The organism is Paenibacillus vulneris (genome assembly GCF_039543185.1).
GTDB lineage: Bacteria > Bacillota > Bacilli > Paenibacillales > NBRC-103111 > Paenibacillus_S > Paenibacillus_S vulneris.
This window is the reverse complement of sequence record NZ_BAABJG010000005.1, coordinates 1-57671: the sequence shown is the minus strand read 5'-3', so window position 1 is coordinate 57671 and position 57671 is coordinate 1. Positions and strand designations below refer to the sequence as shown.

Annotated in this window: 44 protein-coding genes (1 of these 44 running past the window's edge); 34 read left to right on the top strand and 10 right to left on the bottom strand. The window is 47.6% G+C overall.

Features of this window, described 5'->3' with window-relative positions; translation table 11 throughout:
- On the bottom strand, positions 1-1355 hold the 5' portion of the coding sequence (locus ABEA66_RS05270; protein ID WP_345586720.1) for a hypothetical protein. Its footprint begins 457 nt before the window's first position; the window shows 1355 of its 1812 coding nt (coding positions 1-1355); its start codon is at positions 1353-1355; its stop codon lies off the left edge, out of view.
- Between the two features lie 149 nt (positions 1356-1504).
- Here ABEA66_RS05270 and ABEA66_RS05265 point away from each other — a divergent pair, with 149 nt between their 5' ends.
- Entirely contained in the window at positions 1505-4468 is a 2964-nt protein-coding gene (locus tag ABEA66_RS05265; RefSeq protein ID WP_345586718.1) for a TIM-barrel domain-containing protein, read from the top strand.
- Positions 4469-4475: 7 nt separating this feature from the next.
- On the opposite strand, the gene ABEA66_RS05260 is transcribed toward ABEA66_RS05265, so the two are convergent.
- Positions 4476-5036, bottom strand: coding sequence for an AraC family transcriptional regulator (locus tag ABEA66_RS05260; protein WP_192700812.1), 561 nt, complete (start codon positions 5034-5036; stop codon positions 4476-4478).
- A gap of 419 nt (positions 5037-5455) precedes the next feature.
- On the opposite strand from ABEA66_RS05260, the gene ABEA66_RS05255 reads away from it, so the two are divergent.
- Positions 5456-7711 carry a glycoside hydrolase family 31 protein gene (locus tag ABEA66_RS05255; protein WP_345586712.1) on the top strand — a complete coding sequence of 752 codons (2256 nt, stop codon included), beginning with the start codon at positions 5456-5458 and terminating at the stop codon, positions 7709-7711.
- 42 nt (positions 7712-7753) lie between these two features.
- On the top strand, positions 7754-9055 hold the full coding sequence (locus ABEA66_RS05250; RefSeq protein ID WP_345586710.1) for an ABC transporter substrate-binding protein: 1302 nt from the start codon (positions 7754-7756) through the stop codon (positions 9053-9055).
- Between the two features lie 82 nt (positions 9056-9137).
- Here the strand turns inward: ABEA66_RS05250 and ABEA66_RS05245 are convergent, their stop codons facing one another.
- Entirely contained in the window at positions 9138-9746 is a 609-nt protein-coding gene (locus tag ABEA66_RS05245) for a TetR/AcrR family transcriptional regulator (protein WP_079908820.1), read from the bottom strand.
- A 177-nt stretch (positions 9747-9923) separates the two neighbouring features.
- Here ABEA66_RS05245 and ABEA66_RS05240 point away from each other — a divergent pair, with 177 nt between their 5' ends.
- Positions 9924-10934: an alpha/beta fold hydrolase gene (locus tag ABEA66_RS05240; protein ID WP_345586708.1), complete on the top strand. Its 1011-nt coding sequence runs from the start codon at positions 9924-9926 to the stop codon at positions 10932-10934.
- Between the two features lie 214 nt (positions 10935-11148).
- Here ABEA66_RS05240 and ABEA66_RS05235 read toward each other — a convergent pair whose 3' ends face one another.
- Complete coding sequence (locus ABEA66_RS05235; RefSeq protein WP_079908822.1) at positions 11149-11733, bottom strand: TetR/AcrR family transcriptional regulator; 585 nt, start codon at positions 11731-11733, stop codon at positions 11149-11151.
- Positions 11734-11962: 229 nt separating this feature from the next.
- Between ABEA66_RS05235 and ABEA66_RS05230 the strand changes: the two genes are divergently transcribed.
- From ABEA66_RS05230 to ABEA66_RS05210, 5 genes are all read left to right on the top strand, one after another.
- Positions 11963-12994 (top strand): zinc-binding alcohol dehydrogenase family protein, encoded by a 1032-nt coding sequence (locus tag ABEA66_RS05230; RefSeq protein WP_079908823.1) that lies wholly within the window; start codon positions 11963-11965, stop codon positions 12992-12994.
- A gap of 238 nt (positions 12995-13232) precedes the next feature.
- Complete coding sequence (locus ABEA66_RS05225) at positions 13233-13595, top strand: winged helix-turn-helix transcriptional regulator (protein ID WP_079908824.1); 363 nt, start codon at positions 13233-13235, stop codon at positions 13593-13595.
- A gap of 247 nt (positions 13596-13842) precedes the next feature.
- Positions 13843-14283, top strand: a complete 441-nt coding sequence (locus ABEA66_RS05220) for a hypothetical protein (RefSeq protein WP_079908825.1) — start codon at positions 13843-13845, stop codon at positions 14281-14283.
- 256 nt (positions 14284-14539) lie between these two features.
- Positions 14540-15100: an NAD(P)H-dependent oxidoreductase gene (locus tag ABEA66_RS05215; RefSeq protein WP_079908826.1), complete on the top strand. Its 561-nt coding sequence runs from the start codon at positions 14540-14542 to the stop codon at positions 15098-15100.
- Positions 15101-15124: 24 nt separating this feature from the next.
- Positions 15125-15835, top strand: coding sequence for an SDR family oxidoreductase (locus ABEA66_RS05210; protein ID WP_079908827.1), 711 nt, complete (start codon positions 15125-15127; stop codon positions 15833-15835).
- Positions 15836-15992: 157 nt separating this feature from the next.
- On the opposite strand, the gene ABEA66_RS05205 is transcribed toward ABEA66_RS05210, so the two are convergent.
- The 3 genes from ABEA66_RS05205 to ABEA66_RS05195 form a co-directional block, all read right to left on the bottom strand.
- Positions 15993-16286, bottom strand: a complete 294-nt coding sequence (locus ABEA66_RS05205) for a spore coat protein (protein WP_079908828.1) — start codon at positions 16284-16286, stop codon at positions 15993-15995.
- 23 nt (positions 16287-16309) lie between these two features.
- Positions 16310-16516: a spore coat protein gene (locus ABEA66_RS05200; RefSeq protein ID WP_256865214.1), complete on the bottom strand. Its 207-nt coding sequence runs from the start codon at positions 16514-16516 to the stop codon at positions 16310-16312.
- 332 nt (positions 16517-16848) lie between these two features.
- Positions 16849-17727 carry a sigma-70 family RNA polymerase sigma factor gene (locus ABEA66_RS05195; protein ID WP_345586696.1) on the bottom strand — a complete coding sequence of 293 codons (879 nt, stop codon included), beginning with the start codon at positions 17725-17727 and terminating at the stop codon, positions 16849-16851.
- A gap of 443 nt (positions 17728-18170) precedes the next feature.
- Between ABEA66_RS05195 and ABEA66_RS05190 the strand changes: the two genes are divergently transcribed.
- The 4 genes from ABEA66_RS05190 (at position 18171) to mle (ending at position 21095) form a co-directional block, all read left to right on the top strand.
- Positions 18171-18725, top strand: a complete 555-nt coding sequence (locus ABEA66_RS05190) for an NADPH-dependent FMN reductase (protein WP_345586694.1) — start codon at positions 18171-18173, stop codon at positions 18723-18725.
- Between the two features lie 66 nt (positions 18726-18791).
- Positions 18792-19160: an ester cyclase gene (locus tag ABEA66_RS05185; protein ID WP_345586692.1), complete on the top strand. Its 369-nt coding sequence runs from the start codon at positions 18792-18794 to the stop codon at positions 19158-19160.
- 200 nt (positions 19161-19360) lie between these two features.
- On the top strand, positions 19361-19801 hold the full coding sequence (locus ABEA66_RS05180) for a hypothetical protein (RefSeq protein ID WP_345586690.1): 441 nt from the start codon (positions 19361-19363) through the stop codon (positions 19799-19801).
- 442 nt (positions 19802-20243) lie between these two features.
- Positions 20244-21095 carry an alpha/beta fold macrolide esterase gene (gene mle, locus ABEA66_RS05175; RefSeq protein WP_345586688.1) on the top strand — a complete coding sequence of 284 codons (852 nt, stop codon included), beginning with the start codon at positions 20244-20246 and terminating at the stop codon, positions 21093-21095.
- A 184-nt stretch (positions 21096-21279) separates the two neighbouring features.
- Here mle and ABEA66_RS05170 read toward each other — a convergent pair whose 3' ends face one another.
- The gene (locus ABEA66_RS05170) at positions 21280-22959 is read right to left on the bottom strand and encodes a hypothetical protein (RefSeq protein ID WP_345586686.1); all 1680 of its coding nucleotides are present in this window, start codon (positions 22957-22959) and stop codon (positions 21280-21282) included.
- 503 nt (positions 22960-23462) lie between these two features.
- On the opposite strand from ABEA66_RS05170, the gene ABEA66_RS05165 reads away from it, so the two are divergent.
- The 8 genes from ABEA66_RS05165 (at position 23463) to ABEA66_RS05130 (ending at position 36065) form a co-directional block, all read left to right on the top strand.
- Positions 23463-25280, top strand: a complete 1818-nt coding sequence (locus ABEA66_RS05165; protein ID WP_345586684.1) for a sensor histidine kinase — start codon at positions 23463-23465, stop codon at positions 25278-25280.
- Between the two features lie 43 nt (positions 25281-25323).
- Positions 25324-26904 carry a response regulator gene (locus tag ABEA66_RS05160; protein WP_345586682.1) on the top strand — a complete coding sequence of 527 codons (1581 nt, stop codon included), beginning with the start codon at positions 25324-25326 and terminating at the stop codon, positions 26902-26904.
- 204 nt (positions 26905-27108) lie between these two features.
- Positions 27109-28014 carry an ABC transporter permease gene (locus ABEA66_RS05155; RefSeq protein WP_345586680.1) on the top strand — a complete coding sequence of 302 codons (906 nt, stop codon included), beginning with the start codon at positions 27109-27111 and terminating at the stop codon, positions 28012-28014.
- A 2-nt stretch (positions 28015-28016) separates the two neighbouring features.
- Entirely contained in the window at positions 28017-28886 is an 870-nt protein-coding gene (locus tag ABEA66_RS05150) for a carbohydrate ABC transporter permease (RefSeq protein WP_345586678.1), read from the top strand.
- 66 nt (positions 28887-28952) lie between these two features.
- Entirely contained in the window at positions 28953-30530 is a 1578-nt protein-coding gene (locus ABEA66_RS05145; RefSeq protein WP_345586676.1) for a type 2 periplasmic-binding domain-containing protein, read from the top strand.
- 75 nt (positions 30531-30605) lie between these two features.
- Positions 30606-33257 (top strand): glycosylhydrolase-like jelly roll fold domain-containing protein, encoded by a 2652-nt coding sequence (locus tag ABEA66_RS05140; RefSeq protein WP_345586674.1) that lies wholly within the window; start codon positions 30606-30608, stop codon positions 33255-33257.
- Between the two features lie 47 nt (positions 33258-33304).
- Positions 33305-34207: a nucleoside hydrolase gene (locus tag ABEA66_RS05135; protein WP_345586672.1), complete on the top strand. Its 903-nt coding sequence runs from the start codon at positions 33305-33307 to the stop codon at positions 34205-34207.
- Between the two features lie 286 nt (positions 34208-34493).
- Positions 34494-36065, top strand: coding sequence for a type 2 periplasmic-binding domain-containing protein (locus tag ABEA66_RS05130; protein ID WP_345586670.1), 1572 nt, complete (start codon positions 34494-34496; stop codon positions 36063-36065).
- Between the two features lie 131 nt (positions 36066-36196).
- On the opposite strand, the gene ABEA66_RS05125 is transcribed toward ABEA66_RS05130, so the two are convergent.
- A complete protein-coding gene (locus tag ABEA66_RS05125) occupies positions 36197-37021 on the bottom strand; it encodes an AraC family transcriptional regulator (RefSeq protein ID WP_345586668.1) in 825 nt (274 codons plus the stop codon).
- A gap of 124 nt (positions 37022-37145) precedes the next feature.
- Between ABEA66_RS05125 and ABEA66_RS05120 the strand changes: the two genes are divergently transcribed.
- From ABEA66_RS05120 to ABEA66_RS05080, 9 genes are all read left to right on the top strand, one after another.
- The gene (locus ABEA66_RS05120; protein ID WP_345586666.1) at positions 37146-39449 is read left to right on the top strand and encodes a glycoside hydrolase family 2 TIM barrel-domain containing protein; all 2304 of its coding nucleotides are present in this window, start codon (positions 37146-37148) and stop codon (positions 39447-39449) included.
- A gap of 33 nt (positions 39450-39482) precedes the next feature.
- Positions 39483-39662 carry a hypothetical protein gene (locus tag ABEA66_RS05115; RefSeq protein WP_345586664.1) on the top strand — a complete coding sequence of 60 codons (180 nt, stop codon included), beginning with the start codon at positions 39483-39485 and terminating at the stop codon, positions 39660-39662.
- A 153-nt stretch (positions 39663-39815) separates the two neighbouring features.
- A complete protein-coding gene (locus ABEA66_RS05110) occupies positions 39816-40415 on the top strand; it encodes a glycerol-3-phosphate responsive antiterminator (protein WP_225947853.1) in 600 nt (199 codons plus the stop codon).
- 282 nt (positions 40416-40697) lie between these two features.
- Positions 40698-46304, top strand: a complete 5607-nt coding sequence (locus ABEA66_RS05105; RefSeq protein ID WP_345586660.1) for a glycerophosphodiester phosphodiesterase family protein — start codon at positions 40698-40700, stop codon at positions 46302-46304.
- 263 nt (positions 46305-46567) lie between these two features.
- Positions 46568-47350 (top strand): HAD-IIA family hydrolase, encoded by a 783-nt coding sequence (locus ABEA66_RS05100; protein WP_306293507.1) that lies wholly within the window; start codon positions 46568-46570, stop codon positions 47348-47350.
- Between the two features lie 138 nt (positions 47351-47488).
- Positions 47489-48829, top strand: coding sequence for an ABC transporter substrate-binding protein (locus ABEA66_RS05095; protein ID WP_345586658.1), 1341 nt, complete (start codon positions 47489-47491; stop codon positions 48827-48829).
- A gap of 135 nt (positions 48830-48964) precedes the next feature.
- Positions 48965-49858: a carbohydrate ABC transporter permease gene (locus ABEA66_RS05090; RefSeq protein ID WP_345586656.1), complete on the top strand. Its 894-nt coding sequence runs from the start codon at positions 48965-48967 to the stop codon at positions 49856-49858.
- Between the two features lie 21 nt (positions 49859-49879).
- Positions 49880-50692 carry a carbohydrate ABC transporter permease gene (locus tag ABEA66_RS05085; RefSeq protein ID WP_345586654.1) on the top strand — a complete coding sequence of 271 codons (813 nt, stop codon included), beginning with the start codon at positions 49880-49882 and terminating at the stop codon, positions 50690-50692.
- A gap of 62 nt (positions 50693-50754) precedes the next feature.
- Entirely contained in the window at positions 50755-51591 is an 837-nt protein-coding gene (locus ABEA66_RS05080) for a sugar phosphate isomerase/epimerase family protein (RefSeq protein WP_345586652.1), read from the top strand.
- 919 nt (positions 51592-52510) lie between these two features.
- Here ABEA66_RS05080 and ABEA66_RS05075 read toward each other — a convergent pair.
- Positions 52511-53392, bottom strand: a complete 882-nt coding sequence (locus ABEA66_RS05075) for a LysR family transcriptional regulator (protein WP_345586650.1) — start codon at positions 53390-53392, stop codon at positions 52511-52513.
- 138 nt (positions 53393-53530) lie between these two features.
- Between ABEA66_RS05075 and ABEA66_RS05070 the strand changes: the two genes are divergently transcribed.
- The 4 genes from ABEA66_RS05070 to ABEA66_RS05055 all read left to right on the top strand — a co-directional run.
- Positions 53531-54730, top strand: coding sequence for a 2-methylaconitate cis-trans isomerase PrpF family protein (locus tag ABEA66_RS05070; RefSeq protein WP_345586648.1), 1200 nt, complete (start codon positions 53531-53533; stop codon positions 54728-54730).
- Positions 54731-54780: 50 nt separating this feature from the next.
- Positions 54781-55293: an acyl-CoA thioesterase gene (locus ABEA66_RS05065; RefSeq protein WP_345586646.1), complete on the top strand. Its 513-nt coding sequence runs from the start codon at positions 54781-54783 to the stop codon at positions 55291-55293.
- 207 nt (positions 55294-55500) lie between these two features.
- The gene (locus ABEA66_RS05060; protein ID WP_345586644.1) at positions 55501-56772 is read left to right on the top strand and encodes an MFS transporter; all 1272 of its coding nucleotides are present in this window, start codon (positions 55501-55503) and stop codon (positions 56770-56772) included.
- A 51-nt stretch (positions 56773-56823) separates the two neighbouring features.
- On the top strand, positions 56824-57671 hold an 848-nt coding region (locus ABEA66_RS05055), incomplete at its 3' end, for a CapA family protein (RefSeq protein ID WP_345586641.1).

Genomic DNA, 57671 nt, shown 5'->3' with positions numbered 1-57671 from the left:
TCTGTAATCATTTTGGCCTCACCTGTGCCCAGCTTGTCAGCCATCAAGCCATCGCCATAATCCCAGTCTACACATCCGCGAAACGTGGCGCGCTGTCGGGTATAGCTCCCTTCAAAGGCAACTAGCTTCTTCAGATTGTGCGGAAACGCCGTAACTTCATCAATCAGGATCTGACTGGCATTACCAATTCGTACAAAGTACTTACACACAGGCTCTCCATTCACTTTCGCCCCTATAGCCATGCAAGAGTCTCTAAAAATGATACTTTTGGAAGGCTCTGCATTGGCTCCGCATGAAATTTGCACAAATGAATCCAGACGGTGAGAGGAGCCTACTTCGAACCAGCAACGATGAAAATATACAGAGTCATATGGAGAATGATGGTCTTCGATAATAATCGGAGCCGTGCTGCCGCTGCCATCCTTAACGAACTGGCAATCTTGTACTCTTAAACCGGATGCGCCCTTAATCCATAATGCTGTATCATTACCTATGGTGTATAATTCACGAAGCGTATTTTGACTGCAGGCCAATCCCAAAAACATGCCTACCTTGTTGTAGAAAAGATTGACCAGGTCGAAGGTATTAACATCGCTGTACATGCCCCAGAACCCATATTCGAAGCGTTCAATTTGTACATTTCGAAACTCGACATTTCCATTATTATTATCTTTGACCCCGTATGTACCCGCTCCGTAATTCCCTCTTCCGGTTGATACCGCCATGGGATTGTTAAGAGATACGCGAGTACTTCCCGTTGAGGTCAATGTGATATGATCGAGAGTGAAGCCCTGGACCGTATCGGCAAATCCGGTTGCGGGCTCTCCAAGCTCAAAGCATGCGCCTGTTCCTGCATAATTGATACGAGTGCCTCCCTCAGTTTTCCCGGAAGGATCCGTTGGCCGGCCGTGGCGCAGCCCTATGATTTGAACGCCCCTTTTGCGAATATGGATTGTAGAAGAGATGACATAATCCGGTTTGGTCAAATAGAGCTTACGATTATTAGTGCCGCTCGTCTCGATATGAGCAATGGCACGAAGAAATCGTCCCGTATCGTCGCTTTCAGGTGGAATAACCGGGAAATCCTCTTCCAGATCAATCCATAAATTCGCTTGCTTACGCATAATGGTATCGATACGAGGATCCGGATTCGGCCCCGGGTTTTCATATACGGCATTGGTTACGGTTGACATACCAAAGCTTTTGTTTCCCAGCAAACCAAATCCGGTTACTGCCGCAGCTCCTGTCATTCCTAAAGATAACAGAAGCTTTCTGCGAGACAACTTCCCATCCTGAATATCCACACCGGAGTCAGCATTCTCACTATGGTGCTTATGCGGATCTACTGGATTCATTTTATTCACTCCTCCATTTAGTAATCGCTTTCATAATACAACAGGCTATTGCTTAGAAAATAGTGAAAATAATTGCAATTTCTCGTGCTTTTTTTTGCTTATCCGTTGCAATGTTTCATAAAATTTTAACCAAAGGAGAGTATGGCTGAATGAATGCAGAGTATCCCATGGTTATCCGTACCCGCTCAGGGAAAATGATTCGTATCGATGTGTGGAACGAGAACGTATTCCGTGTCCGCATTCAGAATTCAGAGGATTGGGCGCGCTCTATCCTTGAACGCTATGGTTTCATACAACAAGGCGAACCGACGATGAAGGTCTATCAAATGATAGTAACTGACCAGTATACGAAAGTTCACACGAAGCAGGCTGCTCTAACCATTAAGCATTCGTCCGGCGAGCTGTTATTCGAGAGTTCAACAGGCAGATTTCAGTTGGAGCAGCTTACTAGTTCTTTGCAGGATGAAAGGTATCCGTCTTCCATTTGCTTCATGCTTAGTCCGGAAGAAAGGCTATACGGCCTTGGAGATGAGAACAGGAACATGCTTATGAAACGGGGGCATCGGGCTCACATGATCGCAAGCGAGCATGGAGCACGAGCTCCGGTACCCTTCTTGATGAGCAGCTGTGGTTGGGGAATGTTCCTGAATACAACGAGTCCGCACCTTTTTGATATCGGCAGTACGGATAGCAATCGGTTGACGATAAGCGGGCATGACGACAAACTGGACTTGTTTCTTTTTGCCGGACAACATATGGCTCACATATTGGAATTATTTACGGAAGTATCAGGCCGGCCGGTTTTGCTGCCAATCTGGGCCTATGGCCTTACCTTCGTTTGTAATCAGCAGGCGGATGCGCGCGAAGTCCTGGAAGATGCGATGAAATTCAGGGAAGAAGGAATACCATGCGATGTCATTGGGTTGGAGCCGGGTTGGATGAAACCGGGGGATGAAGGCTCTATCCATAAACAATGGCATCCTGAGCGGTTCTATGTTCCGCAATGGAGCCCCAGAGGACAGCACACTTTTATCGGCGCTCTCCGCAATAGGGGCTTCAAGCTTAGCTTATGGATGACCTGCTATTATGATCTAAGCCGCTACGAGGAGGAAAGAATCGGGGGAAGCATACGAGCCAGCAGTGGTCCTTCCGGCGAGCCTGGAGGAGATCCCGTTTACGGGAGTGAAGAGAGGTGGTATCAGCATTGGGAGACATTCGTGGATCAAGGGACGGCTGCCTTCAAGCTAAGCGCTGCCTATATCCGGCCGAACAACAGCAATAGACAGTGGGCTAACGGTCTAACGACCGAGTCCATGTGCAACCTATATCCCTTGCTGCTCGCAAAACAAATGCATCAAGGTTTTGTGGAACAGACCGGCCGTCGTCCTATGATCTACTCCGAGGTAGGTTATATGGGGCTGCAGCAATACGCGGCCATGTGGACAGGGGGGCTTGCGGTGCAGGGGGCTGATTTACCTTCTTTATATGCCATGCTGAATCTAGGTTTAAGCGGAATGACGAACCTGTCGGCCGACATGGATATTCATACCGCGGAGGGTATCCATTTCGGCTTCTTGCAGCCTTGGGCTATGGTTAACAGCTGGGCATATTGGAGGCATCCTTGTCTGCTGCCGCATGATCTTCGGGAAATTTTCAAACGCTACGCGAAGCTGAGGTATAGATTGCTGCCTTACATCTATTCCGCCGCCTACACTGCTTATTGTAAAGGCATGCCTATCATGCGGGCGATGCCGATCGTATTTCATGACGATGTCCAAGCCTGGACCTATGAGCGCCAGTATATGTTCGGGGATGCTTTATTAGTTGGGGCCTATACCCGCACCATCTATTTGCCAAAGGGCAGGTGGATCGATTACTGGACAGGAGAGAGCCATACGGGGCCTAAGCAATTGGACTATCTCGCACCTGAAGGGACAGGAGGCCCTCTGTTGGTACGCGCCGGTTCGATAATTCCCATGTATTCGGATGCAGAGTACATAAGTGAAAAGCCGATGGAGCAAATAAGCTTACATATATACCCGGAAGGTACGAGCTCTTACAGCCTTTACGAAGATGATGGAATATCATTGGATTACATGAAGGATGGCTCATCTCTAACCAATATAGCCTGTTCGGCTCACGACGGAGACGTTGAAATAACAATAGAGAAGAGAAAAGGAAGCTACGCGGGCATTCCTCATCTCAGAAGTTATGAAATATTGGTGTATACAACCTCCAAGCCATCGTGGGTCAAGGTGAACGGGCTGGAGCGTCAGGAACATCCGGCTGCCTTATTGAAGAAAGGAACGGACGGCTGGACTTTTCATCGAAAGTCCGGATGTCTTCGTCTCTACTTGGAAGAGGGGGCCTCGAACCAGGGTAGAGACCGCGATAGCCAGACGATTCACATCCATTGCAGTCCGCATCGCAAACCGGCGAATGAAGCTCGCTTTCAGGTAATAACGGCTGCAGCTATTCGACAAGAACGAGGCACTGAGCACAAATTGCGCCAGAAAGGGAGTCACGGAGCAGACCTTGACGTTATTCGCGTGGAAGATCTTCTCTATCAGTTGGAAATTTTACATCCTTCAGCAGCCAAGGCACGGGAGCAGTTGCTGCACCTGGGGGGATTGCTCATTCATTATGCCGTATCACGCGGCTGGTCGCTTCATGAAATTTTAAGGGAAGAATATGCGTCCTTCCTGGAAGCCACGGCCGCTTCATCCGTAGAAGAAAGCCTGCATAGGTTACGAAGTGCCGCCGAACGTCTGGCGCAGCATGCTCATAAACAAGCCCGTCCAAGAGAGCACCCACTTATTGAACAAACAAAAGCTCTTGTCGAGCAAGAGTTAGAGCATGAGATTACATTACGCGCTGCAGCAGAACGACTTCATACGAATGCCTCCCATCTGAGCAGACTGTTTAAACAATCTACATCCATAACATTCTCCCAATATGTATTAGAACGTAAAATGCTGCATGCTCGAAAGCTTCTCAATCAAGGCTGCAAGGTAGCTGTTGTAGGAGAACGTCTAGGTTACAAAGACCCGGGCTATTTCATACGAATTTTTCGCGAATACTGGGGTACAACCCCGGGTCAATGGCGGGAGTAAGCAGGGCTTAAAAAAGGGTAGCTCGTTTAATATATTCCGAAGGGCTTATGCCCTTATTTTTTTTGAATATGCGGCTGAAATAGAATGGATCGCTGAAGCCCACTTTGGCCGTGACCTCACTAATAGTGCAGCCCTTTTCCAACAAGAACTGGGCTTCGTCAATACGAATCGAATTGAGATACTCTATGGGCGTCATTCCCATGATGCGGCGAAAAGATTGGCCGAAATAAGAAGGCGTTAATCCTGCAAGCTCTGATAGAGCGCTGAGCGTGAGCTTTTGATGATAGTGAGTTTCCATATATTTAATGACATGTTGAATCCGCTCTTTGTATTTATGACTTTCTGTATTGAGAGAATAAACTTGAAATAGCTCATCCAGTATTTTCATGAAGTGGCTTCTGCAGGCTAGCATTCTGTGATCTATGCCATTGCCCCAAGCAAGGGAAAGATCCGTGAATAGCCGAACGAAGCGGTCAAAATTATCGGGGACAGTGTAGGTATCAAAGGGGAGTTTGGGCACATCGTATGACCTGGTCTGAGATCCTTCAGGAATGACGGCCGTTAGCACGAAGTTCCCTCCCATACACCGGAGATAGTTCGTTCGGGATGTTTCGTAACCAAATTCCTCATTGGTGGGATGATAGACAAGCATCCCGGGCGACAGCCTTGTTTCTTTCCCGTTTGTCCATGCGGCTCCTTCCCCTTCCACAATCAGCATCAAATTGTGAAAATTGCGTTTTCCTACGGGAACGCACCAGGATTTATGGGTATGCCGATCTACAATATGATACAGGGTAGGCACTAAAAATGGATACTCCGGCAATGAATCCATACGATCCTCCGTTTACTTAATTGAGATCATGTAACCTGAACCAAATTATAACAAAGAACGAGAAATTGTACAGGTGACTAAGAAATGCTGCATGTTCAATTCATGAAAACTCAGTAGAATGGAGGCATAACCCCAGAGAGAAGGATGGTATGGTAATGAATTCATCTGTGACCCTCCGTGTAGAGAGCGGAGGCTTCGTGCGAGTTGAAGTTATTGGCGAATGGACATTCCGGATTCAACTCTCTAGAGACGCGCAATTTAAAGATGCGGCATTATTGAAATATGGCATTGTTCGGGGAAGCTGGCCGAAAGTGCGGTTTGAGCTGCAAGAGACGGGTGACGGATGGCAGATACAAACAAGCGGTGCTCAGCTGTCAGTAAGCAAATACGACGGACGGATCGTATTGAAGGATGCCAAAGGACAGATTCTTCTGCGGGAAGCTGTCCCGGGACAAGCAAACGGCCCGGCTGGCTTGAGGGCAGAATTTGAGCTTAGCGATGAGGAACGATTGTATGGACTTGGAGATGAATCAAGAGAAGGAATTCAAAAGCGTGGCCATAGGGCTAAGATGTGGGTGAAAAATGTAGATTGCTATGCACCGATACCTTATGTGATGAGCAGCAGAGGGTGGGCGTTTTTCTTCAATACGACCTGGAGGCATTTTTTCGATCTAGGTTATACCAACAAAGAGAGATGGAGCGTGTTCGCCAAACGCGGAGAGCTGGATTACTATTTAATCGCCGGGGAGAGCTTGCCCCGGTTAATTAACCGGTTTACGGACATCACAGGAAAACCTCATGTGCTTCCCATTTGGGCATACGGTCTAACCTTTGTATGTAACGAGCAGGCGGATGCAAAACAAATGCTGGACGATGCATTGAATTTTCGCAGAGAGGGGATCCCCTGTGACCTGATCGGTTTGGAACCGGGGTGGATGGCGCGGCATTACGATTATTCTACAAAGAAAACATGGCATCCGGAACGTTTTTACATTCCGCCCTGGGCGCCAACGGGGCCTCAAAATTTCACAGGGGCACTTGAACGTCTAGGCTTTAAACTAAGTCTGTGGCTATGCAGCGATTATGATGTGACACATCATGAGGAAAGGGAGCGTGAAGGAAGCGAGCAAGAGCTTAATCAAGGTGAACCCCTATATCACCCGGAGGATTTTGAGCAGGATCTTCGCGCCCATACACCAATCTATATGGATCAGATTACAAACAAAGAAGAGCCTTGGTTTCAACATCTCAAGAAATTCGTCGATCAGGGTGTTTCCGCTTTTAAAATGGATGGGGCCCGTCAAGTGAATGAGCACCCGGACAGGAAATGGGCGAACGGGATGGATGATGAGGAAATGCATAATTTGTACCCAACCATCCTAAATAAGCAGATGCATCAAGGCTACTCGGAGCATACTGGGCGCAGGTCGATGATCTATAGCTCGGGAGGGTATACGGGAATACAGCAATTTGCTGCAACTTGGGCCGGTGATACGGGCGGTGGTCCCAAGCCGCTGATCTCCTTGTTAAACCATGGTCTGTCAGGCCATTCCAACACCAGCTGTGATATGGACGTATTTACACCGGAGGGGATCCATTTCGGATTTCTTCAGCCATGGTCTCAAGTTAATAGCTGGGCTTATTGGCGCCAGCCCTGGCTCCTTGGGGAGAGATTGCTCCCCATATTCAAAGATTACGCCAGGCTTCGATACAGTCTGATTCCGTATATTTATTCAGCCGCACACAATGCGGCCCTAACGGGGATGCCGATCCTTCGTGCAATGCCGCTCGTATTGAATGAAGAACCCCAAATAGATCATTTAGTAAATCAATATATGTTGGGGGAGCATTTACTGGTCGGTGCATTTACTAATCATATGTATTTGCCGAAAGGGAAATGGTGGGATTTTTGGTCGGGAAGAACCTGGGAAGGCGGGCGAGAGGTCGTTGTCGGATTTCCAGTAAACCGTGGAGGGCCGCTGCTGGTTAAGGGGGGAGCGATTATTCCCACATGGTCGGAAAGGGACTACATTGGACAGAAGTCCGCACAAGAAATACACCTGCAGGTCTATACCGGCGGGAGCAGCAGCTTTGTCTTATACGAAGATGACGGTGTTAGCTATCAATATAAAGAAGGGAAGATAGCTGTAACCGAATTTCTTAGTCAGACCAGAGGCAACGAATTTGTATTAACCATTGGTGTACGCCGGGGAAGCTATGATGGAATGCCCGCACATCGATCTTATAAGGTATCCATTTTGGCGGAGGCATGCCCGCTGTCCGTTACCATCGATGGAAATCACGCGGGAGAAGAAGCGTGGACCTATGACAAACAAGCAAAGTGTATCCAGATCCAAGACCTCCCGGATTCTCTTGAAGATGCAAGCAGAGAAATCATTATTCGGTTTTAATTAGTAAAGGTACCTACAAAACAAGGAAAGGGTCGATAAGCCATGAAAATAAAAAAGGGTGTTCTGCCGACGCTGCTTGGGATTCTTCTACTTACTGCTTGCACCAATGGACCGCAATCGCCGACAACGGACGTAGACCCAAGGAACAAAACCGCCCTTGAAAGCGGCGAACCTGCCGAGCTAAGTATTTACTTATGGTCATTATCCCAACAGGAATTTGATTACATTGCCGAGCTAGCTAAAGCCCAGTTCCCCAACTTGACGCTAAAAGCGGTTGCACCTCAAACCAGTGGTAACAGTATAGATGAACTATTAACCCTTGGAACCATGCCTGACATCTTCGTAAACCGCTTCTCCACTGATCTGAAAAAACGGGACCTTCTGGTTGATCTTGAAGACTATATCAAGAAATACCACTATGACACGAATCGCTTGGAGCCTGTTACCCTCGAACTGATGAAGAACGATGCAAACGGAATGGTTGCCGGTATTCCGCTTGATTTTGCAGTGAATGCTCTTCATTACAATAAAGATATCTTTGATAAATTCGGCCTTCCCTATCCTAAAGACGGAATGACATGGGATGAGGTCTATGATCTGGCTAAGCAGCTTACTCGCAATGAGAACGGTACATTGTATCGCGGTTTCAGCGACCGATGGATGGACACATTCTTTGCACAAAACCCATTCGGTTTAAGCTACTTAGCTCCCGATGAAGATAAGGCTGCTGTTAATAACGAGGGCTGGAGGAAGGTCGCCGAGAATTGGAAGCGTTTTTACGCACTTCCCGGGCTTCAATTCGACGCAAAAACGATAAACAAGGAGGAGGACCGAAAGGTATTTCAAAAAGGAACCTCGGCGATGACGGTGTGGGCAATGAATATGCAGGACTGGAATTTCAATTGGGATGTGGTCAGTATGCCCACCTATGCTGAGAAGGAGGGCATCGGAGCACCTGCAAGCGTCAGATATCTTTATATTACGAAAAGCAGTAAAAACAAGGATGTCGCGTTTCAATTTGCCGCCTGGTTAACCCATGATGAGGTTCAAACCGCGCTAGCCAAAAACAAAGGCTTTCTGACAGTCCTTAAAAATCAGGAAATTCAAAAAGCATACCGCCAAAACGACGAGATTTACAGAGGAAAGCATGTGTCCTCCTTCTATTTCAACAAATATCCGGCGGTGGCTGCTGCCAGAAAAGCGGGATTGGTCACGATAGACGCTCAGAGCTTATTTATCAAGGAATTGGAAAAAGCAATTTTACAGGGTACGGATTTGAATACCGTTATGCGCAGTGCCGAGGAATCGATAAACCAGGCTATTCAAACGGAGAAAAGCAAGTAAGCATGTATTTAATCACGCGAAACGAAGGCAAATCGGTATAGATCGATTGCCTTTATTTCGTTTCCGGGCATGGACGGCTCATCTAACGCTCATCTAACTCCTTCACACATAAGGATCTCAAGTAATGATCCAGCAGGTGTTCCACTTGCCCGGCAGTGAGTCGTGCCGGCCTCATCATTTGATGTATAGCTAGTCCGTCGACAAGCGCATACAATTTCTCCGTTTCCAGATCGGCATCCAGTCCCGGCTTGGCCAGATTGTTCGTTTGCAAGCATTCAATTACAAATCTAGAGGCATTGTATAACCCATTCTGCATTTCTTCGCTTACATGCTTAAGCTCCGGGTAAATAAATACCTTGGCGTTAAATAAAAACCAAACCTCCATCTCCATAGTTCTTTCCTCATCCATAGGCAAGAATTGCATGATCAGTTGTTTCAAATCTGGTAAAAACGGTTTCGCAATAATAAGCGATTCGACACGCTCTTGAACGCGTTGAACAAAGATGCTCATGCAAAAGGCAAAGAGCTCAGCCTGTGTGGAAAAGTAGTGCCTCATCGACCCTACCGACAGACCGGCTTCCTTCGCAATATTTCGTACCGTGGCCTGTTCCAGTCCATATTTCCGAATGACTCTCAGGGCGGCTTGAGCAACAATATGTCTCTGTTTCTCATGATCAACAATTTTAGGCATAATTTTATTATATCAATTTGATTTCACAATACAATGTGTTAAAAAAACTGCATGATGAATTTCAAAAGGATCTATTGCTTCATGAGTGATAGCTCAACATTTCTTTTTATAGTACATTGTGCTATAATAACTTTGTTTATTAATACAATGTACTAAAAAGAGAGGAATCATACTTCAATGAATCGTAGGGCTAGACAAAAGAAAACATCAAAGTGGAAAAGATTATCGCTCGGTGTAGTCACTGCCGTTATCATCCTGGCAGGATCCGGGATGATTTACGAACGTGTGGCGTCAATGGAGGCAAAGAAGAACTTTCCTCCACCTGGCAAATTAGTGGATGTTGGCGGGCATAGACTACATCTCAAGAAACAAGGAAGCGGATCTCCGACAATCATTCTTGAAGCAGGAAGCGGAGAAACGAGCCTATCCTGGAGAAATATCCCTGATCGACTGGTGAAGAATGCTACCGTTGTTGCCTATGATCGCGCCGGCTATGCTTGGAGCGAGAGCGCAAGTACGGAACGAACGGGAGCAAACATCGTACAAGAGCTGCACGCTGCTTTGGAAAAAGAGGGAGTTGGCGGGCCTTATCTGCTCGTCGGTCATTCATTGGGGGGGCTATATGCAAGATTGTTTGCACAGACATATTCCAATGAAGTCATGGGCTTAGTACTTATCGACGCCAGACCCGAAAACGATGAGAGAGAAACCAAACCTATTCTCGAAAAAGAGAATTTTGCTAAAACGCCGCCTGCATCGATTTTAAAGCTTCTTAAACTGTCAGGAGGCTTCCGGTTATTCCAGAATTATTTGTTGGAAGGGCTGGTTTCGGAAGCCGATCGAGGACAGTTCCTCGATGTTATAGCGACGCCTAGCTATTTTGAAGCTAAGGAACAAGAAGGGAATTTGGCGCAATCTACGGAGGATGCAGTCCGGGGACAAACCTTGGGATCGCTCCCGGTAAGGGTCATTGCCAGAGGACTTCCTCAGAATTATACTGCGTTCGGGATTTCAGAAGACGGGGGCAAGCGGCTGGAGGAGATATGGCAGGCGGGCCAGAGAAATATGCTGAACATTTCAACCAACAGCGAGCTTATCGTGGCAAAGAACAGCGGTCATATGGTCATTCACGACGAGCCCGATCTGGTTATAGAAACGATACGTAATTTGTTACAGCAAAATCAATAGCAGCCTGGTTGTTGAAAAAACTATTTAGTGAAAAATGCGAAAGGTGATAGGTGGGGTATTCCTTGTAGGAGCGACCGGAGGGGGATACCCCACCGGTTACCAAAGTATGTCCATAGATGACTCGTTTCGTGGCTATTTGAACATTCCGTTAATGGCAATATTCAATGAAATTCCTTACATGATGGGAATGATCATTCTAATTTATCCCCTCAAATTAGCTACCCTTCTCTAACAAGCTCAGCGACATCGCCGCGATGCGTTCCAGCTTCTCTTTTGGTGCGGTAGTTCGCGCCAAGACCCGCAGTCCGACTAACGAGTTATGAAGGAATTCGGCGTATAGCTTCGCCTCCTGCTGCGTATTAAATTCACCGTCCCGTTGTCCGCGGGCGATAATGCCTTCGAGCAAGTGCTCCATCTTCGCAAATCCTTGCTGTGTCTTCGCGTCAATTTCCGGATCGCGTGCTGCCAGCTCCACTGCCGAATTGACGATCATGCACCCGGGCGGCGCGTCCTCCTGACCGTAGATCATGAAGTCGAAGATGAAACGCAGTGCCCCCCTTGCCGTTTCGGAGCGGTCCACTCCGCTTTTTAGCCAGGTGTCGACCCGATTGTCGAAACGCTCTACGGCCTTCAAAAACAACGTCCGTTTGTCGGAAAACGTGTCGTAGAGGCTTCTGCGGTGAATGCCCATGTTTTCGACCAGATCTTGCATGGACGTCTTCTCGTACCCTTGCTCCCAGAACAGCTTCATGGCTTTCTCCAATACAGCGTTCTCTTCGAATTGTTTGCTTCTTGCCATGTTCTTCTTGCCTCCTGAACGCAATATAACATATTGAGAACGAAAGGTAAAGAAAGGTTCTTTTATTGCTACAGAGGGTCTAAGTCTTTCTGTAAGACATGTTTAAAAGCAGTAACAGTATAAATATTGATACTATATAACACGAATGTGCGTACTTTTTAAAATATGGTGTATAAACTATACTTCGATCATAATCAATTCAACAAAACATTTGAAGGAGAGATGTAAAATGGCAGCAGAAAAAATGAAAGCAGTAGGTCTTTACAAGTATTTTCCTATTGAAAATCCGGATAGTCTGATCGATGTGGAGCTGGATAAGCCAAGACCGGCAGGAAAGGATCTTCTCGTGAAGGTAAAGGCAATCTCCGTAAATCCTGTCGATTACAAGGTCCGGTCGCCCAAAGAGCGTGAGGAGAGTGCACCGAGGGTGTTGGGTTGGGATGTTGCGGGCGTGGTCGAACAGGTGGGCCCCGACTGCTCCTTGTTCCGCCCTGGCGATGAAGTCTTCTATGCCGGCAGCATTACGCGCCCCGGGGGGAATAGCGAGTTTCACCTGGTGGATGAACGCATCGTTGGAAGGAAGCCTTCCAGACTCGATTTTGCACATGCGGCGGCTTTGCCTTTAACATCGATTACGGCTTGGGAAAGCTTGTACGATCGGCTGGGAATTTCACCAAATAAAGCTGATAACGCCGGCAGGACTATCCTGATTATTGGAGCAGCAGGGGGCGTAGGCTCGATTGCCACGCAATTAGCGAAATATTCGGGATTGACTGTCATCGGTACGGCTTCCCGCCCTGAATCAGCCGAATGGGCAAAGGAACTTGGAGCGGATTACGTTATTAACCATTTTGAGGCGTTCGTGCCGCAACTAAAGGCTGTCGGATTCGATCAAGTTGACTATATTCTCTGCTTGAACAGCACGGAGAAGCATTGGACGAACATGGCCGAAGCGATTGCACCACAAGGCAAAATTTGCTCAATCGTTGAGACCGATGAATTATTAAATCTGACATTGCTGAAAAACAAGAGTGTCACGTTCGTGTGGGAATTGATGTTTACCCGTTCCATGTACCAAACCCCGGACCTGATCGAACAGCACAAGCTGTTGAATGAAGTCGCGCGTCTCGTGGACGAAGGAGTGCTTCGGACTACCACAAACGTAACGCTGAGGCCGATAAATGCCGAGAACCTGCGAAAAGCGCATGCCATGCTGGAAACGGGTCGAACCGTCGGAAAAGTGGTTTTGGAAGGTTTTTAACTTTATAGAAGCGAGTCGGTCAATCGCATGCCGCAGCCTCAAGCGCAATTTACTTAATCCAGAGTCATTTTGTGACTGGTACGGGTTTGGATTTGGAAACGGACATCATCGAATCCATCACAAGGAGCTCCTCATGATTGGAAAATCTTCTTTTCCCTTGGCATCCACGGCGAATTTATTTATATTGAACATAAGTGTTGGGATGAGCAGGAAACCTGGATTGAGGAGCTGAGTATACATGCGAGACCGTAAAAGCGGGTACGGGCATTGTCCAAATGACGAGGGCTGCCCGGTTGAATTCACTTTGGATGTTATTGGGGGGAAATGGAAAGGGGTATTGCTTTATCATCTGATGGAAGGACCCAAGCGCTTTAATGAATTTCGTCGAATTTGTCCGACCATTACCCAACGGATGCTTACGCTGCAGCTTAGAGAGCTGGAGGAAGACGGAGTCGTACACCGGGAAGTGTATCACCAGGTACCGCCCAAGGTAGAATATTCCCTAACGGCATTCGGGGAAACATTGACTCCGATTATTGCCGCTATGAAGGAATGGGGGAACAACTACAAGAGGACCATTCGCAATCCTATGGAAAAATAATGAGTTGTGGATTGTGCCGCGGCCCGGGAACGGTGTTCCAATTCTTGGCACGAGGGAGTCATGATGGCTGGGTGATTTGAAAAAAGCATAAGAGAATGATCGGTAAAAAAATAATTCTTTACCGATCGTTCCCAATATGTTACGATACTTTTCGAAAAGAAGGAAACAAATAAATCATCTTCAAAATAGAATGATCATTCTCAAATGGAAAAACCAGCTGTTACCAGATGAAAGGAGATGGAATGAAATGAGTTATTTTGAATCGGCACACGGGGTAGTAAGCTGGAGTGATGATCTGCAGAGCGTGATCATGGAATGGAGAGGCTTCGCTTACGGTCAGGAGTTTCAAACCATTTTTCTCAAGGGAGCGGAGCTTCTGCAAATAAAGAACGGCAGCAAAGTGTTGATGGATATCCGTCACGGCTCGGCCATCAAGGCGGAGGACAAACTTTGGATTGGGGAGATCTTCATCGAGCGTGCCTACGAAAGCGGCCTACGCCATCTTGCAATGGTTCAGCCGGAGAGCGTGATAGCCAAGCTGAGCGTCAATCGAACCGTAGAAGGTCTCGGCTCGCTGCCTTACCAGCAAGAAAGCTTCACCGATTGGGACGAAGCCGTGCTATGGCTCTCGAATCAGCCGCATCAGCAAGCAGCACTACCGGTTGAACGTGCGGAGAGAACAGCCTAATCTTTGACGTTCTAATTGGAGAACGGTCATTCTAATAGAATGATGGTGTTCTCTAGGGCCGGACAAATGATCATAGACCCATCTTTACATAGATCCGATGCAGGCGGTAAAACTAATCTGACGTTTCCGCACTGCTTGATAACGGACCTGCAGGCAGATTCCTGCTTCCGGATCATTATTACTAACATAATAACCGCTGCTTCATTTTTAGAATGATCATTCTTATAAATGAAGCACATGATAAGGAGCGATTTCCATGAAAACTTTAATTATCGTTGCACATCCCCATTTGCAGAGTTCCCGAATCAACCGGTTTTGGACAGAAACCATGAAGCAGCAAAAGGATACGACCGTTCACGAGCTGTATGACACGTATCCGGATCACAATATCGATGTCGCGCATGAACAGCAGCTCTTGGACAGCCATGACCGCATCATTTTCCAATACCCGCTCTATTGGTACAGTACACCTCCTCTGCTCAAGCAATGGTTTGATGAAGTCTTGGCTTATGGCTGGGCTTTCGGTCCGGGAGGGGAGCACTTAAAGGGCAAAGAAATTGGCATAGCCATCTCCACAGCAGGCACTGCAGCCTCTTATCAGCCGGGCGGATACAATTTGTTCACCATACGGGATATCGCCAAACCAATGGAGGCACTTGCCAATTATGTAAGCGCCCATTACCTTCCGCCGTTTGCATTACATAATGCACATCACTTGACGGATGAGCAGATCGCTTCCAGTGGGGCTGCTTATGTAAAGCACTTGGCATCTGTGCAGCATGTTCAATCGAGCGAACCCATCGTCATATTAAACTAATCTAAAACTAGGAGGACAATGTCCATGACTAAGAAAATTGCATTGATCACAGGAGCAAGCAAAGGACTTGGATTTGAAATTGCCAGACAACTGGGCCAGCAAGGCATCACGGTATTAGTAACAGCAAGGACACAAGGCGCAGCTGATGAGGCTGCAGTTCAATTACAGGATGAGGGCATTCAAGCCGTCGGTCTTCAGCTTGAGGTGACGAACGCGGAACATATCGCTGAAACGGTACGGTTTATCGAGAAGGAATATGGACGGCTGGATATTCTGGTGAACAATGCGGGAATTTGGGTGGAAAAGCCAGGCTACGAAGGGGATGCATTCCGAGATACGTTTGAAGTCAACACCTTCGCCCCTTACTTGATCACAGAGGCATTGCTGCCGCTGCTGCTAAAAAGCGATGCCGGACGGATTGTCAACCAGAGCAGTGCACTCGGATCGATACAAATGCTGCTAACGAATGAACTGGCTCAGCGCATCGCCACTCCTGCCTACTCGGCCTCCAAGGCGGCTTTAAACATGCTTACAGCCTACTGGGCGCAAAAATACAAGTCGACCAAGCTGAAAATTAATTCTGTACACCCGGGCTTGGTAAAAACGCGAATAGGCGGCGATAAGGCGGAGCTGTCCGTAGAGGAGGGAGCGAAGACTGCTGTTCGTTTAGCTGTATTGCCGGAAGACGGACCAACGGGCGGTTTCTACTACATGGAGGAAAAGCTTCCTTGGTAAAAATATTTTAGGATCTCGCCTGTTGACGATCCGCATTGCAAAGAACAGCCGATTTCAAAAGAAAGAGGCTGTTCTTTAACATCCTTATACTCCGAATTTTGTTATAAACGGATGTCGATCCAATTTGAATGCGGTTAAGAGTTGAAGGGATATTCGTCTAACCCAAGCTTAACGCGGTTTGAGCATTTTGAATATCCAATTGGATTTGCTGCTTCACCTGAGTAGGGTGATAGAATCCATTTTGAATCATATAATTGGATATTTGCTCATGCGCCATAATTGCATGATCCAATTGTTTACGAAGAATTTGTCTTACTTCCGGAGTACTTGTCTCGGAAAGAGCAGCAGCATAAGACTTAATGCCGCTTTTTGCTGAAATCAGCATGTCATTGGCTATTACTTGATCCGTCATTTGACCCATTCCAGCCATATTTTGGACAAGTGTATTCATTCCATTCTTCCTCACTTTCTGTTTTAAACTTTAGCCAGCACGTTTTGAAGCTCTTGGATATCCTGTTTAGATTGAGTGATATCCTGAACAATGATGCTCTTTAAGTTGGGATCCTGAACTAAATTTTGCATCGCAGCGGACTTAGTTAAACATACATTTTTAAAGGACAAGATTTCATGCAGCTCCAAAATCTCGTGTGTTCCCAAATTTCCTGCAATGGGGCTATTCAATGACCTCACCTCCTTCTCCTTATATTGACTCTAATACTGTATACGTAGTACCTTGGAATTAATCTTCCAAAATAATCCAGAATCGTGAAGACTGAATTTAATAGAAAAATGGATGCTAGCTGCGAATATAATTGAAGGCATCACTGAATAGACGTTTGCTCCTAAATAGCTTCCGTACTTACCCTAAGCGTGGTTCTGTTGAAGCGATTGCTGTAATTTTTGAAATTTATCATGAATAAGAAAGCCCCCAAGGCTCGTGCTTTTTTTCGATGGCACAAACCTCGGGGGCTTTCTTGTTGTTTGAAGGATCAAATGCCGTGCACCGGGAACAGTTAGTCGCCAGCGCTCAGAACGGCAAGATCCATCTGACCGATTTGCTCCTTGTCGGAGATGATATGGAACCCGGTGATTTTGCCGTCTGCGATCGCCACCTTGATTACGAACAGCAGCTCGCCGCGCGGAGCAACTACAATGCCCACGGCTCCGTCGATGAGCATCGGATGAGCGGCCCGGGCTCCACCTGCGACCACCTGCCCCGAAACGGCCTGCACGCCGCGTATCACTCTTGCTGCGCTGTCCACACCCCGGTCGTCCTGCAGCACGACGTTCGGGTCGAGCACCTTGAGCAGCGCTTCGAAATTGCCCGCGTGAGTCGCCGCGAGGAAGGCGTCGACAAGTTCCCGCTGATGCGCCAGATCGGGGCGTTGGTCCGTCCCCGTCCCCTGCACCCGTCGCCGCGCACGGCTGGCCAGCTGCCTTGCCGCCTCCTTGGAACGCCCGACGATCGGGGCGATCTCCTCGAAAGGCAGCGCGAACACATCATGCAGCACGAACGCGATCCGTTCGGCCGGATTCAAGCTGCCAAGCACGACGAGCATGGCGAGTCCGACGGAGTCGGCCAGCAGCGCCTCTTGCTCGGGATCGCTCCCGTCTCCGCGGCTTGAGCCGGGCTCGGACGCGTACGTCGCGAGAGGCTCCTCGCGCCTTGATTTGCGCGAGCGAAGCATGTCAAGGCATACCCGCGAAACGACGGTCGTCAGCCAGCCGCCAATATTCCCGATGCCGCTCGTGTCAGAGCGGCTGAGGCGGAACCAAGACTCCTGAACGGCGTCGTCCGCCTCACTAAGCGACCCCAGCATCCGGTAAGCTACTGCCTGAAGATGACTCCGGTGCGCCTCGAATTGCTCCGCCAACCATTCCTGTGTCTCCATTCGATCTTCCCATTCCTCTCTATTTATTACTACATCAGAATGTTTAAGTTCATTGCAGCGGCTAATGTGGTAGGAGCCGCATTCTGATTGGCGATAAAAACTACCTTTGAACGCGGTCGAACATCCATACTAGGACGCCGATAAACGTTTATCTCATAATAATGACGTATAAGACCCGATGAATGTGACCAAAAGTCTTAACCAGCGGGCCGTTCTCCGGCCGCCAATTTTTTTTACTCGGATCGGTCACATCTTCGGAATGCGCTCCGTCAATGTAGTGAACAACGAAAACGGCGGGCAGCGAGGGGGGACCGGCCGGCTCCCGAAGCGCTCCGATGATTCGTTTCCGATTCCATCTTCCGAATATTTCGCACGAAAGCGATAGCTGCGCCGGAGTGCCTGGATAACGATACAACGATACCATAGTGAAAGGTGATATGAAAATGAAAATAACAATGATAGCAGGAAGTAACCGGGAAGGTGCAGCGAGCACGATGCTTCTCCGATATATCGAACGCCAGTTGAAATCAAATGGTATTTCCGTTTCATTCATAGATCTATACGAGCTGCCTTTGCCCCTATTTTCGCCTCAATCGGGGGAGCTTCATCCGAATGCCGGCATGGTAGTGGAGGAGGTCATCAGTGCAGACGGTTTGGTTCTGGCGACGCCGGAATATCATGGGTCCATCTCGGGGGCGCTCAAGAATGCTCTGGATTATCTTCAGCCCAGTCAGGTTGCAGGAAAGACGGTGCTTGCCGTCAGCTCCGCCGGCGGTCCGGTGGGAGTCGGCTCGCTGCTGCACTTGCAAAGCATTGTGCGCAATTTGCACTGCGTCAATAACCCGGAATGGATCTCCACAGGAGGCGGCTACCTCAGCTGCGATGCCGACGGTACCCCACTCGATGAAGACCTGAAGGCGAGGATCCAATCCGCAGTCACGTCGTTCGTGCGGCTGACCCGGGCGATTGCCCCTGGCATCACAGCGGCTCAAGGATAACCATATAAAGGAGATGAAAGAAAAATACGGAAACGGCTGTCGCGTTCATTGAGGTGCTGAACGTTGATGTCGGTAGAACAACAAAATATCGAGACGGTGACCGCGTTTATCAAGAATTTTTGGAACGAGAGTGATTTTGACTGTATAGATCGGTTTTTGTCAGAGGATTATCAGGAGCTTACCTACGGGTCACAGGAAGGGCTGAAGCAGTTTGCCGGCAAAATATTGGAGGCTTTCCCGGACAAACGCTACACGGTGGAAGATATCGTAGCTCAAGGGGAGAAGGTTCTCGTGAGAATGACAGTGAGGGGTACGCATGAGGGGGTGTTTTTCGGAACGCCGCCTACCGGCCATTCGATCGACGTCACGTTGTACCGCCAATACCGGCTGGCAAAAGGCAAGATCACCGAGCACCGCGGCTGGATCGATAGGTGACCATATGGAGTCAAATTAAGGGCGCGTAGCCCGCGGTTAAGGCCAGGAATCCTCAAAGCAAGAGGGTCCTGGCTTTTTTTGCTGTTGCAACAAAATCTGATGGGTTCCCGTTATTTAGCTTACAGGGAATGATTGCAAAAAAGTTCCACTGCTAACGATAGAATTACTTATAATGCTGCATCTCAAACGATTGGGGGGATATGATGAAAAAAATCTTTATTGCCGGTGTGCTGCTGTTTATCTTGCATATCGCAGTTGCTTGCAGTCAAAAAGAATTATCATATGAGCAGAAGCTAGATCCTCGTTTCCCTAAACCTGTACATCTTCATGTCAGCAAACCCGATGGGCAGGGTTACATGATTTATAAGAAAATTGAAGATAATGAAACAGTCCAAACGATATTGGATATTTTCATACATGTGCCATGGGAAAATGCAAAAGTATCCATGCTGGGACAGCCTGATTATAAAATTACAACCGTAAATGCAGACCCAACAGTTAGTTATGAACCAGTAACTTATGCCATTTGGCTCTCGCCAAAGAAAGACATACTAGAAGTGATTATTGAAGGACAGTCCAAATTTGGGAGAATTTCAAAAGAAGACGCTGCAAAGTTACTTTCCATTTTGGGATCGCCCTGACGGAGGTTCCGTTGCAAATGCCCTACATCAGTGACATTTGCCTTAAGTTTGGCGGTATTTGCACTCCCAGCTATTTACAAATGATGGTATACCTGTTACTATGGATTCAACTTATAAGGGCGGAGGGGTTACGTGTGTTAAACTAATTTTCGATTTTACTTGCACAAAAAAACAAAGTTTTAAGGCTATTTGTGTGCATAGAAATCGGAAATTGGTGTGCTTACATGCTAACCTTTTTTAGTCGTGTGCCAGCGAGGTTGAGGACTATCCTCATGTCGCTTCGCACGGACTAGATTTTAAAGAAAATGAATTGAACAACCCGCGACGGGACCCCTGACCCGTTATAGGGTCTTGTACCGTTCCTTTCATTTCTTTTTCGATTACTGTGCGCACAGGCAAAATAGCCTGTGCTTTTTTTATTATAACTTTGGAGGAATTATACATGAACGAACGATTAATACAAGTGGATGGAATAGAAATAGCTACCGATAGTTTTGGAAGGATAGATGACCCGGCCGTATTGCTCATAATGGGTGCCCAGTCCTCGTTAATTTGGTGGGAAGAAGAGTTTTGCCATCGTTTAGCGCAAACGGGGCGTTTTGTAATTCGTTATGATAATCGCGACGTTGGACGTTCTACAACCTATGAACCGGGTCATCCGGGCTATACGTTTGAAGACATGGCAGACGATGCCATTCGAGTGTTGAATGCTTATAAGATCGAGAAGGCTCATATTGCAGGCATGTCCATGGGAGGTATGCTAGCTCAAATGATCGCGCTCAGGCGTCCGGAGAGAGTCCTTACCATTACACTGCTATCAACATCCAATTTTGCACCGGAGCTTCCACCGATGGAGGAACAAATTATGAATTTTTTCTCTAACTTGGGGGAGATCGATTGGACAAACGAACAGTCGGTCGTGGATTTTGCGGTCGATAGGTCCAAAATTCTTGTAGGCTCGAAGCATTCTTTTAACGAGAACAAAGTTCGCGCTTTAGCGAAAATGGAGTTTGCAAGAAGCGGCAGCATGGCCAGTATTCATAATCACGCCTTGCTGGCGGGTGGAGAGTCATATCTGACTCGGACGAGCGAGATTAAGATTCCTGCATTAGTTATCCATGGCACGGAAGATCCGATTATTCCTTATAAACACGGGCAAAATCTTGCGAATGTGATTCCTGGCGCGGTTTTGCTGACACTCGAAGGCACCGGTCATGAGCTGCACGAGGACGACTGGGATACTGTGATCGGATCCATTGCAAGACATACCTCGAAACCGGATTCGTTCAGCTAATAAGGAGCATGGGAGTTATCGGATCAGATGGTGAAGCCATGTGAGGCTGTCCTTTAAGTAGGCAGCCAATTAGGAAAGATAACCCGATTCTGTCGAATCGGGTTATTTGCCTTCGATTAACTCAGCCGAAGCTTTGTCGGCACATTGCTCGGTTTATCGAGGGATGAAGTCGGGAAACGTAGTTTTACTCTAACAGATCTTCGATATTCAGGGTGACGCCGCCATAGGAAGCATATCCGTAGCTTTTGGGCTTTCCGTCTGCATCGGTATCGAACAGCAGCTTAGCAGGTGTCGCACCACCAAGCGCGGAAAACGTTGCTCTAAACTTCATTTCACCCTGTTTTGGACCGGTCAATTGTACATTTGCTTCATAACGGCTTTCCCCGCCTGCATTAATATTGGTCTTCTCAAATCCATTGTAGAAGTTCACGCCATCATCACTATAATTCACATATTGTACTTCCGTTTGTCCTGAGAAGATAGACGAGGCATTTCGAACATAAGAGAGGTACCCGGAGGCTTTTCCTGCAATCTTCCCATTTACATTGGGATTAACGGAATTGAGTACGGTTAAGTCTTTGATCCCATACGGGATATTATCTGTAGTGGGTTTAATCGGTATTGTCGGTTTAGGCTTATAATCAAGCAGGCTTACTTTCTGAATCCGCATTTGCGAGCCGCCACTGCCCCTGTATACTTCCAGCCACATCGCACGCTTGCCGTTCGGATGCCAGGACATTGGCGAGTAGTACACCCAATTTGGATCCGTAGTAAGCTGTATTCCTTTATACCCTGATTCGTTTATAGAACGATCAATGTCGATCAATACGGGACCTATGTTACCCTCTCTGAAATTCCGAACCCCAGTTACTGCATATGTATACAGCGGCCACATCATATCCGTAAAGGTATATATACCGTAGGGTCTTGGCATAAGCCCAAATATGGCCGGGTCCGTATGGTTTGAGAATCGGGTGCTCATGACCATACCCAATCGTTCATCCGGGGAAAAGATAGTTGTTTCATCGTAACCGGGAGTATAAGTAATTTGCGTAGTATTTTCAGTATTCAAATCCTGTACAACAGAATCTGGAGTGCTGAATGCCTTCCCTCCGACAACGGATATGGCATTTCCTCCCTTTACAAACTGCTTCACTTCTCCTCCTCTTAACGGATTAGGAATCATATAGCCCGGTTTGTTCGGATCGTCCTTGAAGGTGGGGATACTGCTGATAAGCTGAGCCTTTTCAATTACATAGGTATCCGTTTTACGTGCCAGGACACCGATAGCTGCTGCTCCGCCAATATCCGAGCGGAGTATTGTCCAGCTCATGTGTTTATTGTCAGGCGCTATGATAATTTCGGACCAATGGGCGGTTATGCGTGCATCATCTACCAAGGTCGATGGATAGACGACAGGTATTAATTTAGCGCTGGTGCTGCTGTCGATGCTGGGCCCGCATTCAAGCACGTAATCTCCCAGCAATATCCGCTTATTATCCTGAAAGGGCATAATCCGGATACCGGGTGACTTTGTTTTTGTAGGTATGACCCCAGAGAAGATGACCTTGAAATTCGTTCCATCATCGTTCATTACCGCTATGTTCCAATAATCTGGAGTAAGGATATCGGCTTCCGTTTTATAAATAAGAAGTACTTTTCCAGAGTACGTATAAGTGCTGCTCTCCAGCTTCTTAACCGAACCCGGCAGCGGAATAGTGCTTATAGCTACCCTTCCAATTCCATTGCTGCTGGCCTCCAAACGGTTGCTGTCAGAAGGTACGTTCGAAGCCGATGCCGGTGCTGCCACGGAAAATAAAAGACTCATTGCAACCAGTACAGGAACGATTCTTTTTTTCATCATGCTCGCCTCCAAATGAATAATTGACCTGGTTACTGCGTAGGGCTCAATCCGTTTTTCCCAATGAAGAGCCTAGCTTGCTTTAGAACTATCCAAACCTGCAGATGTAAAATTACCTTGACCCAACACCTCCCGTCAGGAAATTGTATCCGGTTACAAAATTCAATATATGATTTGGTAAAAAATTACTCAACAGGTCGTTTTTAAGTTTTTGCGGGGTCTTTTTTAAGGTTGCATAAAAACATTGTTGGAGTAGCAGCTCCAAAAAACAGACTTAACAGGACTATGAAGCTGAACAGGATCTAATAGAAAATCATAAAAATGCCCTTGTATAAACTTAAAATTGCCCCTTTGATAAATGACTCCTCTTAAAGTATATTTCGTGTAAACGGATACAATAAAAGAACAATGGCCATTGCCATCTTCTACCATAGAACTTTGGTAGCGTCGATACATCGCGGCATGTACAATAGTTAGAAAAGGCGTTTGACAAGAAGGGGCAGGGTATGGAGCGTAAAAGCCGGATGCGAAGGGTTATGTTCATGATAAGAAACATGAGATTCCAAAATAAATTATTGGCAGGCTACCTTCTGGCCTGTGTCATTCCGCTGCTAGGTGTAAGCGCCATCATTTTCCATCAATCGGCAGCTGGACTTGAGGATTCCTCTCAAGAATTCGCTTCATTGTATACATCCCAAATCAGAACCACCTTGAACGAATTCATCAAAGAATACGATAAGGTCACGAAGTCGGTGCTGGTCGACAATGATTTAATCTATAAAATCGGACAAGAGCGAAGCTTGCCCATGGACGAGTTGATTATCCAGAAGGTTGCCGTCCAGCGGCTGCTGATGCGGGTCGCCTTGCTTAAACCTGAGATCAGCACCGTGATGCTGATAAGCCGCGATAACAGTGTATATCAGTATACAACGACAACAAGCAGAGTGAATGAGAACATGTTATTATCCCGTGACTGGTACAAAGGGCTTCGCGGCTCGGAGGATACCTTTTTCATTACCGGACTGCATGACCGTTCTTATTACGAGGATAAAGGTGCTGGAGCCGTAGTAACGGTAGGAAGGGTTCTATTTAGCTACGACGGCGCCTATGCGGGCATCCTGCTCATCGATCTGGATCCGTTTACATTGCTCCAGCTCGATCATGATTTTGTATTGGCTCGTGATAAATACGGCATGAGTGTCATCATAAGCAATCGGCAAAACGAAATCGTCTATCATTCCGATGCGGCCAGCGGCCGGTTGTCCTGGCAGCAGGTGCTTGAATCCGGAGCGGAGTACCTCAAGGATGACAACAGCCATGACCAGATTGTATTATCGGGAAGCACCTCGCAGGGGAACCTGTTTATCAAAACCGAGATTCCGCGCTCGAAGCTGCTTCAGAAGATCAATCGGATCAAAGGAATGACGGTGGCTGTTATTCTGATGAGCTGTCTGGTCATAACTCTTATCTCGCTTGGGTTGAGCTATACGATCACAAAGCCTATTAAGTCGCTCCGCCGAAGCATGAAGCAGGCGGAAGCAGGCCAATATCTGCCCATAGAGAAGGAGCAGGCTAATGATGAGATTGGAAGTCTGGTTTATAGCTATAACAAAATGATTATAACGATCCGAACCCTGATTGAAGATGTGTATATTGCTGAGATCAAGCAGCGTCAAGCCAAATTCATCGCGCTTCAGAATCAGATCAACCCCCACATGCTGTATAACACCCTGGAATCCATCCGCATGAAAGCGCTGGTGAAGGACGACGAGGAGACAGCCGGCATGATTAAAATTTTGGCCCGCATGTTTCGGCTGGCATTGGGTAAAGAAGGCAAGCACCATTCTGTGAGGCATGAACTGGATTATACGACGAATTACTTAGAGCTTCAAAACATCCGGTTTGATAATATGTTCAGGCTGCATATCAGAATCCCCGATGAGATGCTCGATTGCAGTATGATTCCACTGGTATTTCAGCCTATTGTGGAGAACAGTATTAACCACGGATTCGAGGACTATAGCCGGCCCATGAATATCGAGATTGAAGGCGTCTGGACCGAAGAGGAGGAAATTCGAATCCGGATCACAGACGACGGAGCCGGTATTCCTATGGAGAAGCGAGAGGAACTGATCGCCATGCTGGAGGATGCTAAATCGGACAAATACAAGCTGGAAGAAACCGATGTAGCGGAAAGCGGCGGTCTGGGCCTCAAGAATATCGCCGAACGGATTAAACTCCATTACGGCGACCGCTATTATCTGACGATTCGTCCTGGAGCGGAGCGCGGAACGACGGTCGAAATCTTAATCCCTAAGCTTTAGATCAACGTGCTGGATACAAACAGAGAAGGAGAGGTGCTTTGGGATGAGGTTGATCTTGGTGGATGATGAGAAGGGCATTGTAGATGGTCTCAAAATAATGATAAGCCGCTATATTCCGGAATGCGAGATTGTCGGCGCAGCTTACAATGGGGTGGAAGGGTTCCAATTAATTCAAAAACTTCGACCCGACATTGTCATTACAGATATTCGGATGCCTCAGGCCGACGGGCTCGATATGATTAAGATGCTGAAGGAAAAGGGCAGCCAGGCTAAGTTCATTCTCTTAAGCGGATATGCCGACTTCGAATATGCCCGAAGGGGTATACAGCTTGGTGTGCAGTTTTATATTAATAAACCGGTTGAGGAGGAGGAGCTGCGCGAATGTGTTTATCAGGTCATCGAGGCAGTCCGTGCGGACAAGGCAAAGCTGCAGGAGGTCGACGAACTGAAGCAGGAGGTTCAAAGCCGGATTCAAGAGAGCGCCTTGCGCGATATCCTCGATATCGGCAGCGATAATACTCTTGCGGAGGAACTGCTTCGAATTGCGCAGATACCAACGGAGGGGACTAATTACGCATGTATCCTGCTTGAATTCTATGGCAATGTCGATGCCTTAAAGGAGCATGGTCTTCAGCCGGTATTGGCCCAAATAGACCGAGTCCTGAGGCAATACCGAGGAGTGTATCTGCTGCGTTATTCGGGTGCGCAATTTGCCATGGTGGTTACTCAGGGAGGAACTATTGGGTATGCAGATCTTGTTCGTTCGGTACGGCGTCTTAAGGAGGAGCTGTTCGGGCAGCTGGGACTGTCCATGACCGTCGGTATAGGAACGGTTCAGAATCGGGCCGCCGGTATCAGCCAATCCTTTGAGGAAGCCCGTTATGCGTTAAGCTATAAAGTTGTCAAAGGGGCAGACACCGTAATCCCATTTCCTGAGATCATGAATCTGTCGGGACGCAGCCAGCCTGTTCCCGAAGCCATGATTGCTAAGCTGGAAGCAGGCATCGACAACATGGACGAGATGGAATGTGCAAGCATCATCCGCGAGATCTTTCGGGGGATGGAAGCCGAACCCGGCATGAATCCGGCAGACCTTCAGCTGCAGTGCTTGAACATTCTTTTATCAAGTGTCCGGAAGATGTCCTTTCAGCAACTGCAGCAAAACGATTTCCTGGGCCGGCATATATTATCATTGGAGGGCATTTCGCGATTTCAGACGCTGGTCTCTCTGGAGGAATGGATGGTTGAGGTCATCCGTAGAATTATTGCGTTCAAGATCGAGCATAACATACCTAAGAAGAAGGACATTATCAGTGAGGTCAAGGAATATGTGTCTACACACTATAATGAACCGATTACCCTAGCAGACTTAGCTGCACGGTTTTTCATAAGCCCCTATTATTTAAGCCAGTTTTTCAAACAAAAGACAGGGGATACTTATGTGAATTTTTTGTCGCAGGTCCGAATCGGCAAGGCAAAAGAGCTGCTCGAGAAGACAGATTTGAAAGTATATGAGATTTGCCAGATGGTAGGCTACTCCGATTCGCAGCATTTTACCCGGCTGTTCGAGAAATTGACCGGGAGCAAGCCAAGCGAATACCGCAAGAATCTGTCTAAAATGTAAATCGATGTTATATAGCCGTTTGGCCGGAAGGAGTATCCATCAGGGTTCAGGTTTTCAACAATCTCCCCCACTATGTGGGGGGGGGGGTTAAATTCTTAAAAAAGACCTTGTTTAAACTTAAAAATGCCCCGTTGAGAGCTTTTCCCCCTGAATGTATAGTTACTGTGTAAGCGAATTCAGCAACTAGATATTGGGGGGAACAAATTGAAAGCAGTCGCATTTCATCGAATGAAGGTATATTGGCCGCTGTATGTCATGGCGATACCGGGGATCATTTTTCTTATTGTTTTTAAATATATCCCACTTGCCGGTGCCGTTATTGCCTTTAAGGATTATTCGGTTTTCAAAGGATTTATCGATAGTCCCTGGGTGGGTCTCAAACATTTTCAAACTTTGATTCATCATCCAGACTTCGCAAAAGTGTTCGGTAACACAATGATGCTAGGATTTCTTAAGCTTGTTCTGGTCTTCCCTGTACCTGTTTTGCTGGCGCTGATGATCAACGAGATTCGAAAATCGGCGCTGAAAAAAGGGATTCAGACCGCTCTGTACATTCCGCACTTCTTGTCTTGGGTTATCGTTGCGGGTATTATCTTCGATTTTTTCTCTATAAGCGGATTGTTCAATATTGTCATGGGCTGGTTTGGACATGAACCTTTGCTCGCCATGCAGGAAAGCGCATACTTCCGACCTGTCTACGTGATTGCATCTATATGGAGGGATGCCGGTTGGGGAACTGTGGTATACATGGCTGCGATCAGTGCAATAGATCCTCAGCTTTATGAATCAGCAATGATTGACGGTGCATCCAAGTTTAAGCAGATTCGTCACATTACGTTTCCGCTTCTTTTACCTACTGTGTTGGTGCTGTTCCTGCTTGAAATCGGTAACTTCTTGGATTTGGGCTTTGATCAAGTGTTCAACATGCTCACTCCTATGACTTACAGTGTAGGAGATATTCTCGACACGTATGTGTTCCGAACAGGAATTCAGCAGGCGCAATATAGCTTCGCTACGGCGGTGGGTTTATTTCAGTCCGTGATTGGATTTGTCTTGGTATTCATCTTCAATAAGATGTCAAAGAAAGTTTCGGATGGGGGGCTCTGGTAGATATGTTTGAATCCAGAGGGGAAAAAATATTTGTTTCAACAATTACAGTCGTTCTCATCCTACTGTCTATCATAGCGCTCATACCGCTCCTGTCCGTGATCTCGACATCGTTCAGTTCCAAAAGCGCAGTCGATATGAACCTGGTCACCATCTGGCCGAAACAATTTACGTTTGCCTCTTGGGGACATATCATCGACCGTCCCGACCTATGGAAGTCGTTCTTCCTGACGCTCGGCTCGACAGTGATCGGCACTGTGCTCGCTTTGCTAATGACCGCTTTACTGGCGTACCCGCTGTCAAAACAAGAGTTTAGCTGGGGGCCCGTCATTATGGTCGGCGTGGTCATCGCGATGATCTTCAAGGCACCCATTGTACCTTACTTTCTGACGGTCCGCGGCATTGGTCTTTACAATAACCCGCTGGTCCTGGTCCTGCCGCATATTTTGAATCCGTTCAACTTGATTATCATGAGAACTTTCTTTAAGGGATTTTCCAAGGAATTGGAGGAAGCCGCCTTTCTTGAAGGCTGCGGATATTTCCGGATGCTGTTCCAATTCGTCCTTCCGTTGTCCAAGGCAGTGCTAGCGACTCTTGCTTTATTCTATGGTGTCGTGCTGTGGAACCAGTTTCAACATCCGCTCCTTTTCTTGCAAAATCCGGACTGGTTCCCGCTACAGATCAAGATCCGGCAGTTCATCACCGACGACAATGTGATCATGGCGGGTGCTGTTTCTACGAGTGATCTAAACTTCAATGAGCGGACTTTAAGAGCAGCGACCGTTATCTTTGCTATTATCCCCATTATCTTGGTCTATCCATTCTTGCAGAAATACTTCGTCAAAGGAGCCATGATTGGCTCGGTAAAGGGGTAATACGACATTTTCGGTTTAAAGGCAAGATCACATAAACGATCATTACGATATAAGGGGGAACAACACATGAATTTTAAAAAGATGGGGTTATTATCAGCGGCAGGTGTCCTTGCGATTACTGCTGTAACCGGCTGCGCCGGAAACTCGAATTCCTCAGCAGATTCAACATCAGGTCAGAACCAAGCGTCGGGGGATGGAGTTGTCGATATTGAAGTATGGGGAACCAATATCGGCTACAAACCCATCACCAAAGGCAGTAAGACTTATGATTTTCTTAAGGAGAAGCTGGGCGTCGGCGTGATCAGTCCGTATGTAGAATGGGGCGGAGGCACCAACTACTTGAACCAGTTGAATCTGAAGATCGCCGCAAACGAAATGCCCGATTTGTTCCTGCCCTATAACGGCAGCGAAAGCAGCTTGGCCAAAAACGGCGCTATCGCCGATCTGACCGACCTGCTGCCGAAATATGCGCCGAATGTATGGAATAACATTCCGCAGGATGTTTGGGAGGTTGTCAAAGCAAACGACCCTACCGGGCAGGGAAGAATTTATTATATTCCTCAGGTCGTGGACTACGGAAGATACGCTGGCATGATTCGTCAGGATTGGCTGGACAAGCTGGGCTTGCAAATGCCGAAGACGCAAGAGGAATATGTAAAAGTTCTTGAAGCATTTCGGGATAAGGATCCCAATGGAAACGGACAGAAGGATGAGGTGCCTACCGGGGGGCGTCAAGAAGCCCGTTGGATGGACCATTTGTTTGCTATGTACGGTGTGGCCATGTTCGAAGGCCAACCCGATTGGGATATGTACGACGGCAAGCTGACTTATTCCGCAGTAACGCCGAATATGAAAGCCGCCTTGGAATTCCTTGCCAAATTGTACAAGGACGGATTATTGGATAAGGAATCCCTTTTGAACGACAAGCCCAAGTGGGAGGGCAAAGTGAACTCGAATAAGGCAGGTAACTACTTCCAATGGGTAGAAACGCTCAATCTTAATTTGGACGCTATGCAAAAGAACACGGGCGTGAAGGCCCAGTTCTCTATACTTCCGATACCGGAAGTCCCGGGCTATAAAGGTTTCTATACTTCGAAAAGAAGGATGTCCCCGCAATGGGTCATCAAAAACAGTAAGGACCAGACGAAGCTGATGGCTTCTTTGAAGCTGCTTAACAATATGTACGACAAGAAGAATTGGAAGGATCTGTACCTTGGTGTAGAAGGAATGCACTATACGATGAAGGATGGCAAAGCTGTCAAACTTCCGGATGACAAGAGCACACAGGAGAATATTGGGTTATTTAATCCGGCTTCACCTCTGGCGACCCTTGATTTTACAATCGATCTTCTTAAGAGTACTGCATCGGCAGACGATATGTGGGAGATTGATCAGACCGTCAAAAATATGCAAGAAGCTCAGAAATATACCAAGCACATTGCTGGCGATGGCTTGCCGGTAAGTGTCTACGACGGCTACCCGGACATCAACAATCGAACTTTGTATATCGAATACGCAACCAAGATTATCCTTGGACAATATCCGATCAGTAAGTTCGACGAATTTGTAGACAAGTGGAACAAATCGGGTGGCGAAGAAGTAACAAAGCGCGCGAGAGACTGGTACGCAAAAATGAAGAAATAATTGTTTGATCAAGCACAATCCGCCTTGCTTCGATTCGAAGTCGGGCGGATGTTTCAATAATAGGGGGGCTAACACATGAGAAATCGAATTAGAGAAGTACTCGAGGGGCAAGAGCATAATTATATCCTTCCTTTTCTCTGGCAGCACGGCGAGGAGGAACAGGCAATTCGGGAGGAGATGGCCCGTGTTCAGGAATCCGGAATCGGGGCCGTTTGCGTGGAGGCGCGACCACATCCTGATTTTCTCGGACCGAAATGGTGGAAGGACATGGACATCATTATGGAGGAAGCCCGGAACCGAGGCATGAAGGTGTGGATGCTCGATGACGATCATTTTCCGACGGGTCATGCGGCAGGCAAGGTGAAGGAGGCTCCGGAAGAGCTTCATCGCATGTTCCTGGGAGAACGATATATCGATACCATCGGTCCTGCCCAAGGTACATCTCTGCTGGTGGATACTCTGCTATTGCATGGACTTCGGCCGACTATCTCGCTGAGTCACAATGCGAGCGGTCGGAACAAGCTAATTTCCGTAGTCGCGGTACGTCGAGATCCGTCTAGCGGATCATTAACCGATGACTCGATGGACTTAACCGAACTTGTACAAGAGGGCATCTTATACTGGGATATCCCAGAAGGATATTGGCGCATATTCGTTATTTCGGAGAATAAGGATGGCGGCAGCAAACAGCAGGCCGATTATTTGAACCCGCTGGATCGGGATTCCGTGCGGATTTTGCTCAATACGGTATATGAGGCTTTTTATGATCGGTACAAAGCGGATTTCGGAAAGACATTCGTTGGTTTCTTTTCGGATGAACCCGGGTTTTACAATGACGAGAAAACGTTCGATTTCAACTCGAAACCCGGAAAGCAGGGGGTTCCGCTTCCCTGGAGCCGGGACATGCCGGCCCTGCTGGAGGAAGCCCTGGGGCCTGATTATCGGAAGCATTTGCATCTCCTCTGGCATGATGAAGGAGAACGGTCGAATAGGGTACGGTATCATTATATGAATATCGTCAGCAAGCTCTACGCGGAAAGCTTCTGCAGTCAAATCGGAGAATGGTGCAGAGCCCGCGGAGTAGAATACATCGGACATGTCCTTGAAGACAACAACGTTCACGCAAGGCTCGGTCCCAGCACCGGACACTTCTTCCGCTCGCTCTGGGGGCAAGACATGTCAGGGCTCGATGTGGTGCTGTGGCAGATCGTTCCCGGCTTCGATGAAATGTCTTTCCGCCAGCCAACGAGTGGTGAGACGGATAGCGAATTTTACCACTATGGTCTCGCCAAGCTTGGCGTATCTCTTGGACACATCGATCCGAAGAAACAAGGCCGGACGATGTGCGAATTGTATGGAGCCTATGGCTGGACGGAAGGCTTAAAGCTGATGAAATGGCTCACAGACCATATGCTCGTTCGCGGTGTAAACTATTTTGTCCCGCATGCCTTTACTCAAAAAGCTTTTCCGGACCCGGATTGTCCTCCGCACATGTATGCGAGCGGGCAAAATCCGCAGTACCGTTACTACAAGCATTTGAATCGCTATATGAATCGGATCAGTCACTTAATCTCAGGAGGAAGACATATGGCGACCGCGGCGGTCGTGTACCATGCTGAGGCCGAATGGTCCGGGGAGGCGATGTATTTTCATAAACCCGTGAAAAAATTAATGCAGCATCAGATTGACTGCGACGTTCTCCCCATCGATGTGCTTTTGGAAACGGGGATCGTAGAGGACAACAAGCTGCTTGTGAATGGCGAGGATTACGAGTGCCTGATCGTGCCCTATGCAGAAGCGCTTCCGGCGGCGATGATTCAGCGTTTGGTCCGGTTTGCCGAACAAGGACTAGTTGTTCGTTTTGTTGACGGGCTGCCGCTGCGATCGAGTGAGGGCAGCGATGTTTCTGCCGAACTGGCTTGTCTTGCCAATCACCGCAATGTGAAGCTTGCAGCTCTGGACTGCCTGGCGCAAGACCTTATTGCGGACGGACATTATGATATTCGAGTTGACCAATACCAGCCTTATCTTCGGAACTATCACTATGTTCATGATGGTTTGGATGTGTTTATGTTCTTTAATGAACATCCAAATCAACCGATCAGCACGGAGATTGTTTTGCCCGTTCAGGGTGATGTCTATGCTTATGATGCCTTCCTAAATCGGTTGATCCTATTAAATGTGGAAAGGGAGAGGGACGCAACGGCGGTACAGCTTGTCCTGCATCCGTATGAATCTATCGTCCTTCTGCATGGAATTGATCTTGAAGGGTATGCAGCACACCCGCCGCATACAATTGGAACGTCTTTAGAGCTCCAAGGCGATTGGACTGTTTCCACAGCGAATGCAGAGAGCTACCCTCACTTTACGGAGTGGGGAAAACTGACGGCCTTAGTGAACATGAGCAGGCCTGACCATTTACCACGGTTTACGGGCACCTTCCGGTATGAAACGGAATTTGAGTGGAGCGAATCCGCAAGCCAGGCTCTATTGGATTTGGGCGAGGTCTACGAGACAGCAGAGGTATGGGTAAACGGCGAACAGGCCGGGGTGCGCATCTGTCCTCCTTATCACATACAGATAGGCAGTCTAAAGAAGGGCAGCAACAAGCTTGTCATCGAAGTTACGAATACGCTAGTGAAAGATCAGCGTGACTTCTTGTCTTCCTTTGCTCAGCAGGAACCAAGCGGACTCATCGGGCCTGTCAAGGTGAAAAGCATCATATAAAATGGAATTGCCGGAAGTAGCGAAATGTCATCCAGTGAGGTGCGATTATGAAACTTCTATACGATGTGCCGGACCCCAAAAGGATCCGTTTGATCGTGAACAGTGACGCCAAGAACGAAGCGGACGACCAGTATGCAATCGTTCATGCGTTGTTAACGCCTCAGTTTATGGTGAAAGGTCTGATTGGCGCTCATTTTGGCGAGGAGAGAAGCCAAACCTCGATGTTGGACAGTGTGAAGGAAATCGAACTCCTATTGGATCTAATGGGTATGTCGGGAGAGTATTCTGTTCTGCGTGGAGCGGATCGTGCCATGCAAGACGAGCGAATGCCGGTCATGTCCGAGGGGGCGAAGTGTATTGTGCGAGAAGCCATGTCCGATGATCAGAGGCCTTTGTTCGTCATTTTCCTTGGGGCCATCACCGATCTAGCTGCGGCTTATCTCATGAATCCGGCGATTGCCGACCGTTTGACAGCGGTATGGATCGGAGGTGGAGCTTGGCCGGAGGGTGGGACAGATTTCAACTTAAGGAACGACATTCACGCTGCGAACGTTGTGTTCAACTCTCCGATCCCGTTATGGCAGATTCCTAGAAACGTATACTGCAAAATGCGCGTCAGCATCGCAGAATTAAAACGGAGAGTGGAGCCATGCGGCGCCATCGGCCGATATTTATATCAACAATTGCTGGAAACCAATCAAAAATGGGCAAATAATCCGAGCTGGCCTAAGGGGGAAATGTGGACGCTTGGAGATTCCCCGGCGGTAGGATTGCTGATGCATGATCAGCCTTATGATTACGATTTGAAGCCCGCACCTCGCGTATCTCCGGATATGACCTACGTCCATTATCAATCGGAGAGACGAATCAGGGTATATCGAGACATCGATGTTCGGTTTATTTTGGAAGATATGTATGCCAAACTGGAGTTGTTCCATTCGATGCAGTGATTAGATTTCCCTATCCATTTTCTTTATATGCCATATCAACAGGCCTCGTCCCTTTCCCAGTGGATTGAGGCCGTTTCGCTATGTCTGCAACCCGGTATCATAATGTTTCCTGCTTGAATAAATTCTTAAAAATGCCCTTGTTTAAACTTAAAAATGCCCAATTGAGCGTCTTAACCTCCAGTTGTATAGTATCAATGTAAGCGGATTCAAATTCTTGAGCAACCCATGATTGGCACCGTAAAGGGAATTAGAAGCCTCACACATTCATTACGAGGGGGATCGAAACATGAATTTTAAAAAAATGGGGTTATTATCGGCGGCAGGCGTCCTCGCAATTACGGCAGTCACTGGCTGCAGCGGAAACACGAAATCTTCGGAAGGGTCGACTCAGAGCCCGACCGCCAATGCTGATGAGATTGTCGACATTGAAGTATGGGGTACCAACATCGGTTACAAACCGATCACCAAAGGAAGTAAGCTGTATGAATTGTATAAGGAAAAGCTTGGTGTCGGTGTCATCCATCCGTACGTGGAGTGGAACGGGGGCACCAACTATCTGAATCAGCTGAACCTGAAGATCGCTGCAAACGAAATGCCGGACCTGTTCCTGCCCCAGCAGGGCATCGAAGACAGCTTGGCAAAAAATGGCGCGATTGCCGATCTGACGGAGCTGCTGCCCAAATATGCACCGAACCTATGGCAAGCTATTCCGAAGGAAATGTGGGATGTGGTCAAGGCTAATGACCCTACCGGTCAGGGGAAAATTTATTACATCCCGGGTATGGTGGACTACGGCAGATACGCCGGCTTGATTCGCAAGGATTGGCTCGATAAGTTGGGAATGACAATGCCGAAGACTCAGGACGACTACGTCAAGGTGCTGGAGGCTTTCCGGGACAAGGATCCTAATGGCAACGGCCAGAAGGATGAGCTCCCCACGGGAGGCCGTCAGGAGGCGCGCTGGATGGACCATCTGTTCGCCATGTATGGGGTGGCCATGTTCGAAGGATATCCGGATTGGGACCTATATGACGGGAAGCTGACTTATTCTGCAGTAACTCCGAATATGAAGGCCGCCTTGGAGTTTATCGCTAAGCTGTATAAGGACGGTTTGTTGGATAAGGAAACGCTCCTGAACGACAAGGCCAAATGGGACGGCAAGGTGGAGGCGAATAAAGGAGGCAACTATTTCCATTGGGTAGAAACCGGCTATTTGCCTTTAGAAAATCTGTTTAAAAACACCGGCGTTAAGGCTGAATTTTCCGTTCTCCCAGTACCGGAGGTCGCGGGCTATAAGGGCTTCTACACGTGGAAGAGGTTTCAGCCGCCTGCCTGGGTCGTCAAGAATAACAAGGATCAGAAGAAATTGATGGCAACCCTGAAGCTGCTGAACAACATGTACGATAAAAAGAATTGGATCCCGCTGTATCTTGGCGTAGAGGGCATGCACCATACGGTAAAGGACGGCAAGCCGGCTAAACTTCCGGATGACAAAAGCACACAGGAAAACTTGATTCTTGATCCATATTCCAAAATATCTACTCTCGATTTCATGATGGATCTGAATAAGAATACAGCCTCGGAAGACAGAATGTGGGCTATTAATCAGGTGAACCGAAACATGCAGGAAGCTCAGAAGTATGCTAAGGTCATTGCCGGTGACGGTATGCCAGCCAGTGTGTACGACGGATTCCCGGACATCAACAATCGTACACTGTACGTGGAATATGCCACCAAGATTATTCTCGGGCAGTACCCGATCAGCAAATTTGATGAATTCGTAGACAAGTGGAACAAATCGGGTGGTGAAGAGGTTACGAAGCGTGCCAGAGAATGGTATGCAAAGGTAAAGAAATAATCATCCATCATCAAACCCGTTGTGAACGGGGAGTGGAACAGGTAGCAAAAAGAGCTGATAAGAGAAAGGTCTTATCTGCTCTTTTTACATTTCAAAGAAGATTGCTGCTTCACTTGCGGATCTAGTTCCTCTTAATGATGGATCCTTCTGAACTGGCTGGGACTTAAATGCTCCAGCTGTTTAAAGACGTAGCTGAAGTAGTTCGCATCCTCAAAACCGGACAAAAAGGCAATCTCCCTTATATGCATCTGCGGGTTTTGCAAGAGGAGCTCCTTGCTTTTATTAATTCTAACGGAATTAATATACTGGAAGATTCTTATATTCGTTGCTTTTTTAAATACGGTACATAAGTGCTGCGGCGTCATTCCGGTAATCTCAGCCATGGCTTCCAAAGTGAGAGGCATATTAAAGTTTTGATCAATATAAAGGAATAATGGCTTAAGCTTGAAATGCAGATTAGACGCGCTATTGTTAGGATTTACAGAGGTATACTGCAACAAGTCCGTGAGTAGGGAATAGATCACGCTGGAGCATTGGATGCTTTTTAAAGCGGAATCCGATTGTTCAATGTCCAGCACACTTTGAATTTTGGATAAAAACATATCGGGCCTGGATATATATAACACACCGGATTTTGTAATCCCGGCCGTTTTCACTAAAAAGTCTTCTACTTGATGACCGTCGAAAACCATCCAATCTACAATCCAGGAAGGACTAATGGCATAATACTCGTGGGGGGTTCCTTTGAACAAAAGCATCGCCATACCTTCCTTCACTCGAAAGGTTCGTCCCTCCGTCAGAAGCTCCCCCTCTCCCTCAATGCACTGAATCCACTGATACAAATATCCATTCGGACGTACGACATGCTCCTGATTCCAATTGGATCCCACATCTACAAGATAATAGGGGAGTTCCTTATCGGATTCCGTAATGATAGGTATGCGTCTCTTAATCATTAGATCACCTTAATATTTTGATAAGATACTTAAAATTGTTAGATTGTTCGGCTGATTATTGAACTCTATAATTTGAATATAACAAAGAAATCGCCACGACGGCAACGAAAGGATGATATTCATTATGAGCCGGAACGAGATCCAATTAATGAATGGATGGGAATTTACGTTAAAAGAGCCTGAAGATTCTAACTTCGAAGCGGTCAACCTGCCTCATGATTGGGCTATTCACGCACCCATTAACCGGAATATGAAGCAGGGGGAAGCTCAAGGATTCAGGGACAGATGGGGAATCGGTTGGTATAGGAGAAATCTTGTATTTCAAGAGATAAGGGAGGGGTATGTGTACCAGCTGCAATTCGATGGAGTTTACGAGAACAGTACGGTATGGGTGAACGGCCGAGAAGCGGGCGGACGAAAATATGGCTATTCCCGGTTTACGCTGGATATAACGGATTACATTCATCCAGGAGACAATCTGATTCTGGTTAAGGTGGACAACACTTCCTTCCCGGCAGACAGATGGTATTCGGGGGCAGGCATATACCGGACCGTGAAGCTTCTTGAACTCAACAAACACCACCTGAAGCCGGAAGACATTCAAGTGAAAACAGCCATCCATGGGGATACGGGTGCAGTAACCATCATGACAGGGGTCTCCTCCTTGGTAAAAGCATGTATTTCAGATGGAGCTTTGCGCATGACTGGTGAATCTGAGAACGGGACGATCCGCATTGAAATCCCGCAGGTAAAGCTGTGGAGTCCCGAGCAGCCGCATTTATATCCATTGGAACTGTCACTGTATGAAGGAAATCAAGTCGTAGATACGTATGAGTTGCGGATTGGAGTAAGAGACATCCAAATGATTGCAGGCAAAGGGATGTTTATCAACGGCAAAATGACGAAGATCAAGGGATTTTGCATTCATCAGGATGCAGGCTGCCTGGGAGTTGCCGTCCCATCGGAAATCTGGAAGGAGAGACTGCTACAATTCAAGGCCATGGGGTGTAATGCTATTCGAACGGCTCACCACATCCCTGCATCGGAGCTTCTGGATCTATGTGATGAACTGGGAATGCTTGTATACGAAGAGCCGTTTGATAAATGGACCGGCGGTTCCTATAGAAGGTACTTTGAGACGGAGTGGCAAGGCGACCTGGAATGTATGGTGAGAAGGGATCGGAACCATCCGTCTATCTTTATGTGGGGCGTTGGAAACGAAGTTGAAAACCAAGGGCAGGAATCCATGCTCAAGATTTTGAAAATGCTTAAGGAGCATCTTGTGACGCTTGATGATACCAGACCGGTTTCTTATGCCATGAACCCCCACTTTAAATACGAGAGTAACGTGGATCTTTCCAAGGTGAAGGATATTCAACAGTTCGTAGATGAAGTGAGCGATACGGAAATCTATAATTCCGATGAAAGAGTGGAGCGCATCCGGAGGATTGCTGAACTTGTCGACGTAATCGGTTGTAATTATCAGGAGCAATGGTACCCGGCCATCCATAAGGCCGTTCCTGATAAGTTGATATTGGGAACGGAGACCTTCCAATATTTCAGGGGGCATCCGGATCAGATGCAAAATTTCAGTGAGGAAGTCCCATGGATGGATGTGGAAAAGCATGATTATGTCATAGGCGGCATGCTTTGGACAGGCATCGATTATTTGGGCGAATCCATGGGGTATCCTGCCAAAGGATGGGCAGGCTCCTTGTTCTGGACGAACAACGAGCGTAAGCCGCTTTCCTACCTCTATCAAAGCTATTGGACAGAGGAACCGATGGTCTATTTGGCTGTGATGGACTATTCTTTGCAGGACGAAGGGGCCAAGGAACATTGGGATGCCCCAAGATACGCAAGCCATTGGAACTTTCCGCAGTTTAACAAGACGGTGATTCCTTATATGATCGCAACGAACTGTGAAGAAGTCACCGTCGATTTGAACGGCAAACCGTTCTATGTCAATAAACCATCCTCCTATCCCAATCGAATGATCACAGGCTTTCTTCCCTATTCACCGGGAACTATAACGGTCAGAGGTTATATTAGCGGGCAAGAGGTATGCACGTATACGTTGAAAACTGCAGGGCCTGCCGTAAAGCTTGGTTTTGATTCAGAAGAGCTCCGTCTGGAAGCCAAAGAGGGCTACCATACATTCTTTACCGTTCGTGCCAAGGACAGCGGGGACATACCGGTATTCCGGGAGAGTTCAAAAGTCAGTTTTCGTGTAACCGGGCCGGCTGAGATCGTTGCTGTTGATAACGGGGATCTTTGCTCGAGTGAAGCCTACGACAGGCATTGGATGCATATGTATCGGGGATGTGTCAGTACGGTCCTCCGGTTTACAGGAGAAAGAGGCCGTGTCGTATTATCCGCCTACTCTGAAGGAATGGCTCCGGGTCAGCTTGTTATCCATGTTATTTAACAAAAAATGAGCGAAGCGGGGCGTACGGCATGATTGATCACGGTGACAATCAGCGAAATCACGGTTATCGGCCGTAACCTGAATGGAAGCGGCTCCGCTTACAGCTTGCCGGTTGTGCAGCCGGTTAAGACAACTGCGCAAGAGGCAAAGACCCAGCAGCCCCGAAAGCTGGTTCCATTTCGGGTGCGGGGTCTTTTTGCTTTATCTCAATAAGGGACCGACGGAATGCTTGGCTAATCAGATTTGATTGAAGTCGAAATTTTCACTCTTTTTTCTGCCCTTTTAACGTTCCAATAACAATCATTTGTTAAGTTAGATACAGGATAACAAATTTGAGTTATGGGAACGAAGGGGGAGCGGTATACTTTGAAGCATGAACTGCACAATTATTGGGGCAACGATAGAATCATTCCGGCTGTGCGCAGACCGGAGGATTTATCGGCAGCTTGCCGTGGCGAGTGGCTGGCGGTATTTTTGCTGACCGGTGATTTATTTACGGTAGAGGATTATGTCACACAAGTGCAGCGTGCAGGGAAAAAGGTGTTTTTGCACGTCGATTTCATTAACGGGCTCGGCGGGGACCCGATCGTAATGAAATTTATAGCGGAGCGGGTAAAGCCAACAGGCATTATTTCTACCAAAAGCCATTTCATCAAGCATGCCAAAAAGAACGGGCTGCTGGCGATTCAGCGTCTTTTTCTTATCGATACGTCGGCGTTGGAGCATGGAATTCAGAACATCGAACAAAGCGGTCCCGATGCGGTGGAAATTATGCCGGGGCTGATTCCGCGCGTCATTACAACATTGAAGAACCGCATTTCATTGCCGATTATTGCCGGCGGGCTGATTCAAGACCGCAGCGAGATTGACACTGCGTTGCAGGCAGGGGCTAGTGCGGTTTCGATGGGCAGCAAGCATCTGTGGGTCCCTAGGGAGGAAGGAAATTTACAATTTTTTCAACACTAGTTGATGCAGCGATAACAAACCGTTGGTAGAGTAGGACTTGTAACGGACAAAAGAATAACGAGGGTACGAGTCGAGGAGAAAACCCTTTATGCAACAGATGGAAACGCCCCTGTCACAGGGATCCCTGTTTTCGTTTTGTGTTGGATAAAGGGTTTTTTGTGTTGAGTAAAAGGCAAAGGAGGCGGATAAGCAAATAGGGCAGCTTTTTAAAAATTCCAGGCGGCGTCAGTTCGGTAAGAGGCTTTACGTGAACCTATCATAAGAAAAAAGGAATGAGATCCCGTGAAAAGAACATCAACCAAGCTCGTACGAATGGCTACGGTCACTGCGCTGATCGCTGGTCTTCTTCAGCCTATTGCGGCCCTTCCGCACGCTCAAGCGGCGGATACCGGCAGGAAATCGCTCGATGTCCGCAAAACGTTAACTGCTCCTGTTATCGACGGCAAGCTGGATGAGAGCTTGTGGAAAGTCGATCAACCGCTGGCCGTCCAGGTCGGACAAGGCACGTTTAAGGACGCCAAATTCGGGCTACTGTGGGACAACCAGTACTTATATATCGGTGTGAAATCGGATGATGACAGCTTGATACATAACGGAACCGGAAATTGGTTCGAGCAGGATAATATCAATGTGTTCCTTGATCCTACGCTGCATCAATCCGCTCCTTATCAGAATGACGACATGCAGGTCGGCCTTGTATACCAGCCTAATTCAAGCACGCCGGAATTTCATTTCGGTGCGGCGCTGAACGGACACAGCGGGAAGGACGAGAAAAAAATATTACGGGCCATCAGCCAATCGCCTGCGGGTTGGTCTACGGAAGTAGCGATACCGTGGGATATGCTAAATTTCGATCCGAATTTGAAAAAACAGCTGGGGATGGAGATCGGAGTTACGGATAGATACGGTACAGCTGCGGCGGAACAACGGTCAAGCTACTGGAGCGCTTACCAATCCTCCTCCTTTTGGAACGATACATCCGGATACGGTATCTTGAACCTCGTGGAAGCAAACCCGGTATCCGGGACGGTCAATCCGGTGCTGCTGCAGGAAAATTTCGATGGTGTGCCAGCCGGGCAAATCCCGGCGAACTGGATTTCCGATGTGAATGCGGGAAGTCCGGAGTTCTCGGTAGTCAAGGATACGTATGGTGATGGAAGAATGACTTTCAATGGCAGCTCGTCCGGCAAGCAGAGCCGGATTACAGCTCCAGTGCAATGGGACAATTATGCCATCGAAGCGGATATGCGGTTTGAGGCGGTAGTGAACGATGCCAGATGGGCGTCGATTATGTTCCGCGTGCCTGCAAACGGTAAAAATCCGTACGACCAGATGGCGATTCGCCGCAACGGCACCTATGAGCTGGCTTATCGGATGCTGGATAACAACTGGGCTTCTCCGACACCGGTTTCGGGAACGTGGCAGACACTCGCGATGAATACGTATTATACGATGAAGGTGCGCGTGTTCGACAACAATGTAAAAGAATATATTAAAGCCAAGACGGACCCGGCTTATACGCTTTTGATGGATAAGAGCTTTACTACCAACCTGCTGGAGCGCGGGAAGATCGGCTTGCAGGCAGACCAGAGCAAGGTTTCGTTCGACAATGTGAAGGTGACACGAATTACGGCTGACCGGTTTGACGTGACGATGCCGAGTACACTGGAGGCGCTGACAGGCGGACAGACCGTGACAAGCAGTGTATATTACTCCGACGGAATTACGGAGCCGGTTGCAGCCGATCGCGTGAAGCTGTACTCAGGGGATGAGAGCATTATTAAGATCATAAATAATCAGCTGGTGCCGCTCAAGCCAGGCAAAGTAACGATAAAGGCGGTCTATGCCAACGCAGAAGCGAAGCAGGAGATTACTGTGACGCCTTCTCTGACCGGCTTGAAGACAGTTGCCTTGAAGCATGACGAAGGTTATTTGCTGGCAGTCACCCATCAGCCTCTCGATTTGAGCAAGGTGACGCTAAAAGCCGAGTATAACGATTTGACGACGGGCACAACAACCGGAGATCAATTGAGCTGGACCTCGAGCAGCCCGGATGCTGCCGTATCCGGTGGGCAGCTTATCATCAACAAGAAAGGGATTTATACGATCACCGGAACGAAGGATAATGCAGCAGTCTCGCTGGTCGTCGTAGCCAAAGACGCGGCAGATGCGGAGTATGTGCTGTATGAGGAAAGCTTCGACGCTTTGCCTGACGGAACCATGCCTCCCGGCTGGACAAGAAAGGAAGGAGCGACACCGTCGGCAGCGGCTGTAATGAACGGGGCGTTCGAAATCAATGCAGCAGCCTCACCGGATAACCCCTCCCGGGTTCTGCTCCCTTCCTATTTGGGCTTATTCGGAAACTATAAGATTGAAGCCGATGTTACCCATTTGGCGGCTAACGATACGGCAAGATGGCATTCCCTGATGTTCCGAATTCAAAATCACGATTACCCTTATTACCAAATGGCGGTAAGAAAAGATGCGACCGCAGCCAATGGCGTCGAATTTGCGGAGAGAACACCGGCTAACGCTTGGAACGTCATCGATCGGGCTTCCAATACGGAAGCGATTGATTCGGCCAAAATGTATCACTATACGGTGAAAGCTTACGGCAGCAGGGTTCAGGAATCGATTAATAATAAGGTCATTATCGATACAGATGCGGCCACTGCCTATGCGAAAGGCGAAATCGGTTTGCAGTCCAACGGAAGTACAATGAGACTCGACAATCTGCGCGTCACGCTGCAGCAGGATGCACTTCCGCCGCTTCCGAACGGACATTTCGCGGATGTGCAGGAGCCTGACACGAAGATCGCTATGGCGGCTTCCATTGTAACGGACATTCAAAGCACCGATGATTTGGTGAAGCTGAATCAGCCGATGCTTCCATCCACCGTCATTTTCCATGTGACGGAAGGGTTGAAGGTAACCGACAACTCCGGTCAAAAGACGATTGGCAGCCTGGACACGCTTCTTAACGCGATTGACGGGCGTATGATTCCTGCTTTTTATGTAACGGGTGCCGCAACCGTGGATCAATTGACGGCATTTTTGGCGGATCAAGGCTGGGAGGATGCGGATATCATTTCCGATCAAGCAGCACTGATTCAAAGGGCGCGGACGGCTTACCCGAGTACCAGGGGCATTCTCGACTTCAGTGCCAACGATAAGCTGACGAAAGCGGAGCTGCTGGATATCCGTAGTCAAACGGCTGCTGCCCAAGCCAGAATCGCGATATTGCCGCAAAAGCTGGCTTCGAGAGATAACGTCGCTTATTTGCAGCAGCGGATGATTACGGTTTGGACTAAAGCAGGAATGACGGCTTCGGAGCCGGAATCCACAGTCCAAATGCATCAAATGATTACGTCCGGCGTCAACGGCATTGTGACCGCTGCACCGGAAGCGGCTTGGAAAGCGCTCAAGGTGTATTCCAATAACACGACGCTGATCCGCAAACCCTACATCATAGCTCACCGGGGAATGCCTGCGAACTCTCCTGAAAATACAATCGAGAGCAATCGGGAGGGCTTAAAAGCCGGCGCTGAATTTATTGAGAATGATATGTACATTTCCAAGGATGGACATATTGTAATCCTGCATGACGGGTCATTGGAAAGGACGACGAACGGTACTGGAAACATTGAAAATTATACGCTGGCGGAGCTGAAACAGCTTAATGCCAACAAGCCGTATCCCGCCGGTTATCCGGATGTCAAAATACCTACGCTGGATGAGCAGATTGATCTGGCTAATGAGTACGGCGCGATGGTGATGGCTGAAATCAAGACAGCAACACCGGCGGCGGTCGACGCTTATGTTAAGCTGTTGAAAGATAAAAATGCCGTTGGGATCGTTAATACGATGTCATTTGACCTGAATCAGCTGAAGCGGATGTCGGCGCTGATGCCGGAAATGCCGCTTGGCTTGCTCGGCGGCGGCTATGCGAATGAGACGAACGTAAAGAAATCGCTTCGTGAGACATTAAAGGCGCTTCAAGGCATTAATGCTTCGTACAACCCTGGTTACGGAGAGATAGGACCTAACTTTATGGAGGCCTCGAAGCACCGGGGACTCGTCATTTCTCCCTGGACCTTCAACAAGAAGAGCGACTTTATTAAATTTATGAAAATGGGTGCTTTCGGCATCACAACGGATTACTCCCTATGGGCTTCCGATTGGGCAGCATCCATTCGTCCTGAGAAGGACAAATATGAACTTGCGGCAGACGGAAGTGTAGATGTATCCGCTATAGTGAAATCTTACAAAGGAACAGAAACGAACGTGAAGCCGGCCGTAATTGTGATCGGAGGACAAGATACAGTCGAAGTGAACGGATCGAATGTGACTGCCAGGAAAGCAGGGATTGCTCATGTGCTGTTGAGATACACGGCTTCGCTGGATGAAAGCAACGTTTACGATATTTATACGCAGCCTATCGCAATTCAAGTGGCAGGCGGCAACACTGGAGGCGGTGACGGCGGTAATACCGGAGGCGGTGACGGCGGCAACACCGGAGGCGGTAACGGTGGCAATACCGGAGGTGGTGACGGTGGCAATACCGGAGGCGGTGACGGCGGCAACACCGGAGGCGGTGACAGTGGCGATTCCGGTAGCGATGATGGTGATTCCGGCAGCAGCACCGGAAGCGGACACAGTCACTCGGGCGGCACAACAACTCCTGGCGGCGACTCGTCTGCATCAACACCTGCCGTTCAGGTTGTGGCAGCTATGGAAGGGACAGCGAACGCAGATGAGCTGAAGCGAGCCTATGGCGCCCACGACAAAGTACAAGTGCAATTTACAGGCCATTCCGTAGAGTTTGCAGCATCAGGGCTTACAGAGGCTGCTCAGGCTGGCGGTAAAACGCTGCAGCTTTCCGGAGAACGGACTTCCTATACGATCCCGCTGTCGGGATTGAAGCTGGATGCTATTGCCCAGCAACTTGGAACCGGGATTGAGAATGTATGGATCCGCTTTACAGCCAATAAGCAGGGAGGAACGGAAGCTGCCGATTTACAGAAGCTATCAGCAGCAGCTGGAGGCAAGCCATTGACGGAAGCGGTACGCTTTGATGTGGAAGCTGCTACTAAGGAAGGGAAATCGGTGGCGATTGCTATGAATACCCAAACGGCAGTAAAAGAGATCAAACTGGATCAAGCCGTTGTTCCAGGCAATGCGACCGTCGTGCAGCTGGTTCCGGTAAGCCATCAACTGCGGTTTGTTCCGGCTGTGTTCACGATGAAAGACGGTCAAATGACAGCTATGTTGAAAGGCGGCAGAGACCAAGCTGCGTTTATGATTATCGAGAATCATAAGGCATTCTCCGATTTGGACAAGCATTGGGCGAAGAATGACATCGAACTGTTAGCCAATAAGCTTGTTGTGGATGGTGTCGACGAGAAACGCTTTGACGCAGACCGTCACATTACCCGTGCGGAGTTTGCGACACTGCTGGTAAGGGCGCTGGGGCTTGACGCAGCTGCAGCAACGAACAAGTCCGGCTTTAGCGACGTGGCGGCGAACGATTGGTATGCGGAAGCAGTTGAAGCGGCTGCAACCGCAGGCTTGCTTGGCGGATACGAGGACGGAACGTTCCGTCCAAACCGTGAAATTACGCGGGAGGAGCAAGCGGCCATGATGGTCCGCGCGCTTCGCAACGTGGGGCTCGAGACTGGAATGACCCAAGCGAAGCAGCAGGAAATGCTGGCGGCGTTCAAGGATGCCGGACAGATCGGCTGGGCCAAGGCCGACGTGGCTGCGGCGCTGCAGGCCGGATTAATGAACGGCATGACACCCGATACGATCGATCCGCACAGCTTTGCAACCCGGGCGCAATCGGCTGTGCTATTGAAACGCTTCTTGGGCAAGGCAGGCTTTATCAATTAATGGAATGCAGATGCTGAAGTCGGGGATGCACTTTTACAAATCCTTCACTTTCCCTTGATTTTGCGATAACAGTGGTCGTTTATACTTATAGTGTAAGCAAGAAGCAAGATGAATAGATGCAAGGGTACGAGACGAGGAGAAAACCCTTTATGCACCGGATGAGAGCTGTACAGGCCAATACTGGCTTGGACGAGTATTATTCGGTGGATAGGGGGTTTTTTGTGTTGTCTTCTAGGGAGGGGGCTGCATGAAACTTGCCGGATGTGAACGAATTTGACGGCTATTTTTTTGACTTGGACGGAACGATTCTGCTAGGGGAGCAGCTGCTTCCCGGTGTTCCGGAAACATTGGGGGCGCTTCGTGCAGCCGGCAAACAGGTTTTGTTCTTGACGAATACGACAACCCGGACGCGGGCTGAATGCAGCCTTCGGCTTCAGAGGCTGGGGCTTGCGGCGGAAGTCGGCGAGATTATGACGGCTGCTTATGCCTCAGCGCTTTACCTGCGCGATCAAGGGAGGCGTACAACAGTATTCGTAGTCGGTGAGAGTGCACTCACGAAAGAACTGGAAGCCCAGCAGATTCGGGTTACCGCAGACCCGTTGAAGGCGACTCATGTGCTTGTTGGTATGGACATGCATTTTCATTATGACAAGCTGCATCAGGCTATGAAAGCTGTGCGCAACGGAGCGGAGCTCATTGCAACCAATCCGGACCCGTTCTGTCCGATCGACGGGGATGAAATCCCGGATACATGGCCCCTTGTGAAGGCGATTGAAGCGGCGAGCTGTACGGCTTCGGTTGTCATTCTCGGCAAGCCGTCGCCTCATTACGGCGCCATGGTGCTGGAGCGGAGCGGATTGTCCGCAGAACGGTGCTTAATGGTCGGCGACCGTCTGGAGACCGATATTATGTTCGGGGTTACCAACGGTATGCGAACCGCCCTAGTGCTGACGGGTGTCACCGATAAGGCGCAGCTGCGCCAGTTTCAGGTACAGCCGGACTACGTATGGGATGCGCTGAGTGACCTGTTATTGCTAAAGCGTTAAGTGAAAATGAGATCGATATTTAACCCTGTCTTCACACAGTCCTAATCACATGTTTACACTTGTCCGTTACAGTGGGAATAGACAAAAGTGAAGCGGGGCTTATGCATGCACCTAATTCATTGTATAAGGAGAGATACCATGAGTTCCATGATGAAGAAAATGATTAGCCTCGCGCTTTGCTGCTCTACCTTGGCGGCTTGCGGGCAAACAGGCACAACTTCCAAGCAGGCAGCGCCACCGGCAGCGTCAACCGCGCCTGCTAGTGAAACGAAAGCAGACGAAAAAGTCGAGCTGACCTTCTATTACCCTATCGCGGTAGGCGGTCCATTGACGGCAACCATTGAGTTGATGGCGCAAGAGTTCACGAAGCAAAATCCAAATATTACCGTGAAGCCGGTATATACAGGCAGCTATGCAGATACTGCAGTGAAAACACAAGCGGGCGTACAAGGCAAAAACCCGCCAGATGTAGCAGTGCTGCAATCGACGGAGCTGTTCAGCCTGCTGGACATGAACGCGGTCATTCCGCTGGACGATTACATAGCCAAAGAGGGCGGGGACAAGTATTTGTCCGATTTTTACCCGGCATTTATGGCGAATTCCCAAACCGGCAGCAAAACCTACAGCATTCCGTTCCAGCGCAGCACCATCGTGCTTTACTATAACAAGGATATGTTCAAGCAGGCGGGTCTCGACCCGGAGAAGGCGCCTCAGACATGGGCGGAAATGAAGGAATACGCCCAAAAGCTGACCAAGAACGGCACCTGGGGACTGGAAATTCCGGTGACAGGCTATGGCTACTGGATGCTTCAAACCTTCGCCCTGCAAAGCGGCAAAAACCTGATGACCGAGGACGGCAAAAAGGTCATGTTCAACACACCTGAGAACGTTGCTGGCTTGAAGTATTGGTACGACTTGTCCCATAAGGACAAAGTGATGCCGGAGGGAGTAACCGATTGGGGAACAGTGCCTTCCGACTTCCTGGAAGGGAAGACGGCTATGATGTACCATACGACAGGCAACCTGTCCAATGTGAAAAAGAACGCCAAATTCAATTTCGGCGTCAGCTTCTTGCCGAAAAATACAAGCTTCGGCAGTCCGACAGGCGGCGGCAACTTCTACATCTTCAAGGACATCGACAAGAAGAAGCAGGATGCAGCCTGGAAATTCGTCAAGTTCATGACCGAGACCGAGCGTGCGGCGCAATGGAGTATTGACACCGGGTATGTAGCAGTGAAGAAATCCGCATACGATACGGACCGTATGAAAAAGTACGCGGCTGACTTCCCTGCGGCACTTGTTGCCCGTGACCAGCTGCAATATTCGGCGGCCGAGCTGTCCACACACAACAACGGGAAAGTAATGAAGACGCTGAATGACCAGGTGCAGGCAGCGCTGACCGGTGCGGCGACGCCGGAGGAAGCGTTGAAGAAGGCTCAGGAGGAAGCGGACAAAGCGCTAGCTCCGTTCAACAAATAACATTCGGAATGGGTTCCGCTGCATGGGGCTAAGCCTTTCGGCTCATACTTGCGCTTTGCGGCGGCAGCCCATTTTCTTTTCACAGCTCGACAAATCACTTATCGATGGATCGGCTTTACTGAAGGAGGTTCCTGTATGGGCGCTACGGCGTTAAAGAAACATTGGAGAACAAACGCCTTTGCTTGGCTGCTGCTGCTGCCTTCGCTCTTATTTTTGTTCCTATTCACGTTTTACCCGATGGCCAAAACGATCAAGCTGAGCTTGTACCAAGCGGATTTGGCCACTCCGGTCCCGATGTTTATCGGGCTGGACAACTACAAGCACTTGGCTGAGGATGAGATCTTCTGGAAAGTAATGGGCAATAACCTGTGGTTTGCCATCGGTACGGTACCTACCTCGATAGCGTTAGCCATCGTGATGGCGATCTTCGCCAACAAAGCCATGCGCGGGACCGGTCTCGTGCGCGCCGCCTTTTTTTACCCGACGATGATTCCTATGATTGCCGTAGCAAACATTTGGCTATTTATTTATACGCCGCAGTACGGGCTCTTAAGCCGGATTACGAAGATGATCAGTGTCGGGGAGCTGCAAATGCTTGGCTCGTCTCAGCTTGTGATGTGGGCGATGGTCATTATGGTTATTTGGAAGGAAGCAGGCTATTTTATGATTTTTTATTTGGCAGGGCTGCAAAATATTTCGCTGGACCTGTATGAATCCGCACAAGTTGACGGGGTATCGCGATGGACGATTTTTCGCAAAATCACGTTCCCTCTGCTCATGCCAACCACCTTGTTCGTCACCATTGTGGCGCTGACCAATTCGTTTAAGCTGGTCGATCACATTATGATCATGACCAAGGGCGGGCCGAACAACGCGAGCAACCTGCTGCTGTACTATATCTACGAAACGGCGTTCAGCTTCTGGGATCAAGGGATGGCTTCGACCTTGACGGTCGTCATGATCGCGGTGCTGCTGTTGTTCGCAGCGTTGAACTTTTTCGGATTGGACAAAAAGATACACTATCATTGAAGCAGAAAGACAGGCGATACCATGCGGTATAATAAGATCACCTGGGGCCGGGGGCTCCTCTTCCTTTTCGCGCTGCTGTGGCTCGTGCCGCTGGTTTGGATGCTCCAAACAGCATTTCGGCCGAAGCAGATTGCGCTGAGTCCGGGTTTTTCCCTTGAATTTACTTTGCAAAACTTCGCGACAGTGTGGTCGGCTGCACCGTTCGCACAGTATTATTTCAATACGATCTTGATTGTAGTGGGTGTCTTTGCAATTCAGATGGTTACGGCGACCATGGCCGGGTTCGCATTTGCCCGGGTCAGCTTTGCCGGGAAAAATATCGTATTTCTTCTGTTCCTCGTTCAATTGATGGTGCCTGCCGATGTACTCATTTTTCCAAACTATACGGTATTAAAGGAATTGTCGCTGCTGGATACGAAGCTGGGCATTATGCTCCCGTATTTTGCCTCGGCCTTCGGTATATTTTTGCTGCGCCAAATGTTCAAGACGATTCCGCCGGAGCTGGATGAGGCCGCTGTAATGGAAGGATTCTCAAAATGGAGAATCATGTGGCAGATTTATTTTCCTCTGGCGCGTCCTTCGTATATAGCGTTCGGGCTTGTCTCCGTGAGCTATCATTGGAATAATTTCCTTTGGCCGCTCATAGTCACCAACTCCGTGGAGAATCGCCCGCTTACGGTGGGGCTTGCCATTTTTGCGCAATCCTATGAGATCGGTGCCCAGTGGACGGAGGTCAGCGCAGCGACACTGCTGGTCATTGCTCCATTAATGGTCGGATTCCTGCTGTTCCAACGTCAGTTCATAAACAGCTTTATCCATTCGGGGATTAAGTAAAGAAGGCACGCAGTTCCCGATTGATAGAAAGAGAGGATAGGATTCATAAGGAGGAGATTCAAATGAAGGAACAAAGCAAATACTCCGTATCTACCTATGCATTAATTGAGCTGCCTTTGGAGGAGGCTGTGCAGCGCCTGCTGCAGGAAGGCTGGACAATGATCGAGATTATGGGTGAAGGACGGCATGCCGAAGTGTTCGACTGGCCGGAGGAACGGCTGGATGCGCTGAAGCGGTTGGGACAGGAGCACAGGGTAATCTGGTCGCTGCATGCGCCTATCACCGGCTTGAATCTAGCCTCCATCAGGGAAGAGGAGGTTCGCACTACCGTCCAAATGCTCGAGCGCAGCCTGGAGGTGGCACGCAAGCTGGAATGTACACATGTCGTCATTCACCCCGGCGAGCTTGCTCCCGAAGAGGGCGGTGTGACGTGGGCCGACACGGAAGCGGCGGCGGCGCGGGCAGCTACCGTGCTATCAGATGCACTGCGGATTACCGAAGGCACGGGTATCATCATGGCGCTCGAAAATGTGCCTCCTTATCCGGGACTGCTCGGTGCGGATGCAGACTTCTTGCTTCAAGTGCTTCACAAGCTGCCGCCTTCCGGCTTCGGAATTATTTTTGACGTAGGGCATGTGCATTTGACTGGGGCAGGCAAGTGCATGTCTGCGTTGCGGGAGGTATTGCCTTATGCCGTTGGTATACATTGGAGCGACAACAATGGGGAGCATGACGATCACATGAGACTTGGCGCAGGCACAGTGCCATTGCGAGAAGTGGTTGATTTACTTCAGGCCTCCGATTATACGGGGGTTTGGGTACTCGAGCTTCGGAGCTTACACGATGTGGAAGCTTCGGCAGCGTGGCTTGATGAACCCCGGACCATTCCGGCCAACTGAGTGGGAAGCCTTAGTTTTGTATGGAGCTCAATCAAATATGAAACCACTGTAACGGAGCCGGGGTTTACGTCATCACGCGCAGATCGAGCGAACTCGAGCGCCCATATCGGGGTTCGATTTCGGGACTGGACAAAAGCAGGAAAAATGAGGCTTCCGGTTCTGGAAAGAGTTATTATATAAAGTTAGAAGAAGGCAGGCGATCTTGCCCTTCATGCCCTCAAAACATTAAAAGGCGATAATTATATCAAGTAGGATTTAATACAATACGCAGATGAAGGAACTAGATGACTTGGCGAACGTTAAGGGCAGGGGAAATCCTGCTCTTTTTTGTCATTATAGAGTTTATAAGTTTCGGGGTCCCCACAAAGTACTGATTTCAGTTTTGAACCCAAGGCTCTACTTTGTTGGAGTTACATTCGGGGTTCCTCTCAATTCTGTGGAAGGAAATGGTTTTCGGTAACGAATGATAGGGGAGGCTGCTATCCCCCAAAAAAAAGGTGCCCCCATGAGCGAATTTAGCGAAAGTTATCATTTATAAACGACTGATAGAGATGAAGTGGTCAAGCTCTTGAACCAAACCGAGAAAAAGGGATGTAATACGGTTTATTTAAGAACAGGACGGCAGCCGGACCCGACGGGGCGGCAGTTTTTTACATTATAAGGTAGTCTCAGCGAAGCTGGCACCACCCGAAAAATAGGGCTTCGCGATTTTACAATGAGATGGGTACTTCAATAGAGGGTTAGGGACGCAGCACGTCAGGTTTTTCGCAAGGTGTAAGGCAAAAGCTTATATTATTAATGTGATACACAAATAAATGAGCTGTCCAAAGATGTGCACCCCTGCTGTTCATGCCCTCTTCCATTTTTGGTAAAGATATTGCCATTAGGGGGTCAAAAGAAGAAATATGGCAAACAAAATTTAGATTTTTCTAGCTAAGTCAGATATATTTTGTTGTTTTACGAACTCTACAAAAGTCCTAATAAGTTTGATATCAAGTGATTCTTTTCTATAGATCATCCATGATCTTCGGTATAATGGCTCTCCAAATTTATTTGTTAATGTGATCTTAAATAATTCTTCCTGCCCGTCAAGCACAATCATGGGCAAAATAGCATAACCCAATTCGTTTAAGGCCATCTCCTTACATGTCTCCATACGGTCGACTTCCATTGAAATTGTAGGGGGCTGTTTATAATGTTCTTGCCACCAATAATCAATGGAATTTTGCAAAGACATATCCGTCTTGAAAGTTATTCTAGGTAAGTTTGGAAGATCAGTTAATTCGATCTTTTTTTTGCTTACTATACAGATATGTTCCTCTTGCAACAAATGTTTTTCATCTGCCCAGTTGTAATCACCTCTGATCATACCAACATGCACGTCCTGTTTGTAAACTGAGTGAACCAACTCTGAACTTAAGTTTGTTATAACCTTAACCTCTACATTAGGGAATTTATGTAAAAATTTTTTTAGCAAATTGGGCAGTTTGTAAGCTGCGATGCTCCCGGAAACTCCTAACCTCAAAATTCCAGTAACGTTATCGTCCATGCTCAACAAAAACTGCTTCGTGCTTTGTAGTTGCAGAAGCATCTCTCTAGCATACTTCACAAGATACTCCCCCTGTGGTGTAAATTGAATGCCTCTCCGTCCCCGGTTTACAATTTTAACATTAAACTCTTTTTCTAATTGTTGTAAACGATATGTTAATGCTGGCTGCGAAATATAAAGTAATTCAGCTGTTTTTGTGATGTTTTGTTCATTATACAACGTTTCAAGGAGTACCCAGTCTCTATGCTCCATAAGTAAAACCTCACTTTGAAATAAGTATTTTTAATGATTAATAATAAAAAACAAATATTATTCTTATTTCTATGACTGTACTATATTATACATGATAAATCAAAAGAAAGAATGTCTTTGCTAGAGGAGGAATTGGAGTTGAATAATCTTGGGCAAATGATTCGGATTCAAACAACAATTATGAGAGGTGGGACCAGCAAAGGAATTATATTGCGTAAGTATGATCTTCCAAGTGATGATGAGGAACGAGATGAGCTAATCTTGCGCATTTTTGGTAGTCCAGATAACAATCAAATTGATGGACTAGGTGGTGGAACTAGTTTAACAAGCAAGCTTGCTATAGTAGGTCCTCCATCAAGAATTGAAGCTCATATCGACTATACATTTGGTCAAGTAAGCTTAGAGAATAAGATGATTGATTATCATGTTACTTGTGGGAATATTGTTACAGCTGTAGGACTTTATGCAGCTGAAGAAGGCTTTGTTGCTTTAACAGAGCCCATTACAGAAGTTCGCATCTTTAATACAAACTCAAGTAAAATTACTGTGGTTGAAATTCCAGTAGAGGAAGGAAAAATTGTATATGATGGGGATTTCTCCATAGATGGTGTTCCAGGAAGTAGTTCGAAAATCATGTTAAACTTCCTAGATACGGGTGGTATTTTCACAGGTAAAACACTGCCTACTGGAAATGCGTCTGACACAATAACATTAAAAGATGGGCGTGCATACGAGGTCAGCATTGTTGATTGCTCAAATCTTGTTGTATTTGTGAAGGCGGAGGATTTGGGGGTCCAGTGTACGGAGTTACAAGCTGAAATGGATACAAATGCAGAACTGAACAATACTTTAGAGCAAATTCGGGTTGAAGCAGGTATAAAGATAGGTTTTCTTCAACCAGGCCAGGAGGTCAAACCGACAACGCATGCCTTGCCCAAAATAGCACTTGTGGCTTCACCAAAAACCTATATAACATCTTCGAATACTTTAGTTGACCATAGCGAGATAGATATTCTCTCCCGATATATTTCGATGGGTAGATTGCATAAGGCCTATGCTGTCAGTGGTGCTATAGCGCTTGCTGTTGCATGTAAAATTCCAGGATCCATTCCTTTTAGCGCTGTACGCGCCTCGGGAGATGGTCTCAGTATTGGTCATCCCTCCGGAACGTTATATGTAGAAGCTGATGTGAGCAAAATTGGAGCAGATTGGAGTGTTAAACGAGCTGCCTGCGGTAGGACAGCGAGGAGATTAATGGATGGATATTCATACGTCCCAGCCTCTTTTTTAAGTTTTAAGCAACCTTATCCTTGGCTCACACTACCTGATATGTCATAAGGTTTATGTTAGACAGAACTACCCCATGATAGGGCGGGAGTGAAACTATATTGGAAAAACGATTTGTGAGAGAATCCAGGTGTTATAAGACATCAAGGGTTTTCCCTACTGATGTCAATAATCATAATACACTTTTTGGTGGTAAATTGATGGCTTACATAGACGATATAGCGTCGATTTCCGCGTCCAAGCATTCTAGAAGAGCGGTCGTAACTGCCTCGACGGATTCGGTCGACTTTTTGTACCCAATCCGACCCACCGATTCAGTCTGTCTCGAGGCCTTCGTGACTTACACTGGCAAAAGCTCAATGGAAGTATTCGTTAAGGTCATCACCGAGGACCTAAAAACAGCAGAGCGACGTATTGCGGCTACTTCCTTTCTTACTTTTGTGGCGATGGATGAGAATAAGAGGCCCGTTGCAGTCCCTCAGGTAACCCCGCAGACTGAAGAAGAGAAAAGGCTGAACGAAACCGCTTTGAATCGTTTAGAATTCCGCAGAATTCGTAGGGAAACGAGCAAAGAATTCTCAGGTCATCTAACGATGAAGTTCCCTTGGGAATAAAATCCAAACGGGAGGGAAGATCTAAAAAGATTAAGTTAGACATACAAGATTATTTTTTAAGGAATCAAAAATATTTATCCAAAACAATAGAATTTATATATTATTTTTTTAATAAGTCATATGATAAATTTAGTTTACCCCACAAATGAATACAATTGAAAACGATTGCGGAGGCGTGAATACATCTAGGAAAAAGGAGTGATTATATTGTTAGAAAACTCTGCAACTAGGAAAACCAATAAGTGGGTAGTTTTAGCAGTTCTAAGTTTAGCGTGGTTAGTAGGTTATTTTGATCGCGTAGCTTTGAATATTGCTGCGATACCAATGAGCAAAGAGTTTTCATTTAACCCTACACAAATGGGAGTAGTTTTAGGAACATATTCATTTGGAACTCTTGCGGTTTGTTTATTTGGGGGTATGTTAGCTGATAAGTATGGCTCAAAAAAAATTCTGCTGCTAGCAATGATTGTATGGTCACTATTTACAGGGTTTACAGCTCTTGCATGGTCCTTCACATCATTATTAGCTATTCGCTCCATCTTCGGAGCAGCAGAGGGTGTATTTCCTCCAGCAAGTTCAGTTGCTATTGCAGAAGAATTTCCGAAATCTATTTATGGTAGGGCGAAGTCGATTTTACTAGCTTCAGGGGGGCTCGGTCAAGCATTAGGTGCAATTATTGTTGCTTTTACAATAACGGAATATGGGTGGAGGTCACCTTTCTTTATATTTGCTGTTCTTGGGTTAATTATTGCATCAATACTTGCTGTCCTAAATCGAAGAGATAGATTATATAGGGTAGCGAGTGGAATTCCAGAAGTTAATAATAGTGAGACGCCAAAGCTGGCTAAAGTCCCGTTAAAAGTTGTTTTTAAAAATCCGACAGTACTTAAGCTCCTGTTCATTCAGTTTGCAATCGGTTTCTTTGGTTGGGGGTTAAATTCCTGGGTCCCACAGTATTGGGTAAATGTAAAAGGCTTGAGCCTAAAGACCATGGGATCCTTATTAACAATCCCATCATTTGTAGCATTCCTAGCTGTATTGCTCACTGGCTGGTTAATTGACAAGTATTTTGTTGGCCGCGAAAAGGTTCTACTTATTCTTAGTATTATATTTACGGCCATTACTGTTTATCTTATGTACGGAGCAAATTCTGTAACCATGGGGTTTGTTTATCAAACATTAGCCACAGTTGGATCCGCTTTCATTGGGCCTATCAATTACGCCATAGCACTCAAATATGTTCGTAAGGAACATGTCGGAACAGCTACCGCGATCAATGTTTTTGGTTCATCAGCTGCAGGCATTGTTGCCCCAATTTTGATGGGCTATTCAATCACACTCCTTAATGGATCCTATGCTGCTGTTTTTGGGATGATTGTTGTCATTCTTGCAATTGCTTGTCTTGTTGCAGCTACGATCAAATCAAATAAAAATGAAGATCAGAACGAAATTGATAGTACTGGGAAAGTTTCAATTTAGGATTTATTTCTTAATTGAAATAGATAAGATCAAAAATTGGAGGTTTTTAAAATGGGAGAGAATAATAATATGTTAGCTTCAAAAGAATTATCACAGCATCCTGCTGTAAAAAAGGCACGCGATGAACACTTGCCTAAGATCCATATAAAAGGATCTTTCACTTTAGCTGTTGGTGGAGACATCATTCAAACGAATCCCATTTCACAACTAAGTGATCCTGAAGTACGCGGCATACTGGATGTGATTAAGAACAGCGACGTCGCATTTGCAAATATGGAATCCAATTTTGCTGACTATCGAAATCAAGAAAAACATGTTGGCGGATTAATTGGATCAAAAGAAGTGGCAGCTGATGTAAAGTCCATGGGCTTTGATTTGGTAGCTCGAGCAAGCAATCATTCAACGGGTCAAGGAACAGAACGGATGTTAAAGGATAATCAATACCTGCAAGAGGCAGGTCTGATTTATGCAGGAACAGGAATAAACCTGGAAGATGCAAGAGCACCTCAGTTTCTTGAAACGCCTAAAGGCCGTGTAGGATTAGTCGCCATGGTCATGTCACAGACAGGGCGGGTAGCTTATCAAGTGTCCAATACTGCTGCAGCAGGTTTAGAAATGGCATCGTATCAAGCAGGAAACATGAATGGACTCCCTGGGGCGAATTTTCTGCGCGTAACCCCAACCTATGTTTTAGTACAGGAAGAATTTGATGCTCTCAAGGCTATTAAATCCGGGCAAAATGCGTACATTGAGGATCAACTTGAAAAGGCAGGGAAACATAATACCGGTGGTAAAGGTGAAGCAGTTAAATCCGTGTTTAAAAACATTTTTGGTTCACCAAAGAGCGAAGATAGTATATTTTTTAATTATCAATGGTACATGGCAGGAGAAGAACGATG

Bases quoted from the DNA above. Each gene is read 5' to 3' on its own strand.
- ABEA66_RS05145 (WP_345586676.1), top strand. From the start codon at position 28,953: ATGAATTTTAAAAAGATGGGGTTATTATCAGCGGCAGGTGTCCTTGCG.
- ABEA66_RS05075 (WP_345586650.1), bottom strand. From the start codon at position 53,392: ATGGAGCATAGAGACTGGGTACTCCTTGAAACGTTGTATAATGAACAA.
- ABEA66_RS05090 (WP_345586656.1), top strand. From the start codon at position 48,965: ATGGGCGCTACGGCGTTAAAGAAACATTGGAGAACAAACGCCTTTGCT.
- ABEA66_RS05150 (WP_345586678.1), top strand. From the start codon at position 28,017: ATGTTTGAATCCAGAGGGGAAAAAATATTTGTTTCAACAATTACAGTC.
- ABEA66_RS05180 (WP_345586690.1), top strand. From the start codon at position 19,361: ATGATGAAAAAAATCTTTATTGCCGGTGTGCTGCTGTTTATCTTGCAT.
- ABEA66_RS05250 (WP_345586710.1), top strand. From the start codon at position 7,754: ATGAAAATAAAAAAGGGTGTTCTGCCGACGCTGCTTGGGATTCTTCTA.
- ABEA66_RS05255 (WP_345586712.1), top strand. From the start codon at position 5,456: ATGAATTCATCTGTGACCCTCCGTGTAGAGAGCGGAGGCTTCGTGCGA.
- ABEA66_RS05130 (WP_345586670.1), top strand. From the start codon at position 34,494: ATGAATTTTAAAAAAATGGGGTTATTATCGGCGGCAGGCGTCCTCGCA.
- ABEA66_RS05210 (WP_079908827.1), top strand. From the start codon at position 15,125: ATGACTAAGAAAATTGCATTGATCACAGGAGCAAGCAAAGGACTTGGA.
- ABEA66_RS05235 (WP_079908822.1), bottom strand. From the start codon at position 11,733: ATGGCAAGAAGCAAACAATTCGAAGAGAACGCTGTATTGGAGAAAGCC.
- ABEA66_RS05140 (WP_345586674.1), top strand. From the start codon at position 30,606: ATGAGAAATCGAATTAGAGAAGTACTCGAGGGGCAAGAGCATAATTAT.
- ABEA66_RS05185 (WP_345586692.1), top strand. From the start codon at position 18,792: ATGTCGGTAGAACAACAAAATATCGAGACGGTGACCGCGTTTATCAAG.
- ABEA66_RS05170 (WP_345586686.1), bottom strand. From the start codon at position 22,959: ATGATGAAAAAAAGAATCGTTCCTGTACTGGTTGCAATGAGTCTTTTA.
- ABEA66_RS05205 (WP_079908828.1), bottom strand. From the start codon at position 16,286: ATGAATACACTTGTCCAAAATATGGCTGGAATGGGTCAAATGACGGAT.
- ABEA66_RS05190 (WP_345586694.1), top strand. From the start codon at position 18,171: ATGAAAATAACAATGATAGCAGGAAGTAACCGGGAAGGTGCAGCGAGC.
- ABEA66_RS05135 (WP_345586672.1), top strand. From the start codon at position 33,305: ATGAAACTTCTATACGATGTGCCGGACCCCAAAAGGATCCGTTTGATC.
- ABEA66_RS05080 (WP_345586652.1), top strand. From the start codon at position 50,755: ATGAAGGAACAAAGCAAATACTCCGTATCTACCTATGCATTAATTGAG.
- ABEA66_RS05220 (WP_079908825.1), top strand. From the start codon at position 13,843: ATGAGTTATTTTGAATCGGCACACGGGGTAGTAAGCTGGAGTGATGAT.
- ABEA66_RS05085 (WP_345586654.1), top strand. From the start codon at position 49,880: ATGCGGTATAATAAGATCACCTGGGGCCGGGGGCTCCTCTTCCTTTTC.
- ABEA66_RS05240 (WP_345586708.1), top strand. From the start codon at position 9,924: ATGAATCGTAGGGCTAGACAAAAGAAAACATCAAAGTGGAAAAGATTA.
- ABEA66_RS05160 (WP_345586682.1), top strand. From the start codon at position 25,324: ATGAGGTTGATCTTGGTGGATGATGAGAAGGGCATTGTAGATGGTCTC.
- ABEA66_RS05230 (WP_079908823.1), top strand. From the start codon at position 11,963: ATGGCAGCAGAAAAAATGAAAGCAGTAGGTCTTTACAAGTATTTTCCT.
- ABEA66_RS05095 (WP_345586658.1), top strand. From the start codon at position 47,489: ATGAGTTCCATGATGAAGAAAATGATTAGCCTCGCGCTTTGCTGCTCT.
- ABEA66_RS05245 (WP_079908820.1), bottom strand. From the start codon at position 9,746: ATGCCTAAAATTGTTGATCATGAGAAACAGAGACATATTGTTGCTCAA.
- ABEA66_RS05265 (WP_345586718.1), top strand. From the start codon at position 1,505: ATGAATGCAGAGTATCCCATGGTTATCCGTACCCGCTCAGGGAAAATG.
- ABEA66_RS05195 (WP_345586696.1), bottom strand. From the start codon at position 17,727: ATGGAGACACAGGAATGGTTGGCGGAGCAATTCGAGGCGCACCGGAGT.
- ABEA66_RS05215 (WP_079908826.1), top strand. From the start codon at position 14,540: ATGAAAACTTTAATTATCGTTGCACATCCCCATTTGCAGAGTTCCCGA.
- ABEA66_RS05225 (WP_079908824.1), top strand. From the start codon at position 13,233: ATGCGAGACCGTAAAAGCGGGTACGGGCATTGTCCAAATGACGAGGGC.
- ABEA66_RS05120 (WP_345586666.1), top strand. From the start codon at position 37,146: ATGAGCCGGAACGAGATCCAATTAATGAATGGATGGGAATTTACGTTA.
- ABEA66_RS05165 (WP_345586684.1), top strand. From the start codon at position 23,463: ATGGAGCGTAAAAGCCGGATGCGAAGGGTTATGTTCATGATAAGAAAC.
- ABEA66_RS05125 (WP_345586668.1), bottom strand. From the start codon at position 37,021: ATGATTAAGAGACGCATACCTATCATTACGGAATCCGATAAGGAACTC.
- mle (WP_345586688.1), top strand. From the start codon at position 20,244: ATGAACGAACGATTAATACAAGTGGATGGAATAGAAATAGCTACCGAT.